This is a genomic window from Halomonas sp. 5021 (genome assembly GCF_036663435.1).
GTDB classification, from domain to species: domain Bacteria; phylum Pseudomonadota; class Gammaproteobacteria; order Pseudomonadales; family Halomonadaceae; genus Vreelandella; species Vreelandella janggokensis.
This window is the reverse complement of record NZ_JAXOVU010000004.1, coordinates 228,806-279,735: the sequence shown is the minus strand read 5'-3', so window position 1 is coordinate 279,735 and position 50,930 is coordinate 228,806. Positions and strand designations below refer to the sequence as shown.

Genomic DNA, 50,930 nt, shown 5'->3' with positions numbered 1-50,930 from the left:
CCAATGTTTGTCAACGGCTGTTTGGCAGAAGCGAAGGAAATGTTTAACTCAACTTTCCTTCCTGCTATTTGCCTAACCTACTGACAAACCGAGGTTTTTACACCTCATTCACCGCTGGCAACGCTGGGCGTCCCCGGCAGCGGATGCGTACTTTACGGCTTTGCTGACGAGGACGCAAGGGGTGTGCGGAAAAAATTAACGCAGTGTCACACGGGCGTAACGTTTCTTGCCTGCCTGGATAACGTAAGCCTTGCCGGTGGACAGCATGGCGTCTTGCGCCACAACCTCGCCATCTACTTTGACGCTGCCATTTTTCAGCATGTCTTTGGCCTGGGCACTGTTCTTGGTTAACTCCGAACGGTTTAGCACAGCGGCAATCGGCGCATCGTCACTGCCTTCAAAATCAACCTCAACCTCGGGAAGATCTTCGGGCAACTCACCATCCGCCAACTGGTTGCCGGCAGATTTATGTGCATTGGCCGCGGCTTCATCTCCGTGGTAGCGCGCTATCAGCTCACGCGCCAACGCCATTTTGACATCGCGTGGGTTGGCACCCTGCTCAACGCTTTGCTTAAGCGCTTCGATTTCTTCGTTGGACTTCAGCGACAGTAAATCAAAATAGCGCCAGATCAAGGTATCCGGCATGGAAACCAGCTTATTGAACATGGAGCCGGGTGTTTCATCGACGCCAACATAATTACCCAGCGACTTGGACATCTTCTGCACACCGTCCAAACCTTCAAGTAGCGGCATGGTGATCACCACCTGCGGCTCCTGACCGAAATGCTTTTGGATCTCTCGCCCCATCAGCAGGTTGAACTTCTGGTCAGTACCGCCTAATTCGACATCCGCGTCTAACGCGACCGAGTCATAGCCCTGTACCAGCGGGTAGAGAAATTCGTGGATGGCGATCGACTGGTTGGCTTTGTAGCGTTTTTCAAAGTCATCGCGCTCGAGCATACGCGCAACAGTACTTTGCGCTGCCAGCTCGATCATCTTGGCGGCGGTTAGATCGCCAAACCATTCAGCGTTGAAGCGTACCTCGGTTTTATCGGGATCAAGGATTTTAAATACCTGTTCCCTGTAGGTATCGGCATTGGCTCTAACGTCAGCTTCGGTCAGCGGTTTGCGAGTCACGTTTTTACCGGTGGGATCACCAATACGACCGGTGAAATCCCCGATGAGGAAGATAACGGTGTGCCCCAGATCCTGGAACTGGCGCATCTTGGTCAGCAGGACGCTGTGCCCTAGGTGTAGATCGGGGGCTGTAGGATCGAAACCTGCCTTGATACGCAGTGTACGGCCAGAGGCCAGCTTTTCGCGCAGCTCCTCCTCCAGCAGGATTTCGTGCGTCCCCCGCGACAGCAACGCTAGCGCCTGATCCACCTCACTCATTGCTTTATCTCCACGTAAGCATCGCCTTGTTGGCGTTCGAATAATAAATAGTGGGCGATGTTATCATGCTCACGGATATTGGTTGAGCCTTAACGCGCTTTGTATGGGTCGTCTTATGAAATCTGCACCACATTATTATATTGGCCTGATGTCGGGCACTAGCCTTGACGGCATCGATGCCGCTCTGGTGGCGATTGGCCGCGATACACCGCCACAACTGCTGGGCACCCTGGCTGCCGAAATGCCTGACACGCTGCATGAACAGCTGCTGCATCTTTGTCATGCACAAGAAGTGAGCTTTGCCGAGCTGGCCGCCGCGGAGGACGCCTTTTGCCGACTGCAAGCCGAGGCGGTGAAAGCCCTGCTAACCGCACAGCAACTTTCGCCTGAACAGATCCAGGCGGTAGGCAGCCATGGGCAGACCGTTGAGCACGCTCCAGACGGCCATAATGGAGGCCCGGCTTACACACTGCAATTGGATAACCCTAGCCTGCTGGCTGAGTTGACCGGCTGCACCGTTGTGGCTGATTTTCGACGACGCGATCTGGCAGCAGGCGGGCAGGCGGCACCGCTGGCACCAGCCTTTCATCAGGCGCTGTTTGGGCGCCAGGAAGGCGAACAGCTCATCTTGAATCTGGGCGGTTTTGCCAACCTGACGTGGCTGCCCAGCAACTCGAAAACGCCTGTGACCGGTTTCGATACGGGGCCTGCGAATGTGTTGCTGGATGCCTGGTTCTCAAAACACCAGGGCGGCCGTTTTGATCAGAATGGGGCCTGGGCTGCCAGCGGCAAGGTGGACCCTGAGTTACTGGAACGGCTACTGGATGCCCCCTTTTTTCAACAGCCGCCACCGCGTAGCACGGGTCGAGAGCTATTTCATCTGCCATGGCTGGAACGTCATCTGGCCGGTCACGAAACGCCTGATGATGTCCAGGCCACACTTGCCGAACTCACTGCGGTCAGTGTTGCACAAGGCATCCAGCAGTTGCCTTTCTCTCACCAGCAGTTGCCTTTCTCTCATCAGGGCGTCACGTTGATTACTTGCGGGGGCGGTGCGCATAACGCTGATCTCATGGCCAGGCTGGCCGCTCACTTGCCGTTTGCCACCTTTGCGTCACCGTCAAGCTACGGATGGCCTGAAGACTGGATCGAGGCAGGCGCCTTTGCCTGGCTGGCCCACCAGCGCCTGCACCAGCTACCCGGCAATCTGCCCTCGGTGACCGGTGCCAGAGGGCCGCGCGTCCTTGGCGGCGTCTACGCGCCCTAGGACATCAGCGTCACCATGCATCGTCGCGGTCGCGCAGGTCCCAATGACTTGGAGCACGCTCATCCAGCGAACGCGACGTCGCCTCCCCCTGCAGCTTCAGCATGAGTCGCAAGTCATTGGCGGAGTCCGCGTGGGCAAGCGCTACCTCATGACTGATCTGTGATGCCTGGCAAAGATCGAAGAGTGCTTGATCAAACGTCTGCATGCCGTCATCACGCGACGCCGCCATGGCGGCTTTAATCTCGGCGACCCTGCCTTTACGAATCAGGTCGGCAATCCGTGACGACGGCAGCATGACTTCAACCGCCGCACAACGACCACCGTTCAGCCTGGGCAACAGCCGTTGAGCCACCACCGCGCGGAGATTGAGGGAGAGGTCCATCCATATCTGCTCATGACGCTCATGAGGAAAGAAGTGAATGATACGCTCCAACGCCTGATTGGCGTTGTTGGCGTGCAAGGTGGCCAGACAGAGATGCCCTGTTTCAGCGAACGTCAACGCATGTTCCATGGTTTCACGGCTGCGTATCTCACCGATCAAGATCACATCAGGGGCTTGGCGCAGGGTGTTCTTGAGCGCTACTTCAAATGACTCGGTATCAATCCCCACTTCACGCTGGTTAACGATGGCGCGCTTGTGCGGGTGCAGGTACTCGATCGGATCTTCAATGCTGATGATGTGCCCACCGATCGTTTCATTGCGCTCCTGCACCATCGACGCCAGGGTGGTGGATTTCCCGGTCCCCGTGCCCCCTACCACCAATACCAGCCCCCGTTTGGCATGGGCGAGCGAGGCAAGCACCGTGGGCACACCCAGGGTTTCCAGAGTGGGAATGTGCTGCTCAATACGGCGAATCACCATGGCGGGCTGATTTCGCTGCTGGAAGGCGCTAACGCGAAAGCGCCCTTTGTCTTCAAAACCCAGCGCAAAATTCGCCTCGCGCTGTTGGCTAAAACGCTCGCGCAGCCCTTCAGGCACGGTGTGCGTTACCAGCTCACTTACCTGATGTTCACTCAAGGGCCGTTGGCCAAGAGGAACCAGCCCGCTGGGCATCTTGAGGCTGGGTGGTGCCCCCGTTGAAATGAGTAGGTCTGAGGCTTGCTGCGTCACCATGATGTCCAACAGCTGATGCAACCACTGGCCAGGCGTCAGCGTTGAGGCGTCGTTGTTCGTCATCGATTACGCCTCCCGCGAAGAGAGGGTGCCCTTGGCCAGCGCCTGGGCATCTTCCATGCCGACATGACCGTCGTTGACCAGTTGCATCAGTGCGGCGTCCAACGTTTGCATACCCAGATTGCCGCCGGTTTGAATCGCCGAGAATATCTGCGCCACTTTGTCTTCACGAATCAGATTGCGCACCGCCGAGGTCGCGATCAGAATTTCATGGGCCGCCACACGGCCGCCCCCCTGGCGTTTCAACAGCGCCTGGGATACCACGGCCTGTAGCGACTCCGACAGCATCGAACGCACCATGGCCTTCTCTTCGCCGGGGAAGACATCAATAATCCGGTCAATGGTCTTGGCCGCTGAGGTGGTATGCAGCGTCCCGAGCACCAGGTGTCCGGTCTCTGCCGCTGTTAACGCCAGGCGGATGGTTTCCTGATCGCGCAGCTCTCCCACCAGAATCACATCCGGGTCTTCGCGCAGCGCACTGCGCAATGCCTCCGCAAAGCCATGCGTGTCACGATGGACTTCCCGCTGATTAATCAGGCAACGCTTGCTGGCATGCACAAACTCAACCGGGTCTTCGATGGTTAAAATGTGCTCAAAGCGATGATCGTTGATGTAATCGATCATGGCCGCGAGTGTGGTACTTTTTCCCGAACCGGTTGGCCCGGTCACCAACACCAGACCGCGCGGCAGCATTGAAAGGCGCTCGAACACTTCCCCCAGCCCCAGGGTCTTCATCGATAGCACCTGGTTGGGAATGGTGCGAAATACCGCTCCCGCACCGCGTGCCTGATTAAAGGCATTGACCCGAAAACGCGCCACGCCCGGCACTTCGAAAGAAAAGTCGACTTCAAGGTGTTCTTCGTAGTCGCGACGCTGGCGATCGTTCATGATGTCGTGAATCAACCGACGGACCTCACTGTTATCCATGGCGGGCACATTCAGCCGACGGATATCGCCATCAACCCGTATCATGGGCGGCAAGCCCGCGGATAAGTGGAGGTCTGAAGCATTCTGCTTTGCCGAGAATGCCAGCAGTTCGGTAATATCCATCTTTCTTCCCCAGCTGCGGTAAGGTGCTTGAGTATGACAGATAACGCGCTTCCAGCGTCACTAGCCCGCGCGCGTGAGCGACTAGAACGCGCGCTCATTGACGCTGACCGCCCCCTTGATGATGCCTCGCTGCTGGCCGTAAGCAAAACCAAACCGGCCTCGATGATTCGCCAGGCAAGCGCGCTGGGTCAGCGCGAGTTTGGTGAAAACTATCTGCAGGAGGCGTTGGACAAACAGGAAGAACTGGCCGACCTGGACGACCTTGTGTGGCATTTTATTGGCCCTCTGCAATCGAATAAAACACGCGCTGTTGCGGAAAATTTCGCCTGGCTGCACACCATTGACCGCCTGAAAATTGCCAAGCGGCTTAGCGAACAACGACCCACCCACCTAGCCCCACTCAACGTTTGCTTACAGGTCAACATCAGCCGCGAGCCCTCAAAATCAGGCGTCATGCCAGAGGACGTGGAAGCCCTTGCCAAAGAGGTCGCAGCACTACCTGGCCTCAAGCTGCGAGGCCTGATGGCAATCCCTGCTCCGGCAGAAAGCCTGTCGGCCCAGCGTCAGCCTCTGAGCGAGATGCGCGAGCTTTTGTCGGCGTTGCAGAAGGCTCTGCCCGATGCGCCTCTCGATACGCTTTCCATGGGCATGAGCGACGATCTGGAAGCGGCTGTGCTGGAAGGTGCCACACTGGTACGTTTAGGGACGGCGATCTTTGGCGCGCGGGATACGACCTGAGAACCAACGAACTAAGCGGGAATGCCTTACCTCGACGAGTGACATAACACGGCTCAACGCCGCCTTTTTCAACAGAGGATACCCCCATGACGAACAAGATCACCTTCATTGGCGCAGGCAACATGGCAAGCGCCATCATTGGCGGCCTGATCGACAGCGGTGTCACGCCTGCCGACATCACTGCCACCGCGCCACGGGAAAGCGAACTGGACACGATTCGCACACGCCTCAATATTCAGACGCAAACCGATAACAACGCCGCCGCGAGTCAGGCCGACGTTCTGGTGCTGGCCGTTAAACCACAGATCATGCGCGACGTATGCGAAGCGCTTAGCGACACGGTTAAACAACGCAACCCTCTGGTCATTTCCATCGCCGCCGGCCTTGACGCGGCCACCATTGACCAATGGTTGGGCGGGGATAACGCTGTGGTTCGCTGCATGCCGAATACACCGTCTTTGGTAGGACGCGGTGCCAGTGGCCTGTATGCTAATGCGCGGGTCAGCGATGCCCAGCGCGATGTCGCGACTCACCTAATGGAAGCGGTGGGTATCGTCGAATGGGTCGAGGAAGAAGCCTTGCTGGACGCGGTGACAGCGGTCTCCGGTAGCGCGCCGGCGTATTTTTTCCTGATGCTGGAAGCCATGGAAGACGCCGCCGTCAAGCTCGGCCTTCCCGCTGATACAGCGCGCCGCCTGGCGATTCAAACCGCGCTGGGTGCCGCCACCATGGCACAACAAAGCGATAAAGACCCGGCAACACTTAAACAGAATGTCATGTCGCCCGGTGGAACGACCGAACAAGCGATTCAACACATGGAAGATGCCCAGCTAAGGACGACAATCGCTGATGCGATGCAGGCCTGCGCCAAGCGCGCCCAAGCCATGTCCAAGGAACTGAGCGGCCACTAAACCAAGCGGATTTTATAGGAGAAACAGCCATGGGCAACGAATTGGGCAGCGCCGGGTTAATGCTGGTTAACTCGCTGATCAACATTTATCTGTTTTTACTCATGCTGCGATTTTTATTGCAGGCATCAAGGGCCGACTATTACAACCCCATGAGCCAGACAGTGGTCAAGATTACCCAGCCGGTCGTGGGCCTGTTCCAGGGCTTTCTAGGGCCGGTCGCCGGTCGCTTTGATCTTGCGACACTGGCGGCAGGGTTTGTCCTCAAGGTCCTCAGCATTATCGCCATTTTCATGGTCATCGGCGTTGGCATGCCGCCTGTTACAGGGCTGTTGATCGCTGGCATCGCCGCGCTGGCCAACGCCATCCTGAAGATTTACTTCTTCGCCTTGATCGTGATGATCATCCTAAGTTGGGTCGCCCCCAACGCTAGCCACCCAGGCGCGCTCTTGGTCATGCAGCTGGTGGAGCCCATCATGGCGCCGGTACGCAAAGTCATCCCGCCGCTAGGCATGATTGATTTATCTCCCATTGTGGTATTTATCGCCATTAATCTGGTGGATGGGCTACTGGTTGGCTCACTGATTCGCGCGGCCGGCATTTCCGGCGCCCTGGTCGGCCTGTAATCACTCGCAATGGCTTATTTACGACGACTGACTCAGCAGGACTAACGCTTTCGATGCCCGATTCAGACACGCTTGCTTTTGAAGACCGGCCGACGAATTCCGTCGGGCTGGTCACTCCGAATGTCGCCAAGTTCGACACACCGCTTTCGCTCGCCTGCGGCAAGGTACTGCCCGAGTATGAGTTGATTTACGAGACATACGGCACCCTTAACGCCGAACGAAGCAACGCGGTACTGATCTGTCATGCCCTGTCCGGCCACCATCATGCGGCGGGTTATCACAGTCAGGAAGACCGCAAACCCGGCTGGTGGGATGCCCACATCGGCCCCGGCAAACCTATCGACACCAACCGCTTTTTCGTCGTGTCCCTGAACAACCTGGGCGGCTGCCATGGCAGCACCGGTCCGGTGAGCCACAATCCCGACACCGGACGCCAGTGGGGACCCGACTTCCCCATGGTCACGGTGAGTGACTGGGTGGCCAGCCAGGCTCGCCTGGCCGATCAGTTGGGGATCGAGCGCTGGGCGGCAGCTGTGGGTGGCAGCCTGGGGGGTATGCAGGTGCTGGAATGGACAATGACCTACCCTGACCGGGTTGCCAATGCGGTGGTCATCGCCGCGACGCCACGCCTGTCAGCGCAGAACATCGCCTTCAATGAAGTCGCGCGACAGGCGATTCGCTCCGACCCGGATTTTTTTGACGGCTGGTACGCCGAACATAATACCGTGCCCAAGCGTGGGCTGAAGCTGGCTCGTATGGTGGGCCATATCACCTATCTTTCCGAAGACGCCATGGGCAGCAAGTTCGGCCGTGACCTGCGCAGCAACGACTTGAACTTCGGCTTCGGCGTCGAATTCCAGGTGGAGTCCTACCTGCGCTACCAGGGTGATACGTTTTCCACCGCTTTTGACGCCAATACCTACCTGCTGATGACCAAGGCACTGGATTACTTCGACCCGGCGGCCACGCAGGGCGGAGACCTCGCCAACGCCCTCTCCCCGGCTCAGTGTCCGTTCCTGATTGTCAGCTTCACGACTGACTGGCGCTTTCCGCCGCCACGCTCTCGGGAGTTGGTCGACGCCCTCACTCGTGCGGGCAAACCGGTGAGCTACGCCAATATCGACTCGCCCCATGGCCACGACGCTTTCTTGTTACCCGAGCCACGCTACGAAGCAGTATTCGGCGCCTTCATGAACCGCGCGGCCCGCGAGCTTAACCTCGCTCATCCGGATGCAGAGGAGACACCATGATGCGCGCTGATCTGGAACTGATTTATGACTGGGTCCCCGAAGGCGCGCACGTGCTGGACCTGGCCTGCGGTGATGGCGTACTGCTCGAAGCGCTGGCCCAGCACAAAGGCGTGACCGGCTATGGGCTCGAAATCGATCACGACGGCATTACCGGCTGCGTAGCCCGCGGCGTCAACGTCATCGAGCATAACCTTGACGATGGCCTGGGTAGCTTCTGCGACAACAGCTACGATCAGGTGATCATGACCCAGGCCCTGCAGGCCTTGCGTCGCCCCGATAAAATGCTCGATGAAATGCTGCGCGTTGCCGAAGAGGGCATCATCACGTTTCCCAACTTTGCCTATTGGCGTCACCGCATTCATCTGGGCCTGCGGGGCTACATGCCGGTCTCGAAGTCGCTGCCTCACGCCTGGTACGACACCCCCAATATTCATCTCTCCACCTTCAACGACTTTGAGCACCTGTGCCGTGAAAAAGGTATGGTGATTGTGGATCGCGCCGTGGGCGTGGGTGACCACCGTGGGCATTGGACTTCCCGGCTATGGCCCAACCTGTTCGGTGAAATCGCCATTTTCCGCGTTCGCCGTCGCTAGCGAATCTGGCCAGCGTATCGGCAAGGGCCGCGATAAACGCACGAACGTGGGGCTTGCCGCAGCCCGCTGCACCTCAATCCCGTACGCCAACACCTCGACCCCTGCTTGCGCCGCCTCACCCAGCGCCGCGGCATAAGCAGGGTCGATATGCGCCGCGGGCGCCACGTCACAGATGCCTTCATGGGCGACACAAAACAGCAGCACCGCCCGCTCGCCCTGCTCGGCCAGCGCCTGTAGCGCACGCAGATGCCGGGTGCCTCGTACGCTGACCGAGTCGGGGAAATAGCCATGGCCATCAGACTCTCTCAGCGTCACCTGCTTTACTTCGATGTAAGCATTACCAAGCTTAGGGTCATCCAGGCGAAAGTCGAGCCGTGCATCGGTTATTTTCACCTCGCGCTTGAGGGTTTGATAGCCAGCCAGCGGCGCGATATCGCCCGCCTCGATGGCCGCCTCCACAATGCGGTTGGCACGCCCGGTATGCACCGAAGCCAGTGCCACCGTGCCATCCGGCTGCGGCAGCTCGATCCACTCCCAGGTCCAGGCCAGCTTGCGTTTCGGGTTATCGCTTGGCGACAGCCATACGCGGCAACCGGGCACATTGACCGCCTTCATCGAGCCTGTGTTGGGACAATGGGCGACGACGTCCCGGCCATCATCCAGGCGCACATCGGCCAGAAAGCGCTTGTAGCGCCGCAGCAAGGTACCGGGCACCAAGCCCTGGCAGGCAAGGCTCATAGACGGCTCACAAAGCGGGTGATGCGCTCCACGGCGTCTTCCAGCCGCTCGACGTCGTTGGTAAAGGCAATACGCACATGATGCTCGCCGCCCTGAACGGCAAAGTCGATACCCGGGGTGATCGCCACGTTCTCCTCACGCAGAAGCCGTTCGCAAAAATCCTGGCTGTCACGACTATAGCGGGAGATGTCCAGCCACAGATAAAACGCCCCCTGGGGCGGCAAATCCGGCGCCAGCCCTAATTGCGCCAGGCCCTCAAGCAATACCTGACGGCGCTGCTTGAGCGTCGTCCGCCGAGTCTCGAGAATATCGCGGCACTCGGGGGTAAAGGCAGCCAATGCCGCGTGCTGGGAAAGCGTGGGAGCGGCAAGAAACACGTTCTGGGCAAGCCTGGTGAGCGGCTCGATCGCGTGTTCAGGGGCCACCAGCCAGCCCAGGCGCCAGCCTGTCATGCCGAAGTATTTGGAAAAGCTGTTGACCACAAAGGCGTCGCTAGACAACGACGTTGCCGAAAGAGGCGCATCGTCGTAATTCAGCCCCTGATAGATCTCGTCGACCAGCACCTCGCCGCCACGCTCGGACACCGCCTTGAATACCGATTGCAAGGCATCGGCACTCAACGTATGACCGGTCGGATTGGAGGGGGATGCCAACATCGCCAGCCGCGTATTGGTTTGCCAGTGCCGCTTGACCAGCGCAGCGTCCAACTGCCAGCCGCTTTCACGACCAACGGGGATAGCATCGACGTCGGCACCGGCCAGGGCCATGAAATGACGATTACACGGATAGTTGGGATCGGCCATCATTACCCGGTCGCCTGTCTCGACCAATAGTTGACTGGCCAACAACAATGCCCCCGATGCGCCAGGGGTGACCAGAATCCGCGCGGGGTCCACCGAGGCATTGAAGTGCTCCGCGTAATGGCCGGCAATGGCCTCGCGCAATGCGGGCAGGCCAGCGGCAGGCGTGTAGCGGGTTTTGCCAGTCGCCAATGCTTGCTGGCCCGCGGCCACCACCGGCGCAGGGGTAGCGAAATCCGGCTCCCCTACTTCAAGGTGAATCACATCATGGCCCGCTGCCTCACGCGCCTGAGCCATTTCCAGTAGATGCATCACACGAAAAGGTGCGACATGATTCACGCGTGAATTCCAGGCCATAGTGGCTCCTTACCTAGCGGTAGTAAAAACATGAGCTTGGTCGCACTGAAGGCAAGTTCATGATAGAAAGCACCCTATTATGCTTGCAACGCAGCCAATTTTCAGCTAAACAAGCATCCCTTTGGCGTGAGATCGTGACACACGCTCATGGTCGATCAGTAGTCACATACGTAGGGGGCACTCCCATGCCAGTAGCGGAAAAAAAACCGGAAGCGTCCAAGCCCTTCACACCGTATGAGCCGGCAACGGGTGAAGAATATATGAATGACCAACAGCTGGCGCACTTCCGCCAGCTGCTGTTGGATTGGAAACAGGACCTCATGGAAGAGGTGGACCGTACCGTACGCCACCTGCAGGAAGATGCTAACAACTACGCCGATCCGGCTGATCGGGCGACCCAGGAAGAAGGCTTCAGCCTTGAGCTGCGCACTCGGGATCGCGAACGTAAGCTGCTCAAGAAAATTAACGAAACCATCGAAAAGATCGACGAAGACGATTACGGCTTCTGCGAAGCCTGCGGCGTCGAGATTGGTATTCGCCGTCTTGAAGCGCGCCCGACCGCCACGCTATGCGTCGACTGCAAGACCCTGGCCGAGCTCAAGGAGAAGCAACTCGGCGGTTAAGCCAGGAACAATCGACCTGTATGCTATTGTGGAATGCGGGCACCCTGTGGTGCCCGTTTTGGTTTCTGGAAGACGTTGATGACGCAACCACTTCGCTACCGAGGACGTTTTGCCCCCACGCCGTCAGGGCCGCTACACTTCGGCTCGCTGGTGGCGGCCCTGGGCAGTTACCTGGACGCCCGCGCGGCGGGCGGCGATTGGCTGGTACGCATTGAAGATATCGACCCACCCCGCTGCCCACCAGGCACTGACAGCACCATTCTGCACCAGTTGGAAACGTTTGGTCTTCATTGGGACGAGACCGTTCGCTGGCAGCATGACCGCCACGCTGCCTATCAGCAGGCGCTCGATACGCTGGCCGATCAGGGGCTGGCCTACCCTTGCAGCTGTTCGCGCAAACAATGGCAGGCATATCCAGTATACCCCGGCTGGTGTCGCACAGGGCTGAGTGACCCCGCCCAGCCGGTCGCCTGGCGGCTGCGCAGCGATCTGGGCAAGCGCCCGATCCAATGGCACGACCGCCTGTTTGGCTGGCAGCAATTAGACCCTGAAACCCTGGGGGACGTCATCCTCAAGCGCAAAGATGCTCTCTGGGCATATCAACTGGCGGTGGTGGTCGACGACGCCGAGCAGGGCATAACGGACGTTGTCAGAGGCTTTGACCTGCTCGACAACACGCCCTGGCAGCGCCAGCTGCAAGTGGCACTGGCATTTCCCGAGCCACGTTACCTGCATTTGCCGTTGGTGGTGACATCGCAGGGCCAGAAGCTTTCCAAGCAGAACCTTGCACCTGCGCTGGCCGACGAGCCGCACGCCGTACGCCAGCAGCTGTTTCGGGCGCTGCAGGCACTTGACCAGGCGCCGCCCGATGACCTTTCCCAAGCACCGGTGACAACGCAGTTAGACTGGGCGGTGACGCATTGGTCGGTCGAACAACTGTCACCGTCAGCGCAGCGCGAACTGCCACAGGAGCCCTGACATGTACGTTTACCGCATCATGCTGTTTCTGGTGTTTGGCGGCTATCTGCTCTCCCCCTTGCTGATGGATGGCTGGAGCGACCCGAGCGTGGCCTGGTATCGGCCCTTTGTTATCTGGGGTGGGCTGATCGCCCTGACGCTGTGGCTCGATCAGAAGAGGAAACTGGATGAGCGTTGAGGTTTTTGGCGCGCTGTTTCTCGGCCTGGGCTATCTCGCCCTTCTGCTGGGCTGTGCCCTGGCGGTGGAACGGGGCTGGATACCGTTGCGCATCAGCCGTCACCCTGCCGTCTACACCCTGGCACTGGGCGTTTATGCCAGCGCCTGGGCAATTTATGGCAGCGTCGAACTAGCGGCTAATGTCGGCTTTGGCTATCTCGCCTACTACCTGGGGGCCGCCGGTGCCTTTCTGCTTGCCCCGGTGTTGTTGGTCCCCATTCAGCGGATCACTCGCACCTACCAACTCGCCTCCCTGGCGGACCTGTTCGCCTTTCGTTTTCGCTCCCGCTGGGCGGGCACCCTGGTAACCTTGGTCAGCCTGCTCGCGGTATTGCCCTTACTGGGCATTCAGGTCAAAACCATGAGCGAGGCGGTCAATCTTTTCACCCAGAGCCAGGCTGGTCCTGTCGTGGCACTGGCATTTTGCACGGCCATCGCCGCTTTAGCGGTGATGCTAGGGGCGCGACATAGTCATGTGCATAGCCGTCACAACAGCCTGTTGAGCACCATTGCGATCGAGTCGGTCGTCAAACTGCTGGCCATGCTGGGGCTGGGTGCCGTGGCATTGTGGCTGGTGTTCAGCGGCCCTGGCGACTTGCAGGCATGGCTCGAAGGCCCCGGCTACCTTGCCCAGGCACACACAGCGCGTTTTGATCCCGCCCAATGGCGCACCCTGCTGCTGTTGTTTTTTGCCGCCGCCTTCATGATGCCGCACTTGTTTCATATCACCTTTGCGGAAAGCCTGTCACCGCAAACCCTGCTGCAGGCAAGCTGGACCTTGCCGTTATTTTTACTGCTGATGGCGTTGCCTGTCCCCCTTATCTGGTGGGCTGCGCAGTCGGTCAACGAGACACTCCCCATCACCGCCTACGCCGCCTATGCATTGAGCGAGCACTGGTGGGTCGGTGCGCTGGCGTTTATCGGCGGCTTGGCTGCCGCCAGCGGCACCATGATGCTGATCGCGCTGGCACTCTCGGGCATGGTGCTTAACCACATCGTATTGGTGGCAAGGCCCCCCGAAGCACGTAGCGACTTGTATGGCTGGCTGCTATGGCTGCGCCGGGGGCTGGTGATCGGGGTTATTTTAAGCGGTTGGCTGTTTTATCAGTGGATTGGCCGTCATCACCCGCTGACCAGCCTGGGGCTCGCCGCCTTCATCGGCATGGCCCAGTGTTTGCCAGGCATGCTGGCACTGCTCTACTGGCCGGGTGCCAACCGCAAGGGCATGGTGGCTGGCCTGATCGGTGGCGTTGGCGTTTGGCTCTGGGGGCTATGGCTGCCCCTGGTGGCGGGCTATACCCCACCCACCCTGCCATTGACACCGCTGACACCCACGGATGCACCCATCTGGTATAGCGTCACCTTGTTGTCTCAATCGCTCAACATCCTGCTGCTGATTGTCGTTTCGCTGTTCACTCGCACCTCGGAAGGTGAAAAATCGGCGGCCGAAGCCTGCTCGGTGGATGCGGTCATTCGCTCGAAACGCCTGCCGCTGGAAGCCGCCACAGCGAGTGACTTCTCCGCCCACCTGGCCCAGGCACTGGGCGATGACGCCGCCCACCGTGAAGTCGACCGCGCGCTCAAGGCACTCAACCTGACTCACCAGGAACGCCGCCCCTACGCACTGCGCCGCTTGCGCGACCGTATCCAGGCAAACCTTTCCGGCTTGATGGGTCCTTCAGTGGCGCGCGACATCGTCGACCGTTACCTGCCCTACCGGCACGACGATGCGCCGATTACCGATGACATCCATTTCGTGGAAAGCCGCCTGGAAGCCTATCGCTCGCGGCTCACGGGGCTGGCCCGGGAACTCGACGGCCTGCGCCGCCACCATCGTCAAACGCTGGCTTACCTGCCCGTCGGGCTTTGCGTCCTCGGCGACGACGAAGAGCTGGTCATGTGGAATCAAGCGCTTTCCCAGCTGTCCGGCATCAGCGGTGAAAGCGTGATCGGCTCGCGCCGGGACAGCTTGCCCGCCCCCTGGCCATGGCTGCTGGGTAGCGTGCTCAACGAGGGGCCGTCACCGTTGTATAAACAAGCGGTAAGGCTCCATGATAAAGACTACTTCCTGACCCTGCATAAAGCCGACCTGAGCGGTAATGACAGCCGTGGTGGCAGCGTCATCCTGGTGGAAGATCACACCGAGATGAAGTGGCTGGAGGATGAACTGGTTCACGCCGCCCGCCTCGCCTCCATCGGCCAATTGGCAGCGGGTGTTGCCCATGAGATAGGCAACCCGATCACCGGCATCTCGTCGTTGGCGCAAAACCTGCGTTATGACACTCAGGATCCCGCCTTGCTGGAAACCGCCGACCATATTCAGCAGTTGACCGAACGGGTGACCAAGATCGTCAATTCGCTGGTCGGCTTTGCCCATGCCGGGCGCGACTCGCCCGGCATGCCGCGCTCGCCTGTCGTGCTTAGAACGATCACCGACGATGCCTTGCACTTGATCCACCTGGCCCGCTCGGGCGAGGATGTCATCTTTACCAATGCGTGTGCGGAAGAGCTGGTGGTGCAAGGTGATGCCCAGCGCTTGACCCAGGTGATGGTGAATCTAATGGGCAACGCACGGGATGCCTGCAGCCCCGAGGGCAGCGTGCACATTACGGCCGACAGGCAGGATGATCAGGCATGGTGGTGTATTACCGACGATGGTCTGGGTATTGACCCCAAGGTACGTGACCACCTGTTCGAGCCCTTTACTACCACCAAAGCGGCCGGTGAAGGCACCGGTCTTGGGTTATCACTGGCCTACCAAATTATCAATGAGCATCACGGCAGAATAGAGGTGGCGTCGCCACCGCCCGGAACATCTCGCGGCACGGCCATTACCTTGTGGCTACCGCTTTTCCAACAGGATGATCAGCTGCCCCATGTCTAGGATTCTGATTGTTGAAGATGAAGCCATTATCCGCAGTGCGCTCAGGCGTCTGCTCGAGCGTCACGACTACGAGGTCAGCGAAGCGGGCAGTGCTGAAGAGGCCGAGACGTTTGAGCTGGTCGGCTTTGATCTGATTATCAGCGACCTGCGCCTGCCCGGTGAGCCGGGCACCCGCCTGATCCAGGCCGCCGCCCCGGCGCCGGTTCTGATCATGACCAGCTATGCCAGCATGCGCTCAGCGGTCGACTCCCTCAAACAGGGCGCTGTGGATTACGTTGCTAAACCGTTTGACCACGCAGAGCTTTTGGAAACCGTTGCACGGATTCTGCACCAGCAGTCAATGCAACACAGCCCGCCCCCCGCCATCACCGATGACGGAGGTGGCCGCCAAACCATGATCGGCAACTGCGTGGCCATGCAGCAGGTCTATACCCGCATTCGCAAAACCGCCCCCGCCGATGTCACGGTGCTCATTCTGGGGGAGTCCGGCACCGGCAAGGAACTCGTCGCCCGGGCCCTGCACCAACAAAGCAAACGGGCCAAGGCCCCACTGATATGCGTCAACTGCGCGGCTATCCCGGAGACGCTGATCGAGTCAGAACTGTTTGGTCATGAGAAAGGGGCCTTTACCGGCGCCAGCGCCGCGCGTACCGGGCTGGTCGAAGCCGCCGACGGCGGCACGTTATTTCTGGACGAAATTGGCGAGCTCCCCCTCGACGCTCAAGCACGGCTGCTGCGCGTACTCCAGGAAGGCGAAATTCGCAAAATCGGATCGGTGGAAACCCGCCATGTCGATGTCCGCCTGATCGCCGCGACCCATCGCGACCTTCGTGCGCTCTCCAAGAGTGGCGAATTTCGCCTGGACCTGTATTACCGACTGAACGTCATGCAGATAGAGCTGCCGCCGTTGCGTGAGCGTGAGGACGATGTGCTGGAAATCGCCGACATCCTGCTCGACAAGGCCTGCAAGCGCCACGAACGCCAAGGGCTGCGCTTATCCCGGGCGGCGCGCCATGAGCTGCGTGACTACCCCTGGCCCGGCAACGTGCGTGAGCTGGAAAATGCCCTGGAACGCGGCGTCATTCTGGCCGAAGGCCATTTGATCCACCCCGATGACCTGGGACTGGCCCCCGTTTCGCATCGCCCGACACCAGCGGCTAGCCCCCCTCCGTCAGCCGCCAGCGCCGACACGATTCAATCCGGCACCGAAGAAGATGACCTGTCATTGGAAGACTATTTCCAACACTTTGTACTTGAGCATCAGGACCAGATGAGCGAGACCGAGCTGGCACAGAAGTTGGGGATCAGCCGCAAAAACCTATGGGAGCGACGCCAGCGGCTGGGCATACCGCGCAAGAAGACGGCACGCCGCCCTACCTGAACAGCTCAATCGCACCTACAACTAACGTCTAATACACTGATTTACCAAAGAAATATCCACGAAATTCGTTACCCGCATACTGTTACCTTCCCACACGAAAGACCGCTCAAAGCGGGTAACACTTATTTCCCACGATCGTTCCCTGGCATAGCGGAAAATTTCAACCTACTGAATTTTCTGAATTATTCTACGAGTGGCACGGCGAGTGCAATATAACTGGGTAAGAAAAACAAACTGGGCAACGCGGTAAGTCGTCAACAAAAACAACATGACACCGCCCAGACCTGAGCCAAAACAAAAACAACACGGCCAGGCAGAGATAACGGTACTAACAAAAACAACAGGCTTGTATCTCGTTACTTGCTTGCGCTAAGAAAAATAAGCGCTATACACAACAACAACATACGGCAAGTGCCCAAAAATGGACGCGACGTACACCTGAAAGACTGCGCCCTAACAAGAACAACAGTAGTCAGTGTGTACACCCCGGACCCAACAACAACTCGCCGGGGGATGAAAAGTTCGCGGTTGGATTATTGTTTTGAATACGAGGCGGTCGGAATCCACGTGATTGCCACGCCTACCGACTGCGGTGCGTATTCAGGGCGATGTGCCATCATGAAGAAAAACAGCAGCAACGGACGCTGATTGTCGCTTTTACAGGGGAGGCCTTATTAGCCTCCCCTTTCTGCGTTTAGCGGTCTGCGTTTAGCGGTTTTGCTCATGCCACAACCCTGCCAAGGCTTTGCAAGCCTCTAGCGGTCGGCTACACTCAGCGACTCGTCGCTTACATTAGGGCCATTTTTTCGATATCCTGCGAGTCGATTCCGCCGCATGCTTAAAGGATTTACCCGTTTATTACTCAGTCCGGGAGAGCAATTGAAATCTCTGCTCGAACCCCAACAGGGCGCGTCAGGCGCGCTTAGCCCACGCATTATACCTCGCTCCGAGCACCCCGTTTCTCGTCAGCAGATCAGTGATGCTGCCCTGAAGGTGCTTTACCGCCTCAATGGCGCCGGTTTTGAGGCCTATCTGGTGGGCGGCTGCATTCGCGACGCCCTGCTTGGCAAGATGCCCAAGGATTTCGACGTTGCTACCAATGCAACACCCGAGCAGGTGCGCGATCTTTTTCGCAATTCGCGCCTGATCGGGCGACGTTTTCGTATTGTGCACGTGCGCTTTGGTCGAGAAGTTATCGAGGTCACGACCTTCCGCGGCAAACCCCAGGACGAGCACGGCGACCATATCGCCCAGCAATCTGACGACGGCCTTCTGCTGCGTGACAATGTATGGGGCAATATCGAAGAAGATGCCCTGCGGCGCGATTTCACCGTGAATGCGCTGTATTACAACATCGCCGACTTCACCATCCATGACTTTGCCAACGGGGCCAAGGATATTGAGGCGCGGACGCTTCGCTTGATTGGAGACCCCGCCACGCGCTACCGCGAGGATCCTGTTCGCATGCTGCGGGCAGTGCGGTTTGCCGCCAAGCTCGGCTTTACGATTGATGCCGACACCGAAACGCCCATGTACGATCTGGCGCCGCTGCTGTTGAGCATTCCCCCGGCACGGCTGTTCGATGAAGCGCTCAAGCTCTTCATGTCGGGTCACGGACTAGTGACCTTCAGGATGCTAAGCCATTATGGGTTGTTTGGCATGCTGTTCCCCGAGGCCGAAGAAGCCATGGCGGATGCGGCATGGGCAGAAGATTTGATTGAAAAGGCGCTTGCCAACACCGACAAGCGTATTGCCGAAGACCGCCCCGTTACACCCGCTTTCTTGCTGGCGGCGTTCTTATGGGCCCCGGTTGCCCACCGCCAGGCAGAGCTTGAAAGTGAAGGCATGCCGTCCATTCCCGCGCTACAAGCGGCCGCTCAGCAGGTCGTGACTCGACAGCTACAGCACATCTCCATCCCCAAACGTTTTGGCATGCCGATGCGCGATATCTGGGAGCTTCAGGGGCGCTTACCCCTGCGCCGGGGTAAAAAAGCGTTCCAGACCCGCGAACACCCCCGCTTCCGTGCCGCTTATGACCTGCTGCTGCTGCGCGAACAGGCAGGGGAAATCCCGAGTGGGCTGGGCGAATGGTGGAACGCCTTCCAGACTGGCGACGAGCACGATCAACGCCGACTATTGCAGAAGGTGGGCGGCGATCCTGCCAGCCAGGGCGACCGCCGCCGCAAACGGCGACGCAAACCGCGTAAAAGCGAAGAGTAACACACATGTCGTTTGCCTATATCGGCCTGGGAAGCAATCTGGATAACCCCACCGACCGGGTTCGCCAGGCGCTTGGCGAGCTTGCCCGTCTACCGCTAAGCGACATGGTCGGTGCCTCTTCGCTGTATGCCACTCCCCCTCTGGGCCCCCAGGATCAACCCGATTTTATTAACGCCGTCGCCGCGCTTCAAACATCACTGTCGCCACTTGCGCTCCTTGATCAACTGCAGGCACTGGAACAGCATCATCGCCGCCAGAGGCGTCGTCACTGGGGGCCTCGTACCCTCGATCTAGACCTGCTGCTTTATGACCAGTTAGCACTCGACACCCCCCGCCTCAAGCTGCCCCACTTGCATATGCACGTACGCGCCTTTGTCCTTGTACCGCTCTACGAGCTAGCCCCCGGGTTAAGTCTTCATCAGCGTCCACTTGGCGACTGGCTTGCCAAGCTCGATAGCGCACCGATACGCCGACTCGTGGATACCGATGTCACCCCGACTGCTACCATCTGACACAAATCTCGACACCAAGGCCGCATTCAGGTAACAATTGCCGGTTACGCCACTCAGCGTCCGCCGTCAGGCGGCGTTAACACTGGCCGAACGCCAATGTCGCGTCGGCCTCACGTAGAAACATGAGAGCACGCCATGAAAACCGTCACCCTGAGCACGCTACAGGCGCACAAGCGCGCCGGTGAGACGTTCAGTTGCCTGACCGCTTATGATGCCTCCTTTGCCCACGCCGCCAGCCACGCAGGTATTGACGTGTTATTGGTGGGCGATTCGCTGGGCATGGTCCTGCAGGGCCATAACAGCACCCTGCCGGTGACCATTGACGACATCTGTTATCACACCCGCTGCACGGCCCGTGGCAAAGGCCATAGCCTGCTGATGGTCGACCTGCCCTTCATGAGCAATGCCACCACCGAGCGCTTGCTGGAAGACGCCGCCGCCTTGATGCGCGCCGGTGCCGAGCTCGTCAAGGTAGAGGGCGAAGCCTGGATGGCCGACGGCATACGCGAGCTGACTCGCCGCGGTGTCCCTGTCTGCGCGCATCTGGGGCTGACACCGCAGACGGTCTATCAACTTGGCGGCTATAAGGTACAAGGCCGCGAAGCCGCCCAGGCAGAACAGATCATTAATGATGCCAAAATCCTCGTTGAGGCGGGCGCATCGATCATTTTACTGGAGTGCGTGCCCGCGAGTCTGGGCAAGGCGGTGACGGAAGCGCTGGATGTGCCGGTGATCGGTATTGGCGCTGGTCCGGATACCGACGGCCAGATCCTGGTGATGCACGACGTTCTCGGCGTTACCCATGGCCGCACGCCACGCTTCGTGAAAAATTTCATGACCGACGCTGACAGCATTCAGTCGGCGTTTCAGCACTACCACGAGGCGGTCAAAACCCGGACGTTCCCCGCGCCGGAACACTGCTTCTAAACGATGTTCCAATGGGAACGTATTAGCACAATGCCCGTGAACGACGACAAGACTGCTATGCATACTTTGCGAGACATCTCCGAGCTACGCCATACGCTGCGTGAGCACCGATTACGCGGCCAACGGATTGCCCTGGTACCCACCATGGGCAACCTGCATGCCGGGCACCTGGCCCTGGTGGCCCGCGCCCGAGCGAACGCCGACGTGGTGGTCGCCAGTCTGTTCGTCAACCCGATGCAGTTTGGCCCCGGCGAAGACCTGGACGCCTACCCCCGTACCTTCGAGGCGGACCAGGCACAGCTGACCGAGGCAGGCTGCGATGTGCTGTTCAGCCCGACCATCAGCGCGCTGTACCCTAATGGTTTAACCGCCCAGACCCGTGTGCATGTGCCCGAGATGGGAGAAGGCCTGTGTGGCAGCTCCCGGCCTGGGCACTTTGACGGCGTTTCGACCGTGGTCAGCATGCTGTTTAACCTGGTGCAGCCCGATGTAGCCTTTTTTGGCCAAAAGGACTACCAGCAGCTTGCGGTGATTCGTAAGCTGGCCAGCGACCTGCACATGCCCATCGAGATTATCGGCGTGCCCATTGTGCGCGCTGAGGATGGACTTGCGTTGTCCTCTCGTAACGGTTATTTGAGCCAGGAGGAGCGGGCGATTGCCCCCGCGCTCTACCAAACCCTCTGCAAGTTGCGCGATGCATTAGAGGGCGGCGAATCTGTCGAACGAGTACTACACGGAGGTCACACGGCCCTGTATGATGCGGGTTTTACGCCGGACTACCTGGAGCTGCGTGACACCATGCTTGGCCCAGTAACCCCCTCGACACGCCACGCCGTTCTGCTAGCCGCCGCCCATCTCGGCCCGGCTCGGCTTATCGACAACCTCAGCGTCCAATTGCCGGCTGCAACTGACGCTGGCCGCTAGCTTTGTTATCTAGGAGTTTCCATGCACACGATTATGCTCAAAGCCAAATTGCATATGGCCCGCGTGACCCACGCGGTACTCAACTACGAAGGCTCCTGTGCCATCGACGGCGATCTGCTGGACATGGCGGGCATCCGCGAGAACGAACAGATCCAGATCTATAACGTGGAAAATGGCGAACGCTTCACCACTTACGCCATCCGCGGTGAAGAGGGCTCCCGATTGATCTCGATCAACGGCGCCGCCGCCCATCTTGCCGCTCCGGGGCATCGCATCATCATCTGCAGCTATGCGCATTACTCGGAAGCCGAGCTGGATAACCATCAGCCCGCGCTGGTGTATCTTCAGGAAGGCAACCACGTCAGCCACACCAGCAATGCGATTCCCGTCCAGCTTGCCTAGCAGAAACGATGATTGACGGGCCACAAGTTGGCCCGTTTTCATTTGGATCAAAAAGCGTATTGCCGCCAGCCACATCCTTCCCCTATGCTGAGACAAGACCTTCGCTGAGACGATAACGGTTACAACAACGCTCAATACAAACGCTGGCGTTTTTTCAACGGCGTTACTTAGACCAGGAGTCTGTTATGCAAGAAGTAGTCATTGTGGCGGCACGCCGCACCGCTGTAGGCGCTTTTGGAGGGTCTCTCGCCGGTATCCCCGCGAGTGACCTGGGCGCACTCGTCATCAAAGACATTCTTTCATCAACGGGCGTTGCCGCCGACCAGGTCGATGAAGTCCTGCTCGGTCAAGTGCTAACCGCCGGTGTGGGCCAAAACCCTGCCCGTCAGGCGTCGATCAAGGCCGGTCTTCCCGAGGCTGTACCGGCCATGACCATCAACAAGGTCTGCGGTTCGGGCCTTAAAGCCCTGCACCTCGCCACTCAGGCCATTCGCTGCGGTGATGCCGAGCTGATTCTGGCCGGTGGGCAGGAGAACATGTCGGCGTCTCCCCACGTGCTGCCCAACTCGCGCAACGGACAGCGCATGGGTGACTGGAAAGCGATTGACTCCATGGTGCATGACGGCCTGTGGGATGCCTTCAACAACTACCATATGGGCATCACCGCCGAAAACCTGGCCGAGAAGTACGGCATTACCCGTGAAGCCATGGATGAATTCGCCGCCGCGTCGCAGCAGAAAGCCGCGGCCGCCATTAAAGAGGGCAGGTTCAAAAGCCAGATCGTGCCGGTGGAAGTTCCCCAGCGCAAAGGCGACCCGATGGTGTTTGATACCGACGAAAACCCACGCGAAGTCACCGCCGAGAAACTGGGCGGCATGCGCCCCGCGTTCAAGAAAGACGGCACCGTGACAGCAGGCAACGCCTCGGCACTCAACGACGGCGCAGCGGTGGTGATGATCTGCTCGGCGGAAAAAGCCAAGCAGCTCGGCCTGGAGCCGCTCGCCCGGATCGCCGGTTACGCCAATGCCGGTGTCGACCCGGCAATCATGGGTATCGGCCCGGCACCGGCCACCCGCCGCTGTCTGGAGAAAGCCGGTTGGAGCCTCGACGACCTGGATCTGGTGGAAGCCAACGAAGCCTTTGCTGCCCAGGCACTTTCGGTCAACAAGGAACTCGGTTGGGACACCAACAAGGTCAACGTCAATGGCGGTGCAATTGCCCTGGGCCACCCCATCGGCGCCTCCGGCTGCCGCGTTTTCGTGACGCTGCTCCACGAGATGATCGCCCGCGACTCGAAAAAAGGCTTGGCGACGCTGTGTATCGGCGGCGGTCAGGGGGTTGCGCTGGCAATTGAGCGAAGCTAGCTAGCGAGAATTGCCGAAGCGAAGACGTATCGCCTCTCATGCCCCCGCATCAGCGGGGGCATTTTTTTGCCTCAGCGATGCTTCACTCCCACAACCCGCGACGGCGTTAGCCATACCAGCAGCGTGCCCAGTAAAAACAATCCCGAGGCAGCCCACATGGCGACCGGCAGACTGGTGCCATCGACAATGCGGCCGCCCACCATGGCGCCAAAGCCAATGGACAAATTAAAGGTGAAGGCCATCAGTGCGGTAGCCGCTTCGGTGTTGGGCGCCGTCCGCAAAATCCAGGTTTGAATGCTCACCGAGACGCTGCCGAATACCGCACCCCATACCATGAGCAGCATCACACCACTGCTTGGCTGCACACCCAGCACCGGGAAGCTGGCCACGACAAGGAGCAGCAGACTGGGAATCGCCAGCACCGCTCGGTAAGGATGGCGCCCGGCGAACATGCCTGCCGCTATGTTGCCGAGGATGCCTGCCGCCCCGTATAGCAGCAGTAGGCTGCCTACGTGGCGCTGGGCAATACCGCTGATGTCCTGTAGGACGGGACTGATAAAGGTATAGGCCGCAAAGTGCCCCACCACCACCAAGCCGGTGGTCAGCACGGCCACCCTGATCCCACGGTTCTTGAACTGTTGCGCCAGTATCCTCAGACGAACCGGCTCGCTGGGTGGCAATGGCGGCAGCCAATACCACAGCGCCATCGCTGTTAACAGGCTTAACCCGCCCAGCGCCCCAAAGGCAACCCGCCAGCTACTGAACTCGCCCAACAGGGTTCCTAGCGGGACCCCAAGGACCGACGCCGCCGCGACACCACCAAAGATCACCGTCATCGCTTTGGAAACCTGGGCCTCGGGCACCAGACGCGGGGCAATACTCCCTGCCACCGCCCAGAAACCGCCAATACTGAGCCCTACCAGCACCCGAGAGGCCAATAGCAATACGAAGCTGCTGGCCATTGACGTCAGCAGGCTACCGACCACCATAACGCCCATCAGTGATGTCAACATGATACGGCGATCAAGACGCCCCACCGCGACCGGCAGAAGCGGCGCTGAAAAGGCCGCCACGACCCCAGGCACTGTCACCATCAAGCCGGCCATGCCCGGGGTAACGTCCATAGAAAACGCCACCTGCGGCAGCAGACCAATCGGTAACTGCTCGGCAGTCACCAACAGGAAAATCCCCATCATGACGGCGACCACTGCCCACCAACGCGGCGCCATTTGCTGTTCCATCGCATGCTCCTTTCCTAAGCCCCCAAACACTACCGCCCCCGCAACGAGACGCTGCGAGGGCGGTGATGTCGGCGCTGCCGCTGGATTAATCAGCGATTTCCGCGTCGTCGGCTTCGAAGGCCGCCTTCTCTTCTTCGGTGATCTCCTTGATCGAGAGCTTCACCCGGTTGCGGTTATCAATATCGAGGACTTTAACGAGCACATCGTCGCCTTCGTTCAGGAAATCGCGGACGTTGTTAACCCGCTCCTGAACAATTTGCGAAATATGCACGAGACCATCGGTACCTGGCATGATATTCACGAAAGCCCCGAAGTCGGCGATACGTACCACTTTACCCATGTACAGCTTGCCGATTTCCGCTTCTGCCGTAATGGCCAACACGGTATCAATGGCTTTTTTCGCGGCGGCTTTATCTTCCGCGTAGATACGCACGGTGCCGTCATCGTCCAGATCGACCGATGCGCCGGTATCTTCGCAGATCTTGCGGATCGTGGCGCCGCCCTTGCCGATCACATCGCGGATCTTGTCCGGCGCGATTTTGATCGTCGCCATGGATGGAGCATTCTCAGACACTTCGGCACGGCTCTGGGCGATCACGGCATTCATCTGCTCAAGAATACCCAGGCGTGCTTTCAAAGCCTGCTGCAGGGCCGTTTCCATGATCTCTTCGTTGATACCTTCGATCTTGATGTCCATCTGCAGGGCGGTCACGCCCTCTTCAGAACCAGCCACCTTGAAGTCCATATCACCAAGATGATCTTCGTCACCCAGGATATCGGTCAATACCGCAAAACCGTCTTCGTCTTTCACCAGACCCATGGCAATACCGGCCACCGGCGCCTTGAGCGGTACACCGGCGTCCATCAGGGCCAGCGACGAGCCGCAGACTGAGGCCATCGAGCTTGAGCCGTTGGACTCGGTAATTTCCGACACCACACGAATGGTATAGGGAAACGCATCTTCAGCCGGCAGCATGGCCTGTACACCCCGGCGAGCGAGGCGACCATGGCCGATTTCACGGCGCTTCGGTCCACCGAAAAAGCCCGCTTCACCGACGCTGTAGGGAGGGAAATTATAGTGCAGCATAAAGCGGTCTTTACGCTCGCCTTCCAACGACTCAATGAGCTGCGAATCGCGCAGTGTGCCCAGGGTCGCAATGGCTATCGCCTGGGTCTCACCACGAGTAAACACAGCGGAACCATGGGTCTTGGGCAGCGTACCGACCTCGATGTCCAACGGACGTACCGTGGTATTGTCACGGCCGTCAATACGCGGCTCGCCCTTGACAACACGAGAGCGTACGACACGCTTTTCAAGACCCGCGAAGGCGCCTTTGACGTCGTCCTTGCTGAACTTGCCTTCTGTCTCTTCGCCTTCGGCAGCAGCAAGCTGGTCGACTGCTTCGTCTTTCAAGGCCGAAAGGGCATCCTGACGCGCCATTTTATCGGTAATTCGATAGGCCTCGCCGACCTTGGCTTCGAAGGCGTCGGCCATGGCCGCTTTCAGCGCCATGTTCTCTTCGGGCGGCTGCCAATCCCAGCGCGGCTTACCGGCCTCTGCAACCAGTTCATTGATCGCACTGATAGCAACCTGCATTTCCTGATGACCGAACAGCACGGCACCCAGCATTTCGTCTTCAAGCAGCTCTTTGGCTTCAGACTCGACCATCAGCACGGCTTTTTCAGTACCGGCGACGACCATATCCAGTTCCGAGCTGGCAAGCTCTTCAACGGTGGGATTCAGGAAGTAGCCCTGCTCTTCGTTAAAGCCGACCCGGGCACAGCCAATCGGGCCGCTAAACGGCACACCTGAAATCGACAGCGCCGCTGAGGTACCGATCATTGCCGCGATATCCGGATCGTGATTGCGATCGGTGGAGAGAACGGTACAGATCACCTGCACTTCGTTCATGAACCCCTTGGGGAACAGCGGACGGATAGGGCGGTCGATCAAACGCGAGGTGAGCGTCTCTTTTTCGGTGGGACGACCTTCGCGTTTGAAAAAGCCGCCAGGAATCTTGCCTACCGCGTAGGTTTTCTCCTGGTAATGAACCGAAAGAGGGAAGAAGGGCTGGTTGGGATTTGCTTCTTTCTTTGCCACTACCGTACACAGCACCACGGTGTCATCCATGGTGACCATAACGGCGCCGGTGGCCTGACGAGCAATGCGCCCAGTTTCTAGCGTGACGGTGCTACGACCGTATTGGAACGTTTTTTTTACCGGATTCACGGCGACTTCCTTTAACATTAATAGCTACTTGTCTTTTCGTTTGGGTCGTTTGGACTCGCCACCATTCTAGGCGTTGCCGCGCAATAGGGCTACCACAAACAAGAAAACGGGCAGCCCCTGAGGAGCTGCCCGTTTCTCGACCTTCGCCAACAATAACTTAGCGGCGGATGCCCAAGCTCTGAATCAGAGACTGATAGCGCTCGAAATCTTTACGCTTCAGGTAATCCAGCAGCTTACGACGCTGGTTTACCATGCGGATCAGACCACGACGCGAGTGGTGATCCTGCTTGTTGGTTTTGAAGTGATCCTGCAGGCCGTTGATGTTGGCGCTCAGCAGTGCAACCTGCACTTCAGGTGATCCGGTGTCGTTCTCGCCGCGGCCGTATTCGTTGACGATTTCGGCCTTCTTTTCAGCGGTTAATGCCATCTGTCTCTCCAGTAAGCAATATGCCTAACAATGAATGGGTGAGACCACGCATATTTGCAGTCTCAATCTACTACTCTAGGTCTACAATTTTCGCGCAAATCGCCGCATTGATGCAACGCTTTACGAGATAGCGACCGTACTTAACAGCCGCTTGGGTGCCACTTCCTGGCCCTCTTTTACAACGCCAAGACCAATAAACGCCTCCGCGTAATAAAGTCTTGCCAGCGCCTCGGGTGGCAGTGATTTACCAGACACCACATTGGCCGACTGGCCGTGAGCCAAGCGCCCATAAGCCGGTTCGTCCAATGTAAGCGACGGCAAATGATCCACCAGCACGTCAACCGGCATCAGCTCGGCTTCGCGGGCCGCTTGATCGGCTAACGCCTCAAGCGCTTCCAGCGTCCACATGGCATCGCCGTTGAAAGGGCCGGTCTTGAGCCTTCTCAACTGACTGATGTGGCCGCCACAGCCCAGTGCCTTGCCAATGTCTTCAGCCAGGGTACGGATGTAGGTCCCTTTGCTGCAGCTGACTTCCAGTTCGAAGGCCGTGCCTTCAAATGACAGCAGGCGGGCATCATACACGCTTACCCGCCGCGCTGCACGCTCAACCTGCTTCCCTTCGCGGGCCAGCTCGTAGAGTTTTTTACCTTCGTGCTTCAGCGCCGAGTACATCGGCGGCACCTGGTCGATCTCACCGCGAAAGCCGGATAATACCGACTCAATATCGTTGACCGTCAGGCTTGGCACATCATGTTGCTCAATGACCGCGCCTTCTGCATCCCCCGTGTCGGTTATCGTCCCCAGTTCTACCCGGGTGCGATACACCTTGTCGGCTTCCAGCAGGTGCGATGAAAACTTGGTGGCCTCACCCAGGCAGATGGGCAGCAAGCCGGTGGCCATCGGATCCAGCGTGCCGGTGTGGCCCGCTTTTTGTGCCTCGAAAAGACGACGCACCCGCTGCAAGGCATGGTTGCTGGAAAGCCCTTTCGGTTTATCCAGCAGAACAATACCATTCACCGGCAACCCCCGGCGGCGACGCGCCATTAACGCGTCTCCCCGCCTGGCTCATCCGCGCCTTCATCATCCTGTTCCTGACGGGCACGGTCGGTTGAAACCGCTTCGTCAATCAGTGACGACAGCTGTTGGCCACGCACCACGCTTTCATCGAAATGAAAGCGCAATTCGGGAACGTGGCGCAGTTTAATGCGCTTGGCAATCTGGCTTCTCAAGAAACCTGCCGCCCGTTTCAGCACCTTCAGGTTTTCCTTGATACGCTCGGGATCCTGCTCACCCAACAGGGTGACGTAGATATCAGCATAACCCAGGTCGCGGCTCACGGTGACACCGCTGACCGTGACCATGCCGAGGCGTGGGTCTTTCACTTCGCGCTGGATCAGCACCGCCAGCTCCTTCTGGAGCTGGTCGGCTACCCGGTCGGTACGCTTGAATTCGCGCATGCTTGCTCCTCAGCCCTACAGGCTGCGCTCGACCTTCACTTGGTCAAAGACTTCGATCTTGTCGCCGACCTGAACATCGTTGTAGTTCTTCACGCCGATGCCACACTCGACGCCGCTACGTACTTCCTGAACGTCGTCCTTATAGCGGCGCAGCGATTCGAGCTCGCCTTCGTAGATCACCACGTCATCACGCAGCACGCGAATCTTCTTGTTCCGGTGCACGGTGCCTTCGACCACCATACAGCCGGCGATCGCGCCGATCTTCGGCGCGCGGAAGACATCGCGTACTTCGGCAATACCGACGATTTCTTCTTTCCACTCCGGCGCAAGCATACCGCTCATCGCCTGCTTGACCTCGTCGATCAGCTGGTAGATGACGCTGTAGTAGCGCAGATCCAGGCCTTCACGTTCGATGATTTCGCGGGCGGCAGCATCGGCACGCACGTTAAAGCCGACCACGATGGCTTCGGAGGCGAGCGCCAGGTTGGCATCGGTACCGGTGATACCGCCCACACCCGAGGACACAACCGCCACTTCGACTTCGTCGGTGGAGAGCTCTTCCAACGCGCCCTTGATGGCTTCCAGCGAGCCCTGGACGTCGACTTTCAAGACGATGTTGACCTTGGCCACTTCGTCTTGGCCCATCTGGCTGAACATGTTCTCCAGTTTGGCCTTTTGCTGACGCGCCAGGCGTACTTCGCGGTACTTGCCTTGACGGAAGTTGGCCACTTCGCGGGCTTTCTTCTCGTCGGCCACCACCATGAAGTCGTCACCGGCGTCCGGCGTACCGTCCAGGCCCTGGATCTCGACCGGCATGGCCGGGCCCACCTCGTCCACTTGCTTGGCAAGTTCGTTGGTTAGCGCCCGCACGCGACCGTAGTGCAGCCCGGCCAGGACGATATCGCCTTTCTTGAGCGTACCGTTCTGAACCAGCACGGTCGCCACGGGGCCACGGCCTTTATCCAGGCGCGACTCAACCACGACACCTTTACCCGGTGCTTCAGGCACGGCTTTAAGCTCGAGCACTTCAGAGACCAGCTGGATCGCTTCCAGCAGCTCCTCAATGCCATCACCGCTCTTGGCAGACACGTGGACGAACTGGGTATCGCCGCCCCACTCTTCCGAGATCACGCCGTGCTGCGATAGCTCGTTACGAATGCGGTCGAAGTCAGCACCCTCTTTGTCGATCTTGTTGACCGCCACTACCATCGGCACACCCGCCGCTTTGGAGTGCTCGATCGCCTCAACCGTCTGGGGCATCACACCGTCATCCGCCGCCACGACCAGAATGACAACGTCGGTCGCCTGGGCGCCGCGGGCACGCATGGCGGTGAACGCCGCGTGGCCTGGCGTATCCAGGAAGGTAACGCCGCCATGTTCGTCTTCCACATGGTAGGCACCGATATGCTGGGTAATACCACCCGCTTCGCCGGTCGCCACCTTGGCCTTACGGATATAATCGAGAAGCGACGTCTTACCATGGTCAACGTGGCCCATCACGGTCACGACCGGGGAACGGGTGATCTCGTCGCCTTCATAGGAGATGCCTTCGAGCATTTCCGTTTCCAGCGCGTCGTCCTTCACCAGCTTGACCTTGTGACCCATCTCCTCGACGACGATGGCCGCCGTATCCTGATCGATGGTCTGGTTGATGGTGACCGCCGCGCCCATGTTGAACATCGCCTTGATGACTTCATTGGCCTTGATCGACATCTTGTCGGCCAGATCCGCCACGCTGATGGACTCGGGGATCGAGACCTCGCGCACGATCGGCTGGGTCGGCTTCTGGAAGCCATGCTTGCCGTTACCACCGCTTGAACTACCACCACGACGACCACCGCGGCGTTCGGCACGCTTGGCTTTCTTGCCACCAGCGCCGCGCTTGCGCTCTTCGCGATCACCGCGATCTTCCTCGTCATCACGACGGCCTTTCTTCTTGGCCGCTGATTTCTTGGGCGGTGCTGTGCGGCGATCGGTGCGGCCTTCTTTCGGCGGTGCCGGCGGCATTTCTTCAGGTGCCGGGGTATCGTCGATCTGCAGCTCAGGCACTTGAGCGTCAGATGCTTTCTGTGCCTCGACCTGAGCTGCTTGTTCGGCTTCTTTACGCGCCGCTTCTTCAGCCGCCTTGGCTTTTTCTGCAGCGGCTTTTTCTTCCGCTTCACGCGCCTCGCGTGCCTTGCTTTCAGCCTCAGCTTCCGCCATGTCACCGACTAACTGACGCGGGCCAGCATGCTTGGGCTCAGGCGCTTTCGGCTTATTCTCTTCTTCAGAGCGCTTGACGTACGTCTTCTTCTTGCGCACCTGAACTTCAATCGTTTTGCCGCGCTCGCCTGTCTTGATACGGCTGCGGGTTTTGCGCGTCAGTGTAATACGGCTCTTGCCGCTATCACTTTCATCGCCATCGCCGCCGTGACTTTTCTTCAGAAAGTTAAGCAAGGTGCGCTTATCTTCTTCTGATACGGCATCGGTTTCCGAGGCGTGCTGCAAACCCGCTTCTTTCATCTGTTCTAGCAGGCGAGGCACATCGCGGCCTACCTTTACTGCAAAATCTTTAACTGTCATATCTGACATATTGACCCTCCTCAGCCCGTGACCTGTTTACTGTGTGTTTGAATCCGACGCGTCATCGTCTTCAAACCAGGGCGCACGGGCAGTCATGATCAGTGCCGCTGCGCGCGCTTCGTCCAACTCCTCGATATCGACCAGATCGTCAACAGACTGCTCGGCGAGATCTTCCATGGTAACAATGCCGCGGCTGGCAAAAATGAAGGCCAGATGGCGCTCCATGCCGTCCATCGCCAGCAGATCGTCTGCCGGCTGGGCACCGTCTAACGCTTCTTCCGAGGCAATGGCCATCGTCAGCAGCTCGTCTTTCGCTCGTGCACGCAGCTCTTCAACCAGATCCTCGTCGAATTCTTCGATTTCAAGCATCTCTTCAAGCGGCACATAGGCGACTTCTTCAAGGGTTGTGAACCCTTCTTCCACTAACAGGCGGGCAACATCTTCATCGACCTGGAGATGGCTGACGAAAGAATCTACCAGACTATCAATTTCCTGGTCGCGCTTGGCTTCCGCTTCATCTTCGGTCATGACGTTAATGCGCCATCCGGTCAGATCAGAAGCCAGACGCACATTCTGGCCGCTTCGGCCTATGGCCTGGGCCAGGTTGTCCTGGGCAACGGCAACGTCCATCGCATGGGCATCTTCGTCAACAAGGATAGACGCCACGTCGGCGGGTGCCATGGCATTAATCACCAACTGTGCTGGATTGTCATCCCATAGCACGATATCGACACGTTCGTTTTGTAGCTCGGTCGATACTGCTTGAACGCGAGAGCCACGCATGCCGACACAGGCACCGACTGGGTCAATACGACGGTCATTGGTCTTCACGGCAATCTTGGCGCGTGAACCGGGATCCCTTGCCGCCCCTTTGATCTCGATTAGCTGCTCGGCGATTTCCGGCACTTCAATCTTGAACAGCTCGATAATCAACTCGGGGCAGGTGCGCGATAGCTGTAGCTGGGCACCGCGGGCGTCTGGATCCACCTTGACCAGCAGCGCGCGCACACGCTCGTTCATGCGGTAGCGCTCACCGTGGATCATTTCGTTGCGCGGCAGAAACGCTTCTGCATTGTCACCCAGGTCAATGATCAAGCCGTCGCGCGTGGTCTTTTTGACAATACCGGCGACCAACTCCCCTTCACGGTCGGTGTATTGACGTACGACCTCGGCACGCTCGGCTTCGCGCACTTTTTGCACGATGACTTGCTTGGCCGTTTGTGCCGCAATACGACCAAACACGGCGTTTTCGATTTTCTGCTCGACGACATCGCCCAGCTTCAGCGGCGGATCGCGCTGTTCAGCGATGGTCTGCTTAATTTCGTAGTCTGGCGTTTCGAATTCGTCGTCCTCGACCACCGTCCAGTAGCGAAACGTCTCGTAATCCCCCGTACGGCGGTCAATGTGCACCCGCACGCTGGCTTCTTCATTGTCAAAACGCTTGCGTGACGCGCTCGCAAGAGCAGATTCCACCGCTTCAAAAATAACGTCGCGGGGAACACCTTTTTCGTTAGAGATCGCGTCAACGACCATTAATATTTCTTTACTCATGCGTTTGCCTCGCCAGAAAACCTGTCCTTATGTGCATCGTGCCAGCTGCCTGCCGGCCACCACGCCACCTGGTTAATCGTCAAACTGCGGTACAATGTGCGCAGAATCAATGTCTTCTATGGGAAAACAATACTCTTCGCCATCCATCTGCAGCAGTATTTCGTCGCCCTCGACACCTGCCAGCAATCCTTGGAACTTGCGACGCCCGTCAAAAGGGGCGCGCAGTTTTAATGCGACATGATGACCTTGAAAACGGGAAAAATGATCCAGGGTATACAGCGGGCGTGCCATGCCCGGCGAAGACACTTCGAGCCGATACTCCCCCGGAATAGGATCTTCGACGTCTAATATCGCACTGACTTGACGACTGATATCGGCGCAGTCTTCAACATTGACGCCGCTTTCGCGTTCGATATAAATCACCAACCGCGAATGCTTACCCTGCGAAAGATGGTCGATGCCCCATAGTTCAAAGCCCATGGCAGCAACAACAGGTTCTATCAGCGCGTGCAGCGCCGCATGTTTTGTGGCCACAGACATTGCTCCTATAGCCGTTGCATCAGGCACCTGGCCAGGAGACATATGAAAAGCTAGGTGGCTGATTGGCGTTACCCGGAAATGTGCCTCCGGCAAGCCGATGGGCATCCGCCCTTGAGACACGCTTGTTAACGAAAAGCTGCTAACAAAAAGCCCCTTCACAGGAAGGGGCTTTTTGAAAGAAACCTGTTACACCAACATGACGGTAAGCATTGGGAAAGCCCTTAACGATGGCGCCGCCTCTTATGACATGAAACGCTCGCACATGTTTGCTTATCGCCAGAAAGTGGTAGCGGGGACCGGATTTGAACCGATGACCTTCGGGTTATGAGCCCGACGAGCTACCAGACTGCTCCACCCCGCATCAATCTAGGTCGCAGATAATAGACGCTCAAGCTTATTTCGTCAAGCTGTCTTTTACCCTTACACGCTCCAACCAAGTAGCGTTTATTACGTCTGGGGAGCTGGAGAACCAGCGCAACAGATGGTGCCGAAGGCGGGACTTGAACCCGCACGACCGTAAGGTCACTACCCCCTCAAGATAGCGTGTCTACCAATTCCACCACTTCGGCATCAGGGGAGGCTCAAGGAAGCAACATCAATCAGTTACTCGCTACTTTCCTCTAGCACTGGCGCGGCATTATCCGCACTTTCGTCACCTTCGTCAAGCATTGGTGCACTTTGCTGTTGCTCGATCAGGTTGGCATCAGGAATACCTGCTTCCGGTGCCTGCCCTGCCTGAGTGGCAAAGTAAGCCAGCGCCATCGATGTGACGAAAAAGCCTGCGGCAAGGATGGCCGTGAAACGAGACAGAAAATTACCGCTGCCGCGTGAACCAAATACCGTTTGCGACGCACCGCCACCAAAGGCGGCACCTGCTTCGGCACCTTTACCCTGCTGAAGCAGGATGAGCACAACCAGGGCGATCGCAATCACCACGTGGACCATTAGAATTGCAACTTGCATGGCGTTATCCTGCTGACTGACAAATGGCGTAAAATTCGTCGGTTTTGAGCGAAGCACCGCCCACCAAACCGCCGTCGATGTCCGGCTGAGCAAGCAGCTCAGCCGCATTGCTTGCATTCATGCTGCCGCCGTACAACAGCTTGAGCTGTTCGGCAAGCACCGCGTCGAAGGACGCCTGGTAAGACCGAATACCGGCCATTACCTCTTGAGCTTGTTCAGGCGTTGCTGTTCGTCCTGTGCCAATCGCCCAAACCGGCTCATAGGCGATGACCACCTCAGAACGCTGAGCGGGCTCCAGGCGAGACATTACGTACCCGACCTGGCGCAGCACGACATCCATGGTGCGATCCGCATCGCGCTCTTCCAGGGTTTCCCCGACACAGAGAATCGGGGTAAGTCCTGACGCCAGGGCTGCCATCAGACGATCAAATACCTGCTCGTCATTTTCCTGATAAAGCTGACGCCGCTCTGAATGGCCAGCCAGTACGTAGGCGACATCAAACTCCTGAAGCATACTGCCACTGACTTCGCCGGTATGAGCGCCTGAGGACTGAGGATTGAGCGTCTGCGCACCCAGTTTTAGCGACGTCTTTTTGAAGGCCTGCCGCGCCATCTCCAGATAAGGAAAAGGCGGAATCACGACCACATCAACGCCAGCAGGCAACTTGGCGGCCGCAAAAGCATCGCCAAACGCTTTCACCAGAGCCGTCGAACCGTTCATTTTCCAGTTACCGGCAATTAATGGCCTACGCATGGAATCTCCTCACACTCAAGGTGGAGCGAAATGGTATAGGAGCGGACTTGTCAAGACAACCGCTGTTGTCAGCAGAGGCTATTTAAGCAGCGCTTGCACCTGTTCAGCCAAACGATTGGCCAACTTATCGACATCCAGATGCGCGCGCCCCTCCACCATGACACGAATTAACGGCTCAGTGCCCGAGGCCCTGAGCAATACACGACCTTCATCACCCAACTCCTTTTCGAGAGCGGACACTGCCTTCTGAAGCGGCTCCGAGGCCATCACGTCCTTGGCATTTGTCCCTGCAGGCAACCTGACGTTCACCAGCGCCTGCGGGACTTTTTCCAACCCTCTTAACAAGGCGGGGAGCGGTTGCTGCTCACGCATCATCAGCGCCAACACCTGCAACGCTGACACGATGCCGTCTCCGGTGGTCTGGACATGGCTGCACAAGATATGGCCCGACGATTCGCCACCCAACTCCCACTGATTGGCCGCCATACGCTCCATCACGAAACGGTCACCGACCTTGGCGCGCTCAAACGGAATACCCATTTTTTCCAGCGCCATCGCCAGCCCCAAGTTACTCATGAGCGTCCCTACCACACCGCCATCCAGCAAACCACGCTCGTGACGATCCCGGGCAATCAGATAAAGAATATCGTCGCCGTCGACTTCACGACCATCGGAATCGACGAGTAATACACGATCGCCGTCGCCGTCAAAGGCGATCCCCAGGTCGGCGCCTTGCTGGATAACCGCCGCGCGCAACGCTGCCGGGTGCGTCGAGCCCACGTTCTGGTTGATATTCAAACCATCTGGCGTCCCGCCAATGATGCTGACCTCGGCCCCCAGTTCACGAAACACACTCGGCGCGATGTGATAAGTGGCACCATGAGCGCAGTCGAGCACAATGGTCAAGCCATGCAGGCTGAGGCGATCCGGCAGGGTCGATTTGCAAAACTCGATATAGCGACCGGCCGCATCATCAATCCGCATGGCTTTGCCCAGTTGGGCGGCCCCTGCGGTGGTTAACGGCGCATCCAGCATGGTCTCGATTTGGTCTTCAATAGCGTCCGGAAGTTTCTTACCCTCCGCCGAAAAAAACTTGATGCCGTTATCGTCGAATGGATTGTGGGAGGCTGAAATCACGATCCCGGCATCGGCCCGAAAGGTGCGCGTCAAATAGGCAATACCGGGGGTAGGCATTGGCCCCAGCAGCGCCACATCGGCGCCCGCTGCAGACAGCCCCGATTCAAGCGCAGACTCGAACATGTAACCAGAGATACGGGTATCCTTGCCGATCAACACCCGGGTGCGACCTTTCTCCCGGCGTAAGACCTGCCCCGCGGCCCAGCCCAGCTTGAGCATAAAATCGGCGGTAATGGGTGACTGGCCGACCGTTCCGCGAATACCGTCCGTGCCAAAATAGCGTCTTGTCATGCGTTATTCTCCTTCTTGGTAGCGGCCTCACAGCCTTCCTGACACACAGCCCACGCCATATTGATGGCGTCGACCGTCGGCCCCACATCATGGACGCGAACGATACTCGCCCCGCGTTCAACCGCCATGGCCGCCAACGCAAGCCCGCCTGGCAACCGTTCGTCTATGGGTCGACCCAACACTTTACCGATCATGCTCTTGCGCGACATGCCGACGAGCACCGGCAGACCTAATGATCGAAGGGCATCCATGCGATTCAGCAAGCGCAAATTGTGCTCAACCGTCTTGCCAAAGCCAAAGCCCGGATCCACGAGCAGACGATGACGGCGCAGCCCTGCGGCTTCGCACTCGGCAACTCGGGCCGCCAGATAGTCGACCACCACTTCTTCGATGGGTTGAGTATAGGCAGGTGCCTGCTGCATATCCTGCGGCTCACCCTGACGGTGCATCAAGCACACCGGCAATCCGCTGCCCGTGGCGGCTGCCAAGGCCCCATCCCGCTCAAGTGCCCGCACGTCATTGATCATGCCGGCCCCCAGCGTGCTCGCCTCGTGCATCACGGCAGGGCAACTGGTGTCCACCGAAACAAGCGCATCCAGCTCGCGTACCAGTGCTTCCACGACCGGCGCAACACGATCAAGCTCCTGCTGCTCGCCGACGGGGGAGGCACCAGGGCGAGTCGATTCACCCCCCACATCAATCATGGCGGCGCCTTCCGCCAGCATTTGCTCGGCGCGGCGTAACGCATCGTCCAATGCCACGTGCTGGCCACCGTCAGAGAACGAATCCGGCGTGACGTTCAAAACGCCCATGACGCGAGGAAAGGAAAGGTCAAGTAAATGCCGGCCACAACGCAATTGCGCTGAAAGCTGCGCCTGCGGAGCCGACGGGGTGGGACGTGCCGTAGAAGTCATGCTGTCGCCTGGTCGAAAAAACATATCGGTATTATAGGTGCACAGCATAACAAAAAGGCGTCCCGTTTGGGGACGCCTTAATGTTAGCTCAATGACCGGACTTGGAGCCTAAGGACCGGCAGGGCCACCTAGGGGGTCAGAGGGTCGACGGCTAGGCTCTTCGTCATCTGAATCACCATCGCCACTTGCCTCATCACCATTACGCGTATCGCTGGGGGACGCGCTGGACTGATCGCTTGATGCAGGCGTCCCACCACCGGATGAATCGCCGTCATTCCAGCCTTCCGGCGGACGCGGGTCGCGGCCGTCCATAATATCTTTTAGCTGGTCGGCATCAATGGTTTCGTACTTCATCAGCGCTTCCGCCATCGCGTCGAGTTTATCGCGATTGTCGGTCAGAATGCGGCGCGCCTCCTCGTAGCAATCATCGATAATCTTGCGGACTTCCTTATCGAGCCGTGTGGTGGTTTCACCCGACTTCATCTTGGAGCCACCCTGGCCAGGACCGCCGAGGAACTGGTGGGACTCGTCCTCGTCATACATGATCGGCCCCATTTCATCCGACAGCCCCCACTTGGCGACCATGTTATGGGCAAGCTCAGTGGCGCGCTTGATATCGTTGGATGCCCCGGTGGTGACACCGTTAGGCCCAAGCGTCATCTCCTCGGCAATACGACCACCGAACAGCGAGCAGATCTGACTCAGAATTTGCTGACGCGACAGGCTGTAACGATCCTCTTCAGGGAGGAACATGGTCACACCCAATGCCCGTCCCCGAGGAATGATCGTTACCTTATAAACCGGGTCGTGGCTGGGCGCCACCAGGCCGATAATTGCGTGGCCCGACTCGTGGTAAGCCGTATTGAGCTTTTCCTTGTCGGTCATGACCATGGATTTGCGCTCAGCGCCCATCATGATCTTGTCCTTGGCCAGGTCGAGCTCTTCCATACTGACCAGCCGCTTGTTACGACGGGCAGCGAAGAGGGCAGCCTCGTTGACCAGGTTGGCCAGATCGGCCCCCGAAAAGCCGGGTGTACCGCGTGCAATCAGCTGCGGTTTGACATCGTCAGCCAGCGGCACCTTGCGCAAGTGCACGCCGAGGATATGCTCACGACCACGGATATCAGGCAAGGCAACGGTTACCTGACGATCAAAGCGTCCTGGACGCAGCAGTGCGGGGTCAAGCACGTCAGGACGGTTAGTAGCCGCAATGACGATGACGCCTTCATTGGCCTCGAAGCCGTCCATCTCAACCAGTAGCTGGTTCAGGGTCTGCTCACGCTCGTCGTTACCGCCACCCATGCCAGCACCACGCGAGCGGCCTACCGCATCAATCTCATCAATAAAGATGATGCACGGCGCCTGCTTCTTGGCCTGCTCGAACATATCGCGTACACGGGACGCGCCGACACCGACAAACATTTCAACGAAGTCAGAGCCGGAGATAGAGAAGAACGGCACCTTGGCTTCGCCGGCAATCGATTTCGCCAGCAGCGTTTTACCGGTACCCGGCGGCCCTACCATCAGAACACCACGCGGAATTGTGCCGCCCAGGCGCTGGAACTTGGTCGGGTCGCGCAAAAAGTCGACAAGCTCTTCGACTTCTTCCTTGGCTTCATCGCAACCGGCAACGTCCGAGAACGTCGTCTTGACCTGATCATGAGAGAGCAGCTTGGCTTTGGACTTGCCAAAGCTCATCGGGCCGCCTTTACCTCCCCCGGCACCGCCCTGCATCTGGCGCATGAAAAACATGAAAATGGCCAGGATCAGCAGAATCGGGAAGCTGGCGATCAGCAGACGCGTCCAGATACTTTGTTGCTCCGGCTCTTTACCGATAACCGTCACGTCGTTGCTCAGCAGATCATCCATCAGCTTGGGATCTTCTGCCGCAGGACGAATTGTCTGAAACTGTGAACCATCGGTCCGCTCACCGGAGATGGTATAGCCATCAATAGTGACGCTGCGTACTTCCTGGTCCTGCACCTGCTCAACGAACTGGGTATAGTTCATTGTCTGGGGTGCGCTCTCGGTACTGAAATTATTGAACACTGTCAGTAGAACGGCCGCGATGACCAACCACAGAATCAGGTTCTTTGCCATATCGTTCAAGGGGCTACCCTCATTACAAGAATCCGTCAGTTAAACCTATCAATGAGACCTTACACCAGCCTCGAGGGTTCAACCATTGCCAAGGCGTCTAATACCTTGGGCCATCTGTGCCACGATCACCTTTAAGGCTCAATATGACACACTTTGCAACTGTCTGTCTGGCTATCGCGGTGATAAATCCTGTCGATAGTCCTAGCGCTGATCATGCCCCCCGAAAGCCCTCCGCCAGCAGATAGACTTCACGGGATCGCGCCCGAGAAGCACCGGGTTTACGTGTCACCACCCGCTTGAAGCTTTCGCGAAGCTCTTTTAGATAACTGTCAAAGCCTTCGCCCTGAAAGACCTTTACCAGCAACTGACCACCCGGAGAGAGCGTTTCACGTGCCAACTCCAGCGCCAGCTCCACCAGATACATGGCTTGAGGCTGGTCAATCGCCGCCATGCCACTCATATTGGGGGCCATATCCGACATCACAAGGTCTACCGGACGATTTTCCAACCGCTCAAGAATCGCATTGAGCACCGCTTCCTCGGTAAAGTCCCCCTGAACAAAGGACACATCGGCCAGCCCATCCATATCGAGAATATCGGAAGCGATGACCATGCCCTGCGGACCGACTTTCTCGGCGGCGATTTGACTCCACCCCCCTGGCGCAGCACCAAGGTCAATGACGGTCATCCCAGGACGCAACAGCTTGTCCTTTTCGTCAATCTCGAGCAATTTATAGCTCGCCCGCGAGCGATAGCCATCCTGCCAACTCTGCTTGACGTAAGGATCGTCAAAATGCTCTTTCATCCAGCTTGCGCTGGTTTTACTTGATGGCCGCTTACGGCCTGGGGGCGTGTGCTGCATGAGAAAATCTAACACTGGAAGAGGCGACGGCACGCTTTAACACCATGTCTTTCACTCGGTGGCGTTTCACCGTAAGATGGAACGTTAAGCGCAAACTGGGATACCGCAAGATACCATGAGCTTGTCACAGGCACAAAAGAAAGCATTTCGTAGCATTGGTCACCACTTGAATCCGGTCGTCACCGTTTCAGAAAACGGCGTTTCCGACAATTTACTGGCTGAACTCGACCGTGCGCTCAACGACCACGAACTGATCAAGGTAAAGCTGGCATTACCGGAGCGCGATGAGCGCGCCGCCATGCTCGAGGAGCTGATCAACCACAGCCAATCAGAGCCGGTTCAGACCATTGGCAAAATGGCGCTGCTCTATCGCCACAATCCGCAAGTGAACCCCAAGCTTTCGAACATCAAACGCTTCGAAAACCACCACGGTCGTCGCTAACGCCTCGCACGAGCCAGAAGCTACCGCCAGGCCAGCATGCCGCACCCGCCGTCAGACAAAACGCCCCCGCAGCCATGGTTGCGGGGGCGTTTTGTTTCAGGCTTCGCTCAAGCTTGAATCAGAGGTGCTCAACACTCTCGATCTCGTACTCGACGTCGCCACCCGGGGTCGTCACCACGACCACATCGCCTTCCTCTTTACCGATAAGCGCACGGGCAATCGGCGAGGTCACGGAGATGAGTCCTGACTTAATATTGGCTTCGTCTTCACCCACAATCCGGTACGTCACCTGAGCGTCGGTATCCAGATTGAGCAGTGATACCGTCACGCCAAAAATCACCTTCCCGGTCTTTGGCAGCTTGGTGACATCGATTACCTGGGCGCCTGACAGCTTGCTTTCGATTTCCTGGATACGCCCTTCGATAAACCCTTGCTGTTCACGCGCAGCATGATACTCGGCGTTTTCCTTAAGGTCGCCGTGCTCGCGCGCTTCAGCGATAGCCGCAATCACCTGGGGACGAGCTTCGCTCTTGAGGTGATTGAGTTCATCACGAAGACTTTTTTCGCCCGCTATCGTCATCGGGACCTTGTTCATTGACTTGCTCCTGCATGCAGATCCTGAAGGCGCCGCACCGTAATCTCCCTACCGTACTCAAGCGCCATGCAAACGGCATTAGCGCCCGCCAAGGTGGTCGCATAGGGCACCTTGCGCGCGAGAGCAGTACGGCGAATGACCGAAGAGTCGTTAATAGCCTGGCGACCTTCGGTAGTGTTCACGATGTAGGCGATTTCGTCGTTCTTCAACAGATCGACGATGTGGGGACGACCTTCGTAGACTTTATTGACGTGCTCCACTGACAGACCAGCCGCTTCCAGGGCAGCTGCCGTGCCACGCGTTGCACAGAGAGTAAAGCCCAATGTTAGCAGAGAACGAGCCACTTCGATAATCCCCTGCTTGTCCGGCTCACGTACGGACAGAAATGCCTTGCGCTCGCCGGTGAGCGCAGGAATCGCCTCCCCAGCCCCCAGTTGCGCTTTGAAGAAGGCTTCAGCAAAGGTCTCGCCCGACCCCATTACTTCGCCGGTGGACTTCATTTCCGGCGACAGAATCGGATCGACACCGGGGAATTTATTGAACGGGAAAACCGCCTCTTTAACACTATAGAAGTGCGGCACGATTTCATGATCGAAGCCCTGCTCAGCAAGGGTTTGACCGGCCATGCAGCGCGCCGCGACCTGGGCCAGCGAGGTACCAATGCACTTGGAGACAAACGGCACGGTACGCGATGCACGCGGATTGACCTCGATCACGTAGATCTCGCCGTCCTGCCAGGCAAGCTGTACGTTCATCAGGCCCTTGACGCCCAGCTCCACGGCCATCTGCTTGACCTGATCGCGCATTTCATCCTGCACGGCGGCGGGTAGCGAGTAAGGCGGCAACGAACAGGCCGAGTCGCCGGAGTGAACGCCCGCTTGCTCCACGTGCTGCATGATACCGCCAATCACTACCTGCTGACCGTCGGAAACCGCATCGATATCGATCTCGATCGCCGCGCTCAAAAAGTGATCCAACAGGACCGGTGAGTCGTTGGAGACTTTCACCGCGTTGGTCATGTAGTTCTCGAGCTCGGAAGCATCGTAGACGATTTCCATCGCCCGACCGCCGAGGACGTAACTGGGCCGCACCACCAACGGATAGCCAATGGCATCAGCTTTGGAAAAGGCTTCGTCAAAGCTGCGCGCAGTGGCGTTGGGCGGCTGTTTGAGGCCCAGCTTGTCGATCATCTGCTGGAAACGCTCGCGGTCTTCGGCGCGGTCGATGGCGTCCGGCGTGGTGCCGATAATCGGCACACCAGCGGCTTCAAGCTCGCGGGCGAGCTTCAATGGGGTTTGGCCACCGAACTGGACGATCACGCCCACCGGCTTCTCTTTGTCGGCGATTTCGAGCACGTCTTCCAGTGTCACTGGCTCGAAATATAGCCGGTCAGAGGTATCGTAGTCGGTCGAGACGGTTTCCGGATTGCAGTTGACCATGATGGTTTCATAGCCATCGTCGTGCATGGCAAACGCCGCGTGCACACAGCAGTAGTCGAACTCGATCCCCTGACCAATCCGGTTGGGGCCGCCGCCCAGCACCATGATTTTCTGACGGTCAGAGACGTCTGCTTCGCACTCTTCTTCGTAGGTGGAGTACATGTAGGCAGTATCCGAGGCGAACTCCGCCGCACAGGTATCCACCCGCTTGTAGACCGGGCGAATGCCGGCGGCCTGGCGCGTTTTGCGGAAATCTTTCTCTGCCACGCCCAACAGCTTGGCCAACCGGGCATCCGAGAAGCCCTTGCGCTTGAGCTGGCAAAGCTCACGGGCGGAAAGCTCGCTAAGAGAACGCCGTTGCACAGCGGCTTCACTCAGCACGAGATCTTCCAACTGCACCAGGAACCAGCGGTCGATATTGGTGAGCGCAAACACCTCCTCGACGCTCATCCCGGCACGCAGGGCGTCAGCGACAAAGAAGATGCGCTCGGCACCGGCGGCCTGAAGCTCGCCTTGAATCACCGCCATATTGTCAGACGTGAAATCGGTAATGATGGGATCAAGGCCGTCGTTACCGGTTTCCATGCCGCGCAACGCTTTTTGCAGCGACTCCTGGAAGGTACGGCCGATCGCCATCACTTCGCCCACCGATTTCATCTGGGTGGTCAGGCGGTCGTTGGCCTGTGGGAATTTCTCGAAGGTGAAACGTGGAATCTTGGTCACCACGTAATCGATAGACGGCTCGAACGACGCCGGTGTACGCCCACCGGTAATATCGTTTTGCAGCTCATCCAGGGTATAACCCACCGCCAGCTTGGCAGCGATCTTGGCAATCGGAAAGCCAGTGGCTTTTGAGGCCAGCGCCGAGGAACGCGACACCCGCGGGTTCATCTCGATCACCACCAGGCGACCGGTCTTGGGGTCCATACCAAACTGGACGTTGGAGCCACCGGTTTCCACGCCAATCTCGCGCAGGACCGCGAGGCTGGCGTCACGCATGATCTGGTATTCTTTATCGGTCAGCGTTTGCGCCGGCGCCACGGTGATGGAGTCGCCGGTATGCACCCCCATGGGGTCGAAATTTTCGATCGCGCAGACGATGATGCAGTTGTCGTTTTTGTCACGCACAACTTCCATCTCGTACTCTTTCCAACCCAGCAGCGACTCGTCGATCAACAGCTCGTGGTTGTTGGAAAGCTCAAACCCGCGGATACAGATCTCTTCGAACTCTTCCTTGTTGTACGCCACGCCGCCGCCGGAGCCGCCCATGGTATAGGAAGGGCGAATAATCGTCGGGAAGCCGAGCTCGGCCTGGATCTCCCAGGCTTCTTCCATGGTATGGGCGACTTTCGCTTTCGGGCATTCCAGACCGATCCGCTTCATGGCCTGATCGAACAGGTCACGGTCTTCGGCCATGTTGATCGCATCGGCGTTAGCGCCGATCATCTCGACGCCGTGCTTTGCCAGCACACCGTGCTTTTCCAGATCGAGGGCACAGTTCAGCGCGGTCTGCCCCCCCATGGTGGGCAGAACGGCATCCGGCTGCTCGGCTTCAATAATTTTTTCAACCGCCTGCCAGGTGATTGGCTCGATGTAGGTGGCATCGGCCATGACCGGGTCGGTCATGATGGTCGCCGGGTTGGAGTTGACCAGAATCACCCGGAAGCCTTCCTCACGTAGCGCCTTGCACGCCTGGGCGCCGGAGTAGTCGAATTCGCAGGCCTGGCCGATAACGATCGGGCCAGCGCCAATGATAAGTATGCTGTTGATATCGGTACGCTTGGGCATAACGGTTCCCGCAAAAATGGTGACGATGGACGACAAAAGACGGCGATAAATGGCGGCAACAAACGATTGCGTTAGCGTCGCGCCTGCATCATGGCGATGAAGCGATCAAACAACGGCGCCACGTCGCGGGGGCCAGGACTGGCCTCCGGGTGCCCCTGGAAGCTGAAGGCCGGACGATCGGTGCGCTCAACCCCCTGCAAGGTGCCGTCGAACAGTGAACGGTGCGTAGCACGCAGGTTAGCGGGCAAGCTATCTTCGTCCGCCGCAAAACCGTGGTTCTGACTGGTGATCATCACCGTGCCGGTATCCAGATCCTGCACGGGATGGTTGGCACCGTGATGGCCGTGGCTCATCTTGATGGTTTTTGCCCCCGAGGCGAGCGCCAACAGCTGGTGACCCAGGCAAATACCAAACACCGGCGTATCGGTTTCCAGTACGTCCTGGATCGCTTTGATGGCATAGTCGCAGGGTTCCGGGTCGCCGGGGCCGTTGGCCAAAAAGACGCCATCGGGTTTCATTGCCAACACATCGGCGGCGCTGGTTTGCGCTGGCACCACCGTCAGACGACAGCCGCGTGACGCCAGCATGCGCAGAATGTTGAATTTCACACCGTAGTCATACGCCACTACATGGTAGGGGCGCTCACCTTGCGTCGCATCTGCATAACCTTCACCTAGCGCCCACTCGCCTTCCGACCACTCATAGACCGCCTTACAGGACACCTCTTTGGCCAGATCCATGCCCTTCAACCCCGGAAACGCGCGGGCGGCTTCCAGCGCTCGTTCCACCGCATCGTCGCCTTCTGCATCAGCGCCTGCCAGAATCGCCCCGTTCTGAGCCCCCTTATCACGCAAAATGCGCGTCAGGCGACGGGTATCGATGTCGGCAATCCCCAGCACGTTCTGGCTTTTCAGGTAGTCTGAAAGCGTCTGCTCGGAACGGAAATTGCTGGCCAGCAGCGGGAGGTCGCGAATCACCAGCCCAGCAGCGGCAATAGAGGCAGATTCCACGTCTTCACTGTTAGTGCCGGTATTGCCGATATGGGGATACGTGAGGGTAACGATCTGGCGGGTATAGGAAGGGTCGGTGAGGATTTCCTGGTAGCCGGTCATGGCTGTATTGAACACCACCTCACCGCTTGTGGCGCCATCCGCGCCAATGGCGGTTCCGTGGAAGACACTGCCATCCTCCAGAGCCAATATTGCGGGTTTGCTCAATGCGGTGTTATTCAAAACAAGATCCTCCCAGGCTGATGGGAGCCTGTGGGCGCAGGCTCAGCAATTTCTTCGTTATTCACGACGCTCATTAGTGAAACTATCTTCATTAAACTGGGGCCGTAAAAAAGCGGGATGACGCCGATTAAAAATCGGTTTCATCCCGCTTGTTGTTCTCATCCATGGCTAACCGTCATGGCGCAGCGATTAGCTATTTCTCTCTAACCTGAGGCCAGTGCAACAAGCGCGGTGCTTTCGCTGCAGACATTTCGCTGCCTGTAGGCAGCCACTCGGCCAAAATTTTTGGAATGTTACAGGAATTTCTGACCCAAGACTACCCCCCTAGAGACCGAACTGTCATATCGCAGACGCGCCCTTTATCTATTTCAACGCCAGCACATCCTGCATATCGTAGCGGCCGCTCTCCTTACCCGCGACCCAGCGCGCCGCGCGCACCGCGCCTTTGGCAAAGGTCATGCGGCTGGAGGCCTTGTGGGTGATTTCGATGCGCTCGCCTTCGGTGGCGAACATCACCGTATGCTCACCGACGATATCGCCCGCGCGAACGGTGGCAAAGCCGATTTCTTTATCGGTACGCGGGCCGCACTGCCCCACCCGCTCGAACACGCCGTGCTCTTTCAGCGTGCGGTCCAGGCTTTTCGCGACCACTTCGCCCATCTTGATCGCGGTGCCCGATGGCGAATCCACCTTGTGACGATGGTGGGACTCGATAACTTCAATATCGTAGCCTTCATCGCCCAGCGCTTTGGCGGCGGTTTCCAATAGTTTCAGGGTAAGGTTGACCCCCACGCTCATATTGGGTGCAAACACCATCCCGACGTCATCACGGTAGCTATCCAACTGGGCCAGTTGATCATCGTTCATGCCCGTGGTGCCAATCACGATACGCTTGCCATGCTTGGCACAGAACGCCAGGTTAGCCAGGGTCACCTGCGGCGCAGTGAAATCGATCAGCACATCGAAATCGTCCACGATGGCCTCCAGCGAATCCACCGCCTTCACACCACGCTTGCCAACACCTGCCAGTTCGCCAATATCCGCACCGGCCAGGGAACTGCCAGGCTCGACAATGCCACCGGCCAGCGTGGCGTCTGCCTCCTGTTCAACAGCGTTTACCAGTGTGCGGCCCATCCGGCCAGCGACGCCAACAATGGCAACTCGGGTCATGGAAACTCCTGCGCTAAGTGGTCTAGTGCATCAACATAGAGGAAATAAAAGAAAGTGATTATAACAGACCCACTATCCTGTTCGACGTCGGGTCTCGCTCAATTTTCCCAAATGATGACCAGCGCTTCATCACCGGCCATACGCACCAGGTGCCGCTCCACTACTCCTTCCAATTCGTCCAGATGGCCTTCCTCCAGTGTCTCGAGCGCCACTATCAAGGTTTCGTCATCGGCCCTCATCAGGCAAGTACCGGAACCAAAAACGATTTTTGCCTCTTGATCAGAGTGCTCAACCTCAAGCTCGTGCGCCCAGTGCTTGCACAAGCGATTCATTAAGCGCTCGCCAGAGGGCGTCGCGATTTCAGCACGAGATAGCGGCATGCTGCTTTCTCCAAAAGAAGTGGCAAGTGAGTACCTACTAGCCTAATCCGCGCAGCCATAAGTGCCAAGCAGCGTTTTCACCCTTGGCGTGACGCGGCGTTTACGGGGTTACCCCTCTCGACAGCCAGGGTCGTTTCCACGATAATGATCTCTGTTGCAAATAGGAATTAAACGCAGGACATAGTTGAATCATTCACGCTCCGTTGGCGAGCATTGCGACTCCCCCCACTGGCTCACTTTATCGACTGGTAATAAAAATGCGTATAGCTACCCACTTTTCAAAATGGCTGTTTGGTGCACTGTCTGCATTGAGCTGCGTCGCTTCAGCTGACGAGATTACCGTGACCGATGTTGCCGGTCGCAACGTCACCCTAGAAGCGCCGGCCGAGCGGGTTATTCTAGGCGAAGGCAGGCAAATCTATTTGGTGGGCATACTGGAACCGGAGGACCCCTTTGCGCATGTAGTGGGCTGGCGCGAGGATTTTTCCCAAGCTGACCCCGACAACTACGCACGCTATCTTGAGCGTTTTCCTGAGATTGAAGCGATCCCGACTTTTGGCGGCTTTAAAGACGGCACCTTCGATGTTGAACAGGCTGCATCGCTTACCCCCGACGTGGTGATGATGAACATTGAAGCCAAAACCGCCACCGAGGATGCTGGCTACGACGACAAACTGGCCGAGCTGGACATCCCTATCGTCTATGTGGATTTCCGCGAAGACCCCATCAAAAACACCATTCCTTCTATGCGAATCATCGGCAAGCTGTTGGGCGATGAAGCCGCCGCCGAAGAGTTCATCACCTTCGCCGAGGAACAGCTTGCACGGGTCACGGATGTCATCGAGCAGGCCGACCCCGAGCGACCCAGCGTCTTTATTGACCGAGCGGGCGGCTACTCAGACGAATGCTGCATGAGCTTTGGCCCTGCCAACTTTGGCGAATACGTCGCCCTGGCCGGTGGCACCAACATTGCCGCGGACATTATCCCCAACACCTTCGGCACCTTGAATCCCGAGCAGATTATCGCTGCTGACCCAGACCACATGGTAGTGACTGGCGGCAGTTGGGATGCCTACGTGCCAGGCGGCGACTGGGTCGGCGTCGGGCCTGGCGCTGACATGGAGAAGGCGCAGGCCAAGCTCGAGGCCCTCACCGAACGCACCGCCATGACCGGTATTCAGGCGGTCGAGTCAGATAATGTCCACGCCATTTGGCACCAGTTCTATAACAGCCCCTACTATTTTGTCGCTATCCAGCGATTGGCGAAATGGCTGCACCCCGACCTGTTTGCGGACCTGGACCCGGAAGCCACCATGGCGGAACTGCACGATCGCTTTTTACCCATCGATTATGAACCCGGCTACTGGTTATCCTTGAATGACGACTGAGAGCATCGCGACAACGCCCAACGCGCAGGATTCACAGGGGCGCGCCTTTTATCGCAGCCAAGTGTTTCGCCGCCAGGTGATTCTGGCGGCGCTGGTCGTCGCGCTCTTCTTCAGCCTGTGCGTCGATCTTGCCCTCGGCCCTGCGCGCTATAGCCTGGGCGAGGTCATGGCCGCGCTGTTCACCCCCGACAGCGTCAGCCAGCAGGCCCGGGTGATCCTCTGGGAAATCCGCATGCCAGTAGCCCTGATGGCGCTGGTGGTGGGCGCGAGCCTTTCCATCGCCGGGGCGCAGATGCAAACCATCCTGAGCAACCCGCTGGCCAGCCCCTTCACATTGGGCATTTCGGCGGGCGCAAGTTTTGGTGCCGCTCTGGGGCTAGCCTTTGGCGTCGCGATTATCCCGGCGGCCACCGAATACGTGGTGCCTATCAATGCGTTTCTGATGGCCATGGTCACCGCCTTTCTCATCCATGCGCTCAGCCTCAAGCGCGGCGTGACGGTGGAAACCATCGTGCTGCTGGGCATTGCGATGGTATTTATCTTCAATTCCCTCATGGCGCTGATTCAGTTTTTTGCCAGCCAGCAGGCCGTAGCCGCAGTGGTGTTCTGGACCATGGGCAGCCTCACCAAAGCCACCTGGCCAAAATTCTGGATCGCGCTGAGCATTTTGACCATGGTGATGCCGCTACTGGCACGTCACGGCTGGGCGCTCACCGCCATGCGACTGGGCGATGCCAAGGCCGAAAGCATGGGCGTGAATCCTCGCGCGCTGCGACTGGAAGTGCTGGTACTGGTATCGCTACTGGCCGCGATTGCAGTGGCGTTTGTGGGCACCATCGGCTTTATTGGCCTGGTCGGGCCGCACATTGCACGCATCCTTCTAGGCGAAGACCAGCGCTTCTTCCTGCCCGGCTCGGCGCTGTGTGGCGCGCTGATTCTTTCCGTCGGGTCCGTGATTTCCAAAATCATCATCCCCGGCACCATCATCCCCATTGGTATCATTACCTCACTGGTGGGCATTCCCTTCTTTCTATTTCTCGTGCTTAACCACAAGAAGGCGTCATGGTAACCCTACAGCTGACTCATGTTTCCGCCCGCTACGGGCGTACTCCCATTATCCAGGACATTACGACACCAGCCTTTCAGGGTGGGCAGATGGTCGCCCTGCTGGGGCCTAACGCCGCCGGTAAATCGACCCTTTTTCGCCGCATCCTGGGCCTATTGAAAGGTGACGGCGAGGTCACTATCAGCGGTACCAGTGCCGAGCGGCCCGTGGCCTATATGCCCCAGGACACGGGGGCAAGAGCTGTACTGACGGTGTATGAGTCGGTACTGTTAGCTCGCATGCAGGGACGCAGCCTGAAAGTGCAAAACGAGGACCTGGCCCAGGTTGATCGCGCCCTTGATGAGCTGAACATTGCCGTGCTTGGCGAGCGTGATATCGGCGACCTGAGCGGTGGGCAGCGCCAACTGGTCAGTGCCGCCCAGGCGCTGGTCCAGGAGCCCGAGATTCTGATGCTCGACGAGCCCACCTCGGCGCTCGACCTTAACCGCCAGATTAGCCTGCTGGGTGTGCTAAGGCGGCTGGCCAATGAGCGCCAGATGCTCATTCTGGTGGCGTTGCATGACCTGGGCCATGCGCTGCGCTTCAGCGATGCCGCCATGGTCCTCGAACATGGCCGCCTGATTGCCTGCGGTCCCACGGAGGACGTCATCACGCCCTCGCTGCTGCAATCCGTTTATCGGGTCAATGAGCGGATCGAGCCCTGCTCAAAAGGCAGCCCGCAGCTTATCGTCGAAGAGGCCATTTAAGCCGCCGCCCTTCCATGGCGGCCAGCGCCACCCCACTCAGCATCAGCGGTAGTGCCAGCAGAAAGGCACTCGAGACAGGTATCCCGAACAACATCCAATCCGCCAATACGGGCCAAACCAGGGCAATATACTCAAAGGGTGCCAGACGGGACGCTTCCGCGTAGCGTAATGCCAGCGTCATCGCGATATGCGCCGCCCCGCCAAACAGGCCCGAGAGCACCAGCAGCCCAAACTCGACCGGGCTAAGCGCCGCCCAGCCCCATGGCAGGGTTGCAAGGCCTGCCAACGACGACACCAGAATAAAATAGAACGCGATGGAACCCGCCG

The 50,930-nt window shown here is 58.3% G+C and carries 46 protein-coding genes and 2 tRNA genes (1 of these 48 cut by a window edge); 21 read left to right on the top strand and 27 right to left on the bottom strand.

Going from position 1 to position 50,930, the window contains the following annotated elements:
* Window positions 1-195: 195 nt before the first annotated feature.
* On the bottom strand, window positions 196-1,395 hold the full coding sequence (gene tyrS / locus R3F64_RS09910) for a tyrosine--tRNA ligase (RefSeq protein WP_264825370.1): 1,200 nt from the start codon (window positions 1,393-1,395) through the stop codon (window positions 196-198).
* Window positions 1,396-1,510: 115 nt separating this feature from the next.
* On the opposite strand from tyrS, the gene R3F64_RS09905 reads away from it, so the two are divergent.
* A complete protein-coding gene (locus R3F64_RS09905; RefSeq protein WP_332611179.1) occupies window positions 1,511-2,662 on the top strand; it encodes an anhydro-N-acetylmuramic acid kinase in 1,152 nt (383 codons plus the stop codon).
* Window positions 2,663-2,672: 10 nt separating this feature from the next.
* On the opposite strand, the gene R3F64_RS09900 is transcribed toward R3F64_RS09905, so the two are convergent.
* Together R3F64_RS09900 and R3F64_RS09895 are read right to left on the bottom strand one after the other, a co-directional pair.
* Window positions 2,673-3,839 (bottom strand): PilT/PilU family type 4a pilus ATPase, encoded by a 1,167-nt coding sequence (locus tag R3F64_RS09900; RefSeq protein WP_332611177.1) that lies wholly within the window; start codon window positions 3,837-3,839, stop codon window positions 2,673-2,675.
* A gap of 3 nt (window positions 3,840-3,842) precedes the next feature.
* Entirely contained in the window at window positions 3,843-4,886 is a 1,044-nt protein-coding gene (locus R3F64_RS09895; protein ID WP_085920178.1) for a type IV pilus twitching motility protein PilT, read from the bottom strand.
* 33 nt (window positions 4,887-4,919) lie between these two features.
* Between R3F64_RS09895 and R3F64_RS09890 the strand changes: the two genes are divergently transcribed.
* The 5 genes from R3F64_RS09890 (at window position 4,920) to metW (ending at window position 9,001) form a co-directional block, all read left to right on the top strand.
* Window positions 4,920-5,624, top strand: coding sequence for a YggS family pyridoxal phosphate-dependent enzyme (locus tag R3F64_RS09890; RefSeq protein ID WP_199284520.1), 705 nt, complete (start codon window positions 4,920-4,922; stop codon window positions 5,622-5,624).
* Window positions 5,625-5,710: 86 nt separating this feature from the next.
* Window positions 5,711-6,535 carry a pyrroline-5-carboxylate reductase gene (gene proC, locus R3F64_RS09885; RefSeq protein ID WP_264825367.1) on the top strand — a complete coding sequence of 275 codons (825 nt, stop codon included), beginning with the start codon at window positions 5,711-5,713 and terminating at the stop codon, window positions 6,533-6,535.
* 29 nt (window positions 6,536-6,564) lie between these two features.
* Window positions 6,565-7,158, top strand: coding sequence for a YggT family protein (locus R3F64_RS09880; protein WP_085920175.1), 594 nt, complete (start codon window positions 6,565-6,567; stop codon window positions 7,156-7,158).
* 53 nt (window positions 7,159-7,211) lie between these two features.
* Window positions 7,212-8,408 carry a homoserine O-succinyltransferase MetX gene (gene metX / locus R3F64_RS09875; RefSeq protein ID WP_085920174.1) on the top strand — a complete coding sequence of 399 codons (1,197 nt, stop codon included), beginning with the start codon at window positions 7,212-7,214 and terminating at the stop codon, window positions 8,406-8,408.
* Window positions 8,408-9,001, top strand: coding sequence for a methionine biosynthesis protein MetW (metW, locus tag R3F64_RS09870; RefSeq protein ID WP_066316286.1), 594 nt, complete (start codon window positions 8,408-8,410; stop codon window positions 8,999-9,001). The genes metX and metW overlap by 1 nt, the downstream gene beginning before the upstream one ends.
* Here metW and sfsA read toward each other — a convergent pair.
* Both sfsA and R3F64_RS09860 read right to left on the bottom strand, forming a co-directional pair.
* Entirely contained in the window at window positions 8,948-9,739 is a 792-nt protein-coding gene (sfsA, locus tag R3F64_RS09865; protein WP_085920173.1) for a DNA/RNA nuclease SfsA, read from the bottom strand. The two genes, metW and sfsA, sit on opposite strands and share 54 nt — an antisense overlap.
* Entirely contained in the window at window positions 9,736-10,896 is a 1,161-nt protein-coding gene (locus tag R3F64_RS09860) for an aminotransferase class I/II-fold pyridoxal phosphate-dependent enzyme (protein WP_199284517.1), read from the bottom strand. Before R3F64_RS09860 ends, sfsA begins: the two co-directional genes overlap by 4 nt.
* Window positions 10,897-11,081: 185 nt before the next feature.
* On the opposite strand from R3F64_RS09860, the gene dksA reads away from it, so the two are divergent.
* The 11 genes from dksA (at window position 11,082) to R3F64_RS09805 (ending at window position 23,328) form a co-directional block, all read left to right on the top strand.
* Window positions 11,082-11,519 (top strand): RNA polymerase-binding protein DksA, encoded by a 438-nt coding sequence (gene dksA, locus R3F64_RS09855; RefSeq protein ID WP_066316091.1) that lies wholly within the window; start codon window positions 11,082-11,084, stop codon window positions 11,517-11,519.
* A 78-nt stretch (window positions 11,520-11,597) separates the two neighbouring features.
* Window positions 11,598-12,497, top strand: a complete 900-nt coding sequence (gluQRS, locus tag R3F64_RS09850) for a tRNA glutamyl-Q(34) synthetase GluQRS (protein WP_085920171.1) — start codon at window positions 11,598-11,600, stop codon at window positions 12,495-12,497.
* A 1-nt stretch (window position 12,498) separates the two neighbouring features.
* Window positions 12,499-12,675: a hypothetical protein gene (locus tag R3F64_RS09845; RefSeq protein WP_176243723.1), complete on the top strand. Its 177-nt coding sequence runs from the start codon at window positions 12,499-12,501 to the stop codon at window positions 12,673-12,675.
* Window positions 12,665-15,598 carry an ATP-binding protein gene (locus R3F64_RS09840; protein WP_268902128.1) on the top strand — a complete coding sequence of 978 codons (2,934 nt, stop codon included), beginning with the start codon at window positions 12,665-12,667 and terminating at the stop codon, window positions 15,596-15,598. The genes R3F64_RS09845 and R3F64_RS09840 overlap by 11 nt, the downstream gene beginning before the upstream one ends.
* Complete coding sequence (locus tag R3F64_RS09835; RefSeq protein ID WP_199284514.1) at window positions 15,591-16,979, top strand: sigma-54-dependent transcriptional regulator; 1,389 nt, start codon at window positions 15,591-15,593, stop codon at window positions 16,977-16,979. Before R3F64_RS09840 ends, R3F64_RS09835 begins: the two co-directional genes overlap by 8 nt.
* 834 nt (window positions 16,980-17,813) lie before the next feature.
* Window positions 17,814-19,199 carry a polynucleotide adenylyltransferase PcnB gene (gene pcnB, locus R3F64_RS09830; RefSeq protein ID WP_199284513.1) on the top strand — a complete coding sequence of 462 codons (1,386 nt, stop codon included), beginning with the start codon at window positions 17,814-17,816 and terminating at the stop codon, window positions 19,197-19,199.
* Between the two features lie 5 nt (window positions 19,200-19,204).
* Window positions 19,205-19,711 (top strand): 2-amino-4-hydroxy-6-hydroxymethyldihydropteridine diphosphokinase, encoded by a 507-nt coding sequence (folK, locus tag R3F64_RS09825; protein WP_332611169.1) that lies wholly within the window; start codon window positions 19,205-19,207, stop codon window positions 19,709-19,711.
* Between the two features lie 135 nt (window positions 19,712-19,846).
* Complete coding sequence (gene panB, locus R3F64_RS09820; protein WP_085920166.1) at window positions 19,847-20,638, top strand: 3-methyl-2-oxobutanoate hydroxymethyltransferase; 792 nt, start codon at window positions 19,847-19,849, stop codon at window positions 20,636-20,638.
* Between the two features lie 57 nt (window positions 20,639-20,695).
* Window positions 20,696-21,562 (top strand): pantoate--beta-alanine ligase, encoded by an 867-nt coding sequence (panC, locus tag R3F64_RS09815; RefSeq protein ID WP_085920183.1) that lies wholly within the window; start codon window positions 20,696-20,698, stop codon window positions 21,560-21,562.
* A gap of 21 nt (window positions 21,563-21,583) precedes the next feature.
* Window positions 21,584-21,964 (top strand): aspartate 1-decarboxylase, encoded by a 381-nt coding sequence (gene panD / locus R3F64_RS09810; RefSeq protein WP_027337660.1) that lies wholly within the window; start codon window positions 21,584-21,586, stop codon window positions 21,962-21,964.
* A 185-nt stretch (window positions 21,965-22,149) separates the two neighbouring features.
* Entirely contained in the window at window positions 22,150-23,328 is a 1,179-nt protein-coding gene (locus R3F64_RS09805; RefSeq protein ID WP_085920165.1) for an acetyl-CoA C-acetyltransferase, read from the top strand.
* Between the two features lie 71 nt (window positions 23,329-23,399).
* Here the strand turns inward: R3F64_RS09805 and R3F64_RS09800 are convergent, their stop codons facing one another.
* From R3F64_RS09800 to rlmE, 16 genes are all read right to left on the bottom strand, one after another.
* Complete coding sequence (locus tag R3F64_RS09800; RefSeq protein WP_332611163.1) at window positions 23,400-24,569, bottom strand: MFS transporter; 1,170 nt, start codon at window positions 24,567-24,569, stop codon at window positions 23,400-23,402.
* Window positions 24,570-24,654: 85 nt separating this feature from the next.
* Entirely contained in the window at window positions 24,655-26,817 is a 2,163-nt protein-coding gene (pnp, locus tag R3F64_RS09795; RefSeq protein ID WP_085920163.1) for a polyribonucleotide nucleotidyltransferase, read from the bottom strand.
* Window positions 26,818-26,956: 139 nt separating this feature from the next.
* A complete protein-coding gene (rpsO, locus tag R3F64_RS09790; RefSeq protein WP_066316110.1) occupies window positions 26,957-27,226 on the bottom strand; it encodes a 30S ribosomal protein S15 in 270 nt (89 codons plus the stop codon).
* Window positions 27,227-27,346: 120 nt separating this feature from the next.
* Window positions 27,347-28,270 carry a tRNA pseudouridine(55) synthase TruB gene (gene truB / locus R3F64_RS09785; protein ID WP_332611161.1) on the bottom strand — a complete coding sequence of 308 codons (924 nt, stop codon included), beginning with the start codon at window positions 28,268-28,270 and terminating at the stop codon, window positions 27,347-27,349.
* The gene (gene rbfA / locus R3F64_RS09780; protein ID WP_085920161.1) at window positions 28,270-28,683 is read right to left on the bottom strand and encodes a 30S ribosome-binding factor RbfA; all 414 of its coding nucleotides are present in this window, start codon (window positions 28,681-28,683) and stop codon (window positions 28,270-28,272) included. The genes truB and rbfA overlap by 1 nt, the downstream gene beginning before the upstream one ends.
* 15 nt (window positions 28,684-28,698) lie before the next feature.
* Complete coding sequence (gene infB / locus R3F64_RS09775; protein ID WP_085920160.1) at window positions 28,699-31,254, bottom strand: translation initiation factor IF-2; 2,556 nt, start codon at window positions 31,252-31,254, stop codon at window positions 28,699-28,701.
* Between the two features lie 27 nt (window positions 31,255-31,281).
* Window positions 31,282-32,796 (bottom strand): transcription termination factor NusA, encoded by a 1,515-nt coding sequence (gene nusA, locus R3F64_RS09770; RefSeq protein WP_085920159.1) that lies wholly within the window; start codon window positions 32,794-32,796, stop codon window positions 31,282-31,284.
* Between the two features lie 72 nt (window positions 32,797-32,868).
* The gene (rimP, locus tag R3F64_RS09765) at window positions 32,869-33,330 is read right to left on the bottom strand and encodes a ribosome maturation factor RimP (RefSeq protein ID WP_332611158.1); all 462 of its coding nucleotides are present in this window, start codon (window positions 33,328-33,330) and stop codon (window positions 32,869-32,871) included.
* A 290-nt stretch (window positions 33,331-33,620) separates the two neighbouring features.
* Window positions 33,621-33,697 (bottom strand) — tRNA-Met (locus R3F64_RS09760).
* 121 nt (window positions 33,698-33,818) lie between these two features.
* Window positions 33,819-33,905, bottom strand: a tRNA-Leu gene (locus R3F64_RS09755).
* 34 nt (window positions 33,906-33,939) lie between these two features.
* Entirely contained in the window at window positions 33,940-34,299 is a 360-nt protein-coding gene (secG, locus tag R3F64_RS09750) for a preprotein translocase subunit SecG (RefSeq protein ID WP_066316119.1), read from the bottom strand.
* A gap of 4 nt (window positions 34,300-34,303) precedes the next feature.
* Window positions 34,304-35,053 (bottom strand): triose-phosphate isomerase, encoded by a 750-nt coding sequence (tpiA, locus tag R3F64_RS09745; RefSeq protein WP_085920158.1) that lies wholly within the window; start codon window positions 35,051-35,053, stop codon window positions 34,304-34,306.
* A 78-nt stretch (window positions 35,054-35,131) separates the two neighbouring features.
* Entirely contained in the window at window positions 35,132-36,481 is a 1,350-nt protein-coding gene (glmM, locus tag R3F64_RS09740) for a phosphoglucosamine mutase (protein WP_085920157.1), read from the bottom strand.
* Window positions 36,478-37,395 carry a dihydropteroate synthase gene (gene folP / locus R3F64_RS09735; RefSeq protein ID WP_085920181.1) on the bottom strand — a complete coding sequence of 306 codons (918 nt, stop codon included), beginning with the start codon at window positions 37,393-37,395 and terminating at the stop codon, window positions 36,478-36,480. Before folP ends, glmM begins: the two co-directional genes overlap by 4 nt.
* 108 nt (window positions 37,396-37,503) lie before the next feature.
* Entirely contained in the window at window positions 37,504-39,504 is a 2,001-nt protein-coding gene (gene ftsH, locus R3F64_RS09730) for an ATP-dependent zinc metalloprotease FtsH (protein ID WP_085920156.1), read from the bottom strand.
* Between the two features lie 202 nt (window positions 39,505-39,706).
* Window positions 39,707-40,357: a 23S rRNA (uridine(2552)-2'-O)-methyltransferase RlmE gene (gene rlmE / locus R3F64_RS09725; RefSeq protein ID WP_085920155.1), complete on the bottom strand. Its 651-nt coding sequence runs from the start codon at window positions 40,355-40,357 to the stop codon at window positions 39,707-39,709.
* A gap of 115 nt (window positions 40,358-40,472) precedes the next feature.
* On the opposite strand from rlmE, the gene yhbY reads away from it, so the two are divergent.
* The gene (gene yhbY, locus R3F64_RS09720; protein ID WP_332611154.1) at window positions 40,473-40,799 is read left to right on the top strand and encodes a ribosome assembly RNA-binding protein YhbY; all 327 of its coding nucleotides are present in this window, start codon (window positions 40,473-40,475) and stop codon (window positions 40,797-40,799) included.
* A gap of 118 nt (window positions 40,800-40,917) precedes the next feature.
* On the opposite strand, the gene greA is transcribed toward yhbY, so the two are convergent.
* The 5 genes from greA to R3F64_RS09695 form a co-directional block, all read right to left on the bottom strand.
* Window positions 40,918-41,394 (bottom strand): transcription elongation factor GreA, encoded by a 477-nt coding sequence (gene greA / locus R3F64_RS09715; RefSeq protein ID WP_085920153.1) that lies wholly within the window; start codon window positions 41,392-41,394, stop codon window positions 40,918-40,920.
* The gene (carB, locus tag R3F64_RS09710; RefSeq protein WP_332611151.1) at window positions 41,391-44,621 is read right to left on the bottom strand and encodes a carbamoyl-phosphate synthase large subunit; all 3,231 of its coding nucleotides are present in this window, start codon (window positions 44,619-44,621) and stop codon (window positions 41,391-41,393) included. Before carB ends, greA begins: the two co-directional genes overlap by 4 nt.
* Window positions 44,622-44,692: 71 nt before the next feature.
* Entirely contained in the window at window positions 44,693-45,838 is a 1,146-nt protein-coding gene (gene carA, locus R3F64_RS09705; protein ID WP_176243724.1) for a glutamine-hydrolyzing carbamoyl-phosphate synthase small subunit, read from the bottom strand.
* Window positions 45,839-46,216: 378 nt separating this feature from the next.
* Window positions 46,217-47,023, bottom strand: a complete 807-nt coding sequence (gene dapB / locus R3F64_RS09700; RefSeq protein ID WP_332611149.1) for a 4-hydroxy-tetrahydrodipicolinate reductase — start codon at window positions 47,021-47,023, stop codon at window positions 46,217-46,219.
* Window positions 47,024-47,121: 98 nt separating this feature from the next.
* Window positions 47,122-47,403, bottom strand: a complete 282-nt coding sequence (locus R3F64_RS09695) for a DUF2218 domain-containing protein (RefSeq protein WP_085920149.1) — start codon at window positions 47,401-47,403, stop codon at window positions 47,122-47,124.
* A gap of 257 nt (window positions 47,404-47,660) precedes the next feature.
* On the opposite strand from R3F64_RS09695, the gene R3F64_RS09690 reads away from it, so the two are divergent.
* From R3F64_RS09690 to R3F64_RS09680, 3 genes are read left to right on the top strand one after another with little or no spacing between them, the layout of a single operon-like run.
* A complete protein-coding gene (locus R3F64_RS09690) occupies window positions 47,661-48,791 on the top strand; it encodes an ABC transporter substrate-binding protein (RefSeq protein WP_085920148.1) in 1,131 nt (376 codons plus the stop codon).
* On the top strand, window positions 48,781-49,860 hold the full coding sequence (locus R3F64_RS09685) for a FecCD family ABC transporter permease (protein ID WP_332611146.1): 1,080 nt from the start codon (window positions 48,781-48,783) through the stop codon (window positions 49,858-49,860). The genes R3F64_RS09690 and R3F64_RS09685 overlap by 11 nt, the downstream gene beginning before the upstream one ends.
* On the top strand, window positions 49,854-50,603 hold the full coding sequence (locus R3F64_RS09680; protein ID WP_332611144.1) for an ABC transporter ATP-binding protein: 750 nt from the start codon (window positions 49,854-49,856) through the stop codon (window positions 50,601-50,603). The genes R3F64_RS09685 and R3F64_RS09680 overlap by 7 nt, the downstream gene beginning before the upstream one ends.
* On the opposite strand, the gene R3F64_RS09675 is transcribed toward R3F64_RS09680, so the two are convergent.
* Window positions 50,581-50,930, bottom strand: the 3' portion of a protein-coding gene (locus R3F64_RS09675; RefSeq protein ID WP_085920325.1) for a DMT family transporter. 550 nt of this gene lie beyond the right edge of the window; the window shows 350 of its 900 coding nt (coding positions 551-900); the start codon falls outside the window, past its right edge — the gene reads right to left on this strand; it ends in the stop codon at window positions 50,581-50,583. The genes R3F64_RS09680 and R3F64_RS09675 overlap by 23 nt on opposite strands.

What these genes read in the sequence shown, in the direction of transcription:
- secG (WP_066316119.1), bottom strand. Translation starts at nt 34,299, where the DNA reads ATGCAAGTTGCAATTCTAATGGTCCACGTGGTGATTGCGATCGCCCTG.
- carB (WP_332611151.1), bottom strand. Translation starts at nt 44,621, where the DNA reads ATGCCCAAGCGTACCGATATCAACAGCATACTTATCATTGGCGCTGGC.
- R3F64_RS09900 (WP_332611177.1), bottom strand. Translation starts at nt 3,839, where the DNA reads ATGACGAACAACGACGCCTCAACGCTGACGCCTGGCCAGTGGTTGCAT.
- folK (WP_332611169.1), top strand. Translation starts at nt 19,205, where the DNA reads ATGTCGTTTGCCTATATCGGCCTGGGAAGCAATCTGGATAACCCCACC.
- proC (WP_264825367.1), top strand. Translation starts at nt 5,711, where the DNA reads ATGACGAACAAGATCACCTTCATTGGCGCAGGCAACATGGCAAGCGCC.
- truB (WP_332611161.1), bottom strand. Translation starts at nt 28,270, where the DNA reads ATGGCGCGTCGCCGCCGGGGGTTGCCGGTGAATGGTATTGTTCTGCTG.
- R3F64_RS09695 (WP_085920149.1), bottom strand. Translation starts at nt 47,403, where the DNA reads ATGCCGCTATCTCGTGCTGAAATCGCGACGCCCTCTGGCGAGCGCTTA.
- R3F64_RS09880 (WP_085920175.1), top strand. Translation starts at nt 6,565, where the DNA reads ATGGGCAACGAATTGGGCAGCGCCGGGTTAATGCTGGTTAACTCGCTG.
- metX (WP_085920174.1), top strand. Translation starts at nt 7,212, where the DNA reads ATGCCCGATTCAGACACGCTTGCTTTTGAAGACCGGCCGACGAATTCC.
- R3F64_RS09680 (WP_332611144.1), top strand. Translation starts at nt 49,854, where the DNA reads ATGGTAACCCTACAGCTGACTCATGTTTCCGCCCGCTACGGGCGTACT.
- R3F64_RS09835 (WP_199284514.1), top strand. Translation starts at nt 15,591, where the DNA reads ATGTCTAGGATTCTGATTGTTGAAGATGAAGCCATTATCCGCAGTGCG.
- R3F64_RS09840 (WP_268902128.1), top strand. Translation starts at nt 12,665, where the DNA reads ATGAGCGTTGAGGTTTTTGGCGCGCTGTTTCTCGGCCTGGGCTATCTC.
- glmM (WP_085920157.1), bottom strand. Translation starts at nt 36,481, where the DNA reads ATGACAAGACGCTATTTTGGCACGGACGGTATTCGCGGAACGGTCGGC.
- yhbY (WP_332611154.1), top strand. Translation starts at nt 40,473, where the DNA reads ATGAGCTTGTCACAGGCACAAAAGAAAGCATTTCGTAGCATTGGTCAC.
- sfsA (WP_085920173.1), bottom strand. Translation starts at nt 9,739, where the DNA reads ATGAGCCTTGCCTGCCAGGGCTTGGTGCCCGGTACCTTGCTGCGGCGC.
- R3F64_RS09895 (WP_085920178.1), bottom strand. Translation starts at nt 4,886, where the DNA reads ATGGATATTACCGAACTGCTGGCATTCTCGGCAAAGCAGAATGCTTCA.
- panD (WP_027337660.1), top strand. Translation starts at nt 21,584, where the DNA reads ATGCACACGATTATGCTCAAAGCCAAATTGCATATGGCCCGCGTGACC.
- tpiA (WP_085920158.1), bottom strand. Translation starts at nt 35,053, where the DNA reads ATGCGTAGGCCATTAATTGCCGGTAACTGGAAAATGAACGGTTCGACG.
- dapB (WP_332611149.1), bottom strand. Translation starts at nt 47,023, where the DNA reads ATGACCCGAGTTGCCATTGTTGGCGTCGCTGGCCGGATGGGCCGCACA.
- R3F64_RS09845 (WP_176243723.1), top strand. Translation starts at nt 12,499, where the DNA reads ATGTACGTTTACCGCATCATGCTGTTTCTGGTGTTTGGCGGCTATCTG.
- nusA (WP_085920159.1), bottom strand. Translation starts at nt 32,796, where the DNA reads ATGAGTAAAGAAATATTAATGGTCGTTGACGCGATCTCTAACGAAAAA.
- R3F64_RS09890 (WP_199284520.1), top strand. Translation starts at nt 4,920, where the DNA reads ATGACAGATAACGCGCTTCCAGCGTCACTAGCCCGCGCGCGTGAGCGA.
- pcnB (WP_199284513.1), top strand. Translation starts at nt 17,814, where the DNA reads ATGCTTAAAGGATTTACCCGTTTATTACTCAGTCCGGGAGAGCAATTG.
- R3F64_RS09690 (WP_085920148.1), top strand. Translation starts at nt 47,661, where the DNA reads ATGCGTATAGCTACCCACTTTTCAAAATGGCTGTTTGGTGCACTGTCT.
- panB (WP_085920166.1), top strand. Translation starts at nt 19,847, where the DNA reads ATGAAAACCGTCACCCTGAGCACGCTACAGGCGCACAAGCGCGCCGGT.
- dksA (WP_066316091.1), top strand. Translation starts at nt 11,082, where the DNA reads ATGCCAGTAGCGGAAAAAAAACCGGAAGCGTCCAAGCCCTTCACACCG.
- infB (WP_085920160.1), bottom strand. Translation starts at nt 31,254, where the DNA reads ATGTCAGATATGACAGTTAAAGATTTTGCAGTAAAGGTAGGCCGCGAT.
- R3F64_RS09905 (WP_332611179.1), top strand. Translation starts at nt 1,511, where the DNA reads ATGAAATCTGCACCACATTATTATATTGGCCTGATGTCGGGCACTAGC.
- tyrS (WP_264825370.1), bottom strand. Translation starts at nt 1,395, where the DNA reads ATGAGTGAGGTGGATCAGGCGCTAGCGTTGCTGTCGCGGGGGACGCAC.
- R3F64_RS09805 (WP_085920165.1), top strand. Translation starts at nt 22,150, where the DNA reads ATGCAAGAAGTAGTCATTGTGGCGGCACGCCGCACCGCTGTAGGCGCT.
- R3F64_RS09685 (WP_332611146.1), top strand. Translation starts at nt 48,781, where the DNA reads ATGACGACTGAGAGCATCGCGACAACGCCCAACGCGCAGGATTCACAG.
- rpsO (WP_066316110.1), bottom strand. Translation starts at nt 27,226, where the DNA reads ATGGCATTAACCGCTGAAAAGAAGGCCGAAATCGTCAACGAATACGGC.
- panC (WP_085920183.1), top strand. Translation starts at nt 20,696, where the DNA reads ATGCATACTTTGCGAGACATCTCCGAGCTACGCCATACGCTGCGTGAG.
- metW (WP_066316286.1), top strand. Translation starts at nt 8,408, where the DNA reads ATGCGCGCTGATCTGGAACTGATTTATGACTGGGTCCCCGAAGGCGCG.
- rbfA (WP_085920161.1), bottom strand. Translation starts at nt 28,683, where the DNA reads ATGCGCGAATTCAAGCGTACCGACCGGGTAGCCGACCAGCTCCAGAAG.
- rlmE (WP_085920155.1), bottom strand. Translation starts at nt 40,357, where the DNA reads ATGCAGCACACGCCCCCAGGCCGTAAGCGGCCATCAAGTAAAACCAGC.
- pnp (WP_085920163.1), bottom strand. Translation starts at nt 26,817, where the DNA reads ATGTTAAAGGAAGTCGCCGTGAATCCGGTAAAAAAAACGTTCCAATAC.
- gluQRS (WP_085920171.1), top strand. Translation starts at nt 11,598, where the DNA reads ATGACGCAACCACTTCGCTACCGAGGACGTTTTGCCCCCACGCCGTCA.
- greA (WP_085920153.1), bottom strand. Translation starts at nt 41,394, where the DNA reads ATGAACAAGGTCCCGATGACGATAGCGGGCGAAAAAAGTCTTCGTGAT.
- R3F64_RS09800 (WP_332611163.1), bottom strand. Translation starts at nt 24,569, where the DNA reads ATGGAACAGCAAATGGCGCCGCGTTGGTGGGCAGTGGTCGCCGTCATG.
- R3F64_RS09860 (WP_199284517.1), bottom strand. Translation starts at nt 10,896, where the DNA reads ATGGCCTGGAATTCACGCGTGAATCATGTCGCACCTTTTCGTGTGATG.
- folP (WP_085920181.1), bottom strand. Translation starts at nt 37,395, where the DNA reads ATGACTTCTACGGCACGTCCCACCCCGTCGGCTCCGCAGGCGCAGCTT.